This is a genomic window from Candidatus Neomicrothrix sp. (genome assembly GCF_035329545.1).
GTDB classification, from domain to species: Bacteria; Actinomycetota; Acidimicrobiia; order Acidimicrobiales; family Microtrichaceae; genus Microthrix; species Microthrix subdominans.
Genome location: NZ_DAOLGP010000020.1, coordinates 4,708 through 61,189, shown reverse-complemented (window position 1 = coordinate 61,189; position 56,482 = coordinate 4,708). Strand labels below are relative to the sequence as shown.

55 protein-coding genes and 1 pseudogene are annotated in these 56,482 nt (G+C 68.4%); 30 read left to right on the top strand and 26 right to left on the bottom strand.

Going from position 1 to position 56,482, the window contains the following annotated elements; genetic code table 11:
• Positions 1–199 precede the first annotated feature (199 nt).
• The 10 genes from PKD89_RS12125 to PKD89_RS12080 form a co-directional block, all read right to left on the bottom strand.
• Entirely contained in the window at positions 200–853 is a 654-nt protein-coding gene (locus tag PKD89_RS12125) for a TetR/AcrR family transcriptional regulator (RefSeq protein WP_349257349.1), read from the bottom strand.
• On the bottom strand, positions 841–1,635 hold the full coding sequence (locus PKD89_RS12120) for an enoyl-CoA hydratase family protein (protein ID WP_287379464.1): 795 nt from the start codon (positions 1,633–1,635) through the stop codon (positions 841–843). The genes PKD89_RS12125 and PKD89_RS12120 overlap by 13 nt, the downstream gene beginning before the upstream one ends.
• Positions 1,635–2,795: an acyl-CoA dehydrogenase family protein gene (locus tag PKD89_RS12115; RefSeq protein WP_289010548.1), complete on the bottom strand. Its 1,161-nt coding sequence runs from the start codon at positions 2,793–2,795 to the stop codon at positions 1,635–1,637. Before PKD89_RS12115 ends, PKD89_RS12120 begins: the two co-directional genes overlap by 1 nt.
• Positions 2,792–4,798: an acetyl/propionyl/methylcrotonyl-CoA carboxylase subunit alpha gene (locus tag PKD89_RS12110; protein ID WP_289010549.1), complete on the bottom strand. Its 2,007-nt coding sequence runs from the start codon at positions 4,796–4,798 to the stop codon at positions 2,792–2,794. The genes PKD89_RS12115 and PKD89_RS12110 overlap by 4 nt, the downstream gene beginning before the upstream one ends.
• A gap of 96 nt (positions 4,799–4,894) precedes the next feature.
• A complete protein-coding gene (locus PKD89_RS12105; RefSeq protein ID WP_287379468.1) occupies positions 4,895–6,493 on the bottom strand; it encodes an acyl-CoA carboxylase subunit beta in 1,599 nt (532 codons plus the stop codon).
• On the bottom strand, positions 6,490–7,662 hold the full coding sequence (locus tag PKD89_RS12100) for an acyl-CoA dehydrogenase family protein (RefSeq protein WP_289010550.1): 1,173 nt from the start codon (positions 7,660–7,662) through the stop codon (positions 6,490–6,492). Before PKD89_RS12100 ends, PKD89_RS12105 begins: the two co-directional genes overlap by 4 nt.
• Positions 7,659–9,362 carry an acyclic terpene utilization AtuA family protein gene (locus PKD89_RS12095; RefSeq protein WP_289010551.1) on the bottom strand — a complete coding sequence of 568 codons (1,704 nt, stop codon included), beginning with the start codon at positions 9,360–9,362 and terminating at the stop codon, positions 7,659–7,661. The genes PKD89_RS12100 and PKD89_RS12095 overlap by 4 nt, the downstream gene beginning before the upstream one ends.
• A 171-nt stretch (positions 9,363–9,533) precedes the next feature.
• Positions 9,534–10,631: a hypothetical protein gene (locus tag PKD89_RS12090; protein WP_289010552.1), complete on the bottom strand. Its 1,098-nt coding sequence runs from the start codon at positions 10,629–10,631 to the stop codon at positions 9,534–9,536.
• Positions 10,615–11,661 (bottom strand): TIGR03617 family F420-dependent LLM class oxidoreductase, encoded by a 1,047-nt coding sequence (locus tag PKD89_RS12085; RefSeq protein WP_289010553.1) that lies wholly within the window; start codon positions 11,659–11,661, stop codon positions 10,615–10,617. The genes PKD89_RS12090 and PKD89_RS12085 overlap by 17 nt, the downstream gene beginning before the upstream one ends.
• Before the next feature lie 91 nt (positions 11,662–11,752).
• Positions 11,753–12,184, bottom strand: coding sequence for an arsenate reductase ArsC (locus PKD89_RS12080; protein WP_289010554.1), 432 nt, complete (start codon positions 12,182–12,184; stop codon positions 11,753–11,755).
• Between the two features lie 128 nt (positions 12,185–12,312).
• On the opposite strand from PKD89_RS12080, the gene PKD89_RS12075 reads away from it, so the two are divergent.
• Complete coding sequence (locus PKD89_RS12075; RefSeq protein WP_287379474.1) at positions 12,313–13,281, top strand: hypothetical protein; 969 nt, start codon at positions 12,313–12,315, stop codon at positions 13,279–13,281.
• A 101-nt stretch (positions 13,282–13,382) separates the two neighbouring features.
• On the opposite strand, the gene PKD89_RS12070 is transcribed toward PKD89_RS12075, so the two are convergent.
• Positions 13,383–14,036, bottom strand: coding sequence for a class F sortase (locus tag PKD89_RS12070; RefSeq protein WP_289010555.1), 654 nt, complete (start codon positions 14,034–14,036; stop codon positions 13,383–13,385).
• A gap of 114 nt (positions 14,037–14,150) precedes the next feature.
• The gene (locus PKD89_RS12065; RefSeq protein WP_287379476.1) at positions 14,151–14,912 is read right to left on the bottom strand and encodes a fasciclin domain-containing protein; all 762 of its coding nucleotides are present in this window, start codon (positions 14,910–14,912) and stop codon (positions 14,151–14,153) included.
• A gap of 325 nt (positions 14,913–15,237) precedes the next feature.
• Between PKD89_RS12065 and PKD89_RS12060 the strand changes: the two genes are divergently transcribed.
• The 19 genes from PKD89_RS12060 (at position 15,238) to PKD89_RS11970 (ending at position 32,701) form a co-directional block, all read left to right on the top strand.
• Positions 15,238–16,548, top strand: a complete 1,311-nt coding sequence (locus tag PKD89_RS12060) for an SGNH/GDSL hydrolase family protein (RefSeq protein ID WP_324332465.1) — start codon at positions 15,238–15,240, stop codon at positions 16,546–16,548.
• Positions 16,549–16,699: 151 nt separating this feature from the next.
• Positions 16,700–17,779: a hypothetical protein gene (locus PKD89_RS12055; RefSeq protein WP_289010557.1), complete on the top strand. Its 1,080-nt coding sequence runs from the start codon at positions 16,700–16,702 to the stop codon at positions 17,777–17,779.
• 429 nt (positions 17,780–18,208) lie between these two features.
• Positions 18,209–18,790: a sigma-70 family RNA polymerase sigma factor gene (locus PKD89_RS12050; RefSeq protein ID WP_287379480.1), complete on the top strand. Its 582-nt coding sequence runs from the start codon at positions 18,209–18,211 to the stop codon at positions 18,788–18,790.
• Positions 18,787–19,134 carry a zf-HC2 domain-containing protein gene (locus PKD89_RS12045; protein ID WP_289010558.1) on the top strand — a complete coding sequence of 116 codons (348 nt, stop codon included), beginning with the start codon at positions 18,787–18,789 and terminating at the stop codon, positions 19,132–19,134. The genes PKD89_RS12050 and PKD89_RS12045 overlap by 4 nt, the downstream gene beginning before the upstream one ends.
• Positions 19,135–19,227: 93 nt before the next feature.
• Positions 19,228–19,365, top strand: a complete 138-nt coding sequence (locus tag PKD89_RS12040; RefSeq protein WP_287379482.1) for a hypothetical protein — start codon at positions 19,228–19,230, stop codon at positions 19,363–19,365.
• A 37-nt stretch (positions 19,366–19,402) separates the two neighbouring features.
• Complete coding sequence (locus tag PKD89_RS12035) at positions 19,403–20,503, top strand: zinc-dependent metalloprotease (RefSeq protein ID WP_289010559.1); 1,101 nt, start codon at positions 19,403–19,405, stop codon at positions 20,501–20,503.
• 25 nt (positions 20,504–20,528) lie between these two features.
• A complete protein-coding gene (locus tag PKD89_RS12030) occupies positions 20,529–21,428 on the top strand; it encodes a tRNA lysidine(34) synthetase (protein ID WP_289010560.1) in 900 nt (299 codons plus the stop codon).
• A 45-nt stretch (positions 21,429–21,473) separates the two neighbouring features.
• On the top strand, positions 21,474–22,088 hold the full coding sequence (gene hpt / locus PKD89_RS12025) for a hypoxanthine phosphoribosyltransferase (RefSeq protein WP_289010561.1): 615 nt from the start codon (positions 21,474–21,476) through the stop codon (positions 22,086–22,088).
• The gene (gene ftsH / locus PKD89_RS12020) at positions 22,089–24,011 is read left to right on the top strand and encodes an ATP-dependent zinc metalloprotease FtsH (RefSeq protein ID WP_289010562.1); all 1,923 of its coding nucleotides are present in this window, start codon (positions 22,089–22,091) and stop codon (positions 24,009–24,011) included.
• Positions 24,012–24,034: 23 nt separating this feature from the next.
• Positions 24,035–24,691, top strand: coding sequence for a GTP cyclohydrolase I FolE (gene folE, locus PKD89_RS12015; protein ID WP_425591252.1), 657 nt, complete (start codon positions 24,035–24,037; stop codon positions 24,689–24,691).
• A 68-nt stretch (positions 24,692–24,759) separates the two neighbouring features.
• Positions 24,760–25,806 carry a dihydropteroate synthase gene (gene folP / locus PKD89_RS12010; RefSeq protein ID WP_289010564.1) on the top strand — a complete coding sequence of 349 codons (1,047 nt, stop codon included), beginning with the start codon at positions 24,760–24,762 and terminating at the stop codon, positions 25,804–25,806.
• A complete protein-coding gene (locus tag PKD89_RS12005) occupies positions 25,806–26,426 on the top strand; it encodes a hypothetical protein (RefSeq protein ID WP_287390784.1) in 621 nt (206 codons plus the stop codon). The genes folP and PKD89_RS12005 overlap by 1 nt, the downstream gene beginning before the upstream one ends.
• Positions 26,427–26,433: 7 nt before the next feature.
• On the top strand, positions 26,434–26,832 hold the full coding sequence (folB, locus tag PKD89_RS12000; protein WP_287390785.1) for a dihydroneopterin aldolase: 399 nt from the start codon (positions 26,434–26,436) through the stop codon (positions 26,830–26,832).
• On the top strand, positions 26,832–27,278 hold the full coding sequence (folK, locus tag PKD89_RS11995) for a 2-amino-4-hydroxy-6-hydroxymethyldihydropteridine diphosphokinase (protein ID WP_287379490.1): 447 nt from the start codon (positions 26,832–26,834) through the stop codon (positions 27,276–27,278). The genes folB and folK overlap by 1 nt, the downstream gene beginning before the upstream one ends.
• Positions 27,279–28,112 carry a DUF2520 domain-containing protein gene (locus tag PKD89_RS11990; RefSeq protein ID WP_289010566.1) on the top strand — a complete coding sequence of 278 codons (834 nt, stop codon included), beginning with the start codon at positions 27,279–27,281 and terminating at the stop codon, positions 28,110–28,112. It begins immediately after the preceding gene.
• Positions 28,100–29,035 (top strand): pantoate--beta-alanine ligase, encoded by a 936-nt coding sequence (gene panC / locus PKD89_RS11985; protein ID WP_289010567.1) that lies wholly within the window; start codon positions 28,100–28,102, stop codon positions 29,033–29,035. Before PKD89_RS11990 ends, panC begins: the two co-directional genes overlap by 13 nt.
• Complete coding sequence (locus PKD89_RS11980; protein ID WP_289010568.1) at positions 29,032–30,759, top strand: L-aspartate oxidase; 1,728 nt, start codon at positions 29,032–29,034, stop codon at positions 30,757–30,759. The genes panC and PKD89_RS11980 overlap by 4 nt, the downstream gene beginning before the upstream one ends.
• A gap of 131 nt (positions 30,760–30,890) precedes the next feature.
• A complete protein-coding gene (gene nadC, locus PKD89_RS11975; RefSeq protein ID WP_324332464.1) occupies positions 30,891–31,775 on the top strand; it encodes a carboxylating nicotinate-nucleotide diphosphorylase in 885 nt (294 codons plus the stop codon).
• Between the two features lie 233 nt (positions 31,776–32,008).
• Positions 32,009–32,701 (top strand): glycosyltransferase family 2 protein, encoded by a 693-nt coding sequence (locus PKD89_RS11970; protein WP_349257348.1) that lies wholly within the window; start codon positions 32,009–32,011, stop codon positions 32,699–32,701.
• 42 nt (positions 32,702–32,743) lie between these two features.
• Here PKD89_RS11970 and PKD89_RS11965 read toward each other — a convergent pair whose 3' ends face one another.
• Entirely contained in the window at positions 32,744–33,499 is a 756-nt protein-coding gene (locus tag PKD89_RS11965; protein ID WP_289011233.1) for a DUF1801 domain-containing protein, read from the bottom strand.
• Positions 33,500–33,614: 115 nt separating this feature from the next.
• Here PKD89_RS11965 and PKD89_RS11960 point away from each other — a divergent pair, with 115 nt between their 5' ends.
• Complete coding sequence (locus PKD89_RS11960) at positions 33,615–35,126, top strand: carotenoid oxygenase family protein (RefSeq protein ID WP_289011234.1); 1,512 nt, start codon at positions 33,615–33,617, stop codon at positions 35,124–35,126.
• 103 nt (positions 35,127–35,229) lie between these two features.
• On the opposite strand, the gene PKD89_RS11955 is transcribed toward PKD89_RS11960, so the two are convergent.
• Complete coding sequence (locus PKD89_RS11955; RefSeq protein ID WP_289011235.1) at positions 35,230–35,883, bottom strand: class I SAM-dependent methyltransferase; 654 nt, start codon at positions 35,881–35,883, stop codon at positions 35,230–35,232.
• Positions 35,884–35,994: 111 nt separating this feature from the next.
• On the opposite strand from PKD89_RS11955, the gene PKD89_RS11950 reads away from it, so the two are divergent.
• A complete protein-coding gene (locus PKD89_RS11950) occupies positions 35,995–36,219 on the top strand; it encodes a type II toxin-antitoxin system Phd/YefM family antitoxin (RefSeq protein WP_289011236.1) in 225 nt (74 codons plus the stop codon).
• Positions 36,216–36,608 carry a type II toxin-antitoxin system VapC family toxin gene (locus PKD89_RS11945; protein WP_289011238.1) on the top strand — a complete coding sequence of 131 codons (393 nt, stop codon included), beginning with the start codon at positions 36,216–36,218 and terminating at the stop codon, positions 36,606–36,608. The genes PKD89_RS11950 and PKD89_RS11945 overlap by 4 nt, the downstream gene beginning before the upstream one ends.
• A 10-nt stretch (positions 36,609–36,618) precedes the next feature.
• Here the strand turns inward: PKD89_RS11945 and PKD89_RS11940 are convergent, their stop codons facing one another.
• Together PKD89_RS11940 and PKD89_RS11935 are read right to left on the bottom strand one after the other, a co-directional pair.
• Positions 36,619–37,662 carry an acyl-CoA desaturase gene (locus PKD89_RS11940; RefSeq protein ID WP_349257347.1) on the bottom strand — a complete coding sequence of 348 codons (1,044 nt, stop codon included), beginning with the start codon at positions 37,660–37,662 and terminating at the stop codon, positions 36,619–36,621.
• A 224-nt stretch (positions 37,663–37,886) separates the two neighbouring features.
• On the bottom strand, positions 37,887–38,975 hold the full coding sequence (locus PKD89_RS11935; RefSeq protein ID WP_289011240.1) for a ferredoxin reductase: 1,089 nt from the start codon (positions 38,973–38,975) through the stop codon (positions 37,887–37,889).
• A 136-nt stretch (positions 38,976–39,111) separates the two neighbouring features.
• On the opposite strand from PKD89_RS11935, the gene fabR reads away from it, so the two are divergent.
• The 3 genes from fabR (at position 39,112) to lysS (ending at position 42,600) form a co-directional block, all read left to right on the top strand.
• Positions 39,112–40,089 carry an HTH-type transcriptional repressor FabR gene (fabR, locus tag PKD89_RS11930; protein ID WP_289011241.1) on the top strand — a complete coding sequence of 326 codons (978 nt, stop codon included), beginning with the start codon at positions 39,112–39,114 and terminating at the stop codon, positions 40,087–40,089.
• A 103-nt stretch (positions 40,090–40,192) separates the two neighbouring features.
• Positions 40,193–41,023, top strand: coding sequence for a type III pantothenate kinase (locus PKD89_RS11925; RefSeq protein WP_287379504.1), 831 nt, complete (start codon positions 40,193–40,195; stop codon positions 41,021–41,023).
• Positions 41,020–42,600: a lysine--tRNA ligase gene (gene lysS, locus PKD89_RS11920; protein WP_289011243.1), complete on the top strand. Its 1,581-nt coding sequence runs from the start codon at positions 41,020–41,022 to the stop codon at positions 42,598–42,600. The genes PKD89_RS11925 and lysS overlap by 4 nt, the downstream gene beginning before the upstream one ends.
• 245 nt (positions 42,601–42,845) lie before the next feature.
• Here the strand turns inward: lysS and PKD89_RS11915 are convergent, their stop codons facing one another.
• A complete protein-coding gene (locus tag PKD89_RS11915; RefSeq protein ID WP_287390803.1) occupies positions 42,846–43,316 on the bottom strand; it encodes an FxLYD domain-containing protein in 471 nt (156 codons plus the stop codon).
• A 395-nt stretch (positions 43,317–43,711) separates the two neighbouring features.
• Between PKD89_RS11915 and PKD89_RS11910 the strand changes: the two genes are divergently transcribed.
• Positions 43,712–44,575 (top strand): sterol desaturase family protein, encoded by an 864-nt coding sequence (locus PKD89_RS11910; RefSeq protein WP_289011245.1) that lies wholly within the window; start codon positions 43,712–43,714, stop codon positions 44,573–44,575.
• A 19-nt stretch (positions 44,576–44,594) separates the two neighbouring features.
• On the opposite strand, the gene PKD89_RS11905 is transcribed toward PKD89_RS11910, so the two are convergent.
• Positions 44,595–45,539: an NUDIX hydrolase gene (locus PKD89_RS11905; RefSeq protein ID WP_289011246.1), complete on the bottom strand. Its 945-nt coding sequence runs from the start codon at positions 45,537–45,539 to the stop codon at positions 44,595–44,597.
• A 108-nt stretch (positions 45,540–45,647) separates the two neighbouring features.
• On the opposite strand from PKD89_RS11905, the gene PKD89_RS11900 reads away from it, so the two are divergent.
• The gene (locus PKD89_RS11900; RefSeq protein WP_349257346.1) at positions 45,648–46,013 is read left to right on the top strand and encodes a VOC family protein; all 366 of its coding nucleotides are present in this window, start codon (positions 45,648–45,650) and stop codon (positions 46,011–46,013) included.
• Between the two features lie 12 nt (positions 46,014–46,025).
• Here PKD89_RS11900 and PKD89_RS11895 read toward each other — a convergent pair whose 3' ends face one another.
• From PKD89_RS11895 to PKD89_RS11860, 8 genes are all read right to left on the bottom strand, one after another.
• A complete protein-coding gene (locus tag PKD89_RS11895) occupies positions 46,026–46,679 on the bottom strand; it encodes a LuxR C-terminal-related transcriptional regulator (RefSeq protein ID WP_289011247.1) in 654 nt (217 codons plus the stop codon).
• Positions 46,680–46,719: 40 nt separating this feature from the next.
• Positions 46,720–46,989, bottom strand: coding sequence for a hypothetical protein (locus PKD89_RS11890; RefSeq protein WP_287379512.1), 270 nt, complete (start codon positions 46,987–46,989; stop codon positions 46,720–46,722).
• A 92-nt stretch (positions 46,990–47,081) separates the two neighbouring features.
• The gene (gene nrfD / locus PKD89_RS11885; RefSeq protein WP_289011248.1) at positions 47,082–48,224 is read right to left on the bottom strand and encodes an NrfD/PsrC family molybdoenzyme membrane anchor subunit; all 1,143 of its coding nucleotides are present in this window, start codon (positions 48,222–48,224) and stop codon (positions 47,082–47,084) included.
• A complete protein-coding gene (locus tag PKD89_RS11880; RefSeq protein WP_289011249.1) occupies positions 48,221–49,105 on the bottom strand; it encodes a 4Fe-4S dicluster domain-containing protein in 885 nt (294 codons plus the stop codon). Before PKD89_RS11880 ends, nrfD begins: the two co-directional genes overlap by 4 nt.
• On the bottom strand, positions 49,102–52,362 hold the full coding sequence (fdnG, locus tag PKD89_RS11875) for a formate dehydrogenase-N subunit alpha (protein WP_289011256.1): 3,261 nt from the start codon (positions 52,360–52,362) through the stop codon (positions 49,102–49,104). The genes PKD89_RS11880 and fdnG overlap by 4 nt, the downstream gene beginning before the upstream one ends.
• A 207-nt stretch (positions 52,363–52,569) precedes the next feature.
• Positions 52,570–53,613, bottom strand: coding sequence for a sterol desaturase family protein (locus PKD89_RS11870; protein WP_289011250.1), 1,044 nt, complete (start codon positions 53,611–53,613; stop codon positions 52,570–52,572).
• A 77-nt stretch (positions 53,614–53,690) separates the two neighbouring features.
• Positions 53,691–54,347, bottom strand: coding sequence for a DUF4203 domain-containing protein (locus PKD89_RS11865; RefSeq protein ID WP_287379516.1), 657 nt, complete (start codon positions 54,345–54,347; stop codon positions 53,691–53,693).
• Between the two features lie 49 nt (positions 54,348–54,396).
• Complete coding sequence (locus PKD89_RS11860) at positions 54,397–54,864, bottom strand: universal stress protein (RefSeq protein WP_287379517.1); 468 nt, start codon at positions 54,862–54,864, stop codon at positions 54,397–54,399.
• A 308-nt stretch (positions 54,865–55,172) separates the two neighbouring features.
• Here PKD89_RS11860 and PKD89_RS11855 point away from each other — a divergent pair, with 308 nt between their 5' ends.
• The gene (locus PKD89_RS11855) at positions 55,173–56,099 is read left to right on the top strand and encodes an ABC transporter ATP-binding protein (protein WP_289011251.1); all 927 of its coding nucleotides are present in this window, start codon (positions 55,173–55,175) and stop codon (positions 56,097–56,099) included.
• A 107-nt stretch (positions 56,100–56,206) separates the two neighbouring features.
• Positions 56,207–56,482, top strand: a pseudogene (locus tag PKD89_RS11850) (ABC transporter permease); the annotation flags it as partial.

Genomic DNA, 56,482 nt, shown 5'->3' with positions numbered 1-56,482 from the left:
TGGCGACAGGACCTAGCCCGATGGGGCGTTCTGGCATCACCAGGTCTGACAACACCGGCGTCGGATCCCGGTAGGTGGCCACCGCGGTGAGGCGACCCTCGGCGGCCTCGGCCGCTTCGACGATGCGCCCGGGGTCGGGCTCAGCGAAGCCCGCATGTGCGACGGCCAGGGGTCGGGCTCAGGCGGGCGACCGTGACCGTCAAGCGTCGGGTGCGGTTCGACCATCATCGGCTGCACGGCCGAGCGCTCCACCGAGCAGCTCCGACCACTGGGCGATAATGGGTGAGCGGCGTCGCCGGTCGTCCCCCAGCAGGTTTGCCAGCCCGAGGCCGCGTGCCATGTCGATCGTCGCTTGGATCAGTGGGCGCACCCCCGGGTTCTGATCGTCGACGCCGAGCAGTTGCACCGTCGCCCCGTACACCTGTCGGCCGACGCGGGTCTCCAAGGTGACGACCCGCCTGCGCAGCTGGGGCTCGGCAGCGGACGCCACCCACAGCGCAAGCGCCGCCTGAAACAGCTCTCCGGTGTGCATCTCCACGACCATCTCGACCACGCGCTGGGTCGAGATGGTCTCGTTGCCCTGGGCCTCGATGTAGCGGCGGATCTCCAGGGCCCGGGCCTCGGTCATGTGTTCGACCGCAGCGACGAACAGATCCTCGCGGGTGGGAAAATGGTGCTGCGCCGCGCCGCGGGACACCCCGGCCCGTTCCGCAACAACCGTGACGGTGCTTCCAGACCAGCCCACCTCTGCGAGGCAGCCGACGGCCGCCTCCAGCAACGCAAGGCGGGTCGCCCGACTTCGATCCTGCTGGGGGCCCTTTGCCGGTGGTTCGGTGGTGGTCACTCTGCCCAGCGCGGCGGTCGGCGTTCCATGAACGACGCGATGCCCTCTTGTGCATCATCGGACGAGAAAAGCGTTGCTGACATCTCGATCAGGCGCTCGGCATCGGAGTCGAACGTCGCGAGCATCGCGTGGGTGGTGAGCTGTTTCGAGGCGGCCAAGCCCTGGGGCGAGCACCTTCGGAACGAGGCTGCAAGCTCGCCCACCACCTCATCGGGGTTCTCCGCGGTGATCGTGACCAGCCCGATTCGTTCTGCCTCGGTCGCATCGAAGCGGTCGCCGGTGAGGTAGTAGCGCGACGCCGCACGGTCGGTCAGGCGCGGCAACACCGTGAGCGAGATGACCGCCGGGGACAGCCCCAGGCGGGCCTCGGTCAGCGCAAAGCTTGAGGTGAGCCCGGCGACGGTGATGTCGCACGCGGCAAACAGTCCCAGCCCGCCCGCCCGCACGTTGCCGTCCACCTTCGCCACCACCGGTTTGTCCAGCTCGATGATCTGGCGCAACAGCGCAACCAGACGTGCCACGCCCTTAGCCGGGCCGCCCTCGCGGGCTCCTTCGGCCAGGTCGGCGCCTGCGCAGAAGGTGTTGCCGGTGTGGGTGAGCACCACGGCGCGCACCGCATCGTCGGCCTCGACGTCGCAGAGGTGGGCGGCGAGTTCACCGACCAACCGCGAGCTCAGCGCGTTGCGGTTCTCCGGCGAATCCAACGTGAGCGTTGCGATCCTGTCGTCATCGGAGCGGAGGACGACCGGCGAGTCTGCGGTGGGTGGGGTGGTGGGTGATGCGGTGGTCATCAGTACGACTTCGGCAGGTCGAGGCTGTGCTGTGCGATGAAGTTGAGGATCATCTCACGGCTCACCGGGGCGATACGCGACAGCTTGGAGGCTGCGATGAGCGCTCCGAGGCCGTACTCGCTGGCCAGGCCGTTGCCCCCCAGGGTTTGCACCGCCTGGTCGACGGCGCGTGTTCCGGCCTCACCGGCGGCGTACTTGGCCATGTTGGCCGCCTCGCCTGCACCCATGTGGTCGCCCTGGTCGTACAGGGTGGCCGCCTTCTGCATCATGAGCTTTGCCAGTTGGACCTCGATGTGGGCCTGGGCGAGCGGGTGCGCAACACCCTGATGCGACCCGATCGGTTTGTCCCTCCACACGACGCGTTCCTTCGCGTAGTTGACAGCGATGTTGAGCGCGTAACGCGCCATGCCGATCGCAAACGACGATGCCATGATGCGCTCGGGGTTGAGCCCGGCAAACAGCTGGTCGATCGCAGCGTCCTCGGAGCCGACGAGCGCGTCCGATGGCAGACGGACGTCGTCGATGAACACGGTGAACTGGTGATCGGCGCTGATCATGTCCATCTCGATCTTGGTGTACTCCAGCCCGGTGCTGTCGGTGGGGACGACAAAGAGCACCGGCTTCAGCGCGCCGGTGGCGGAGTCTTCGGTGCGCGCCACGACCAACACGTTCTGGGCGACGTCGACGCCGGAGATGTAGGTCTTCGCCCCGCTGAGAACCCAGTCGTCGCCGTCGCGCCGTGCGGTGGTGGTGATGCGATGCGAGTTCGATCCGGCGTCGGACTCGGTGATGGCGAAGGCCATGATCTCGGATCCGTCCGCCAGGCCCGGAAGCCAACGGTCCTTCTGGGAATCGGTCCCGTATTTCGCAATGACCGTGCCGCAGATCGCCGGCGAGACCACCATCATCAGCAGGCCGCAACCTGCGGTACCCAGTTCCTCCTCGACGATCGCCAGCTCGTACATGCCGCCGCCACCGCCGCCGTACTCGGTGGGCAGGTTGACCCCCAGGTACCCGAGCTTGCCCGCCTCGGCGTACAGCTCGGCCATGTCGCCACCGGAGCGGGCCTTGCCGACCATGTACTCGTAGCCGTAGGCGGCGCCCAACTGGGCCACCGCCTCGCGAAGCGCGAGTTGCTCGGGGGTTTCGGTAAAGCTCACGTGTCCTCCTCGGTGACGACGGCGAGCACGGCGCCCACCTCAACCTGTTGTCCTTCGGTGACGTGCAGTTCGGCGACCGTGCCGGTGACCGGCGCAGTGACCTGGTGTTGCATCTTCATTGCCTCCAGCCACAACAGCGGCTGTCCGGCGCCGACCTGGTCGCCCTCGGCGACGGCGATCCGCACGATCGAGCCGGGCATGGGCGCCAGCAGCGACCCGGGCGCCGTGTGGTCCTCTGCGCTCGGAAACCGGCTGAGCAGTTCCAACGCCACCGGACCGAGCGGCGAGTCGATGGACACGAGGCGATCGTAGGTAGCGACCTCAAAGCGGCGTTGCACGCCGTTCGTGCGGAGCACCACCCGATCCGGCTCCATCGAAACCAGGTGCACATCGTCGTGACCGACGGCCAGCAGACCGTCGCGGGAGATCCGGTAGGACACCTCGATCGTGTCGGTCTCTCCGGCGTCCGGCCCGCCCACTCGACGGAACGACTTCTGCTGGGGTTGCGACACGATGTTGCGCCAGCCGCTCGGCAACCCACCAAGCACCGTCGCGTCGCGCCTGTTTCGCGCAGCCAGCGCGAGGGCGGCGGCGAGCGCAGCGACCGAGGTCGCCCCCTCGTCGGCGAGCGGCTCGCTGAGCACCTCCAGACCGTGACGGTCGAGAAACGCCGTGTCGGTGTCGCCGGCCTGGAAGGACGGGTGTTCGAGGATGCGAACGAGCAACGCCCGGTTGGTGCCGACGCCGTGAATCCTGGAGTTGCGCAGCGCTGTGGCCAAGCGGCGCGTCGCCTCGGCTCGGGTGGGCGCCCAGGCGATCAGCTTGGCCAGCATCGGGTCGTAGTGGGTACCGACGACGGAGCCGTCGGCCACCCCGCTGTCGAGCCGAATCCCCGAACCGGCACCGGCCTCGAAGCCGTGCGGCAGGTCGAACTCGGAGGCGACGCCCGGCACGGAGAAGCGATGCAGCGTGCCGCTCTGGGGCTGCCAGCTGTTCGCCGGGTCCTCTGCGTACAGGCGCACCTCGATGGCGTGCCCGCCGGTGGGCGGGGGATGCTCGTCGAGGGTGCCCCCTTCGGCCACGTGAAGTTGAAGTGCGACGAGGTCGGTTCCCGTGGTCGCCTCGGTGACCGGGTGCTCCACCTGGAGCCGGGTGTTCATCTCCAGGAAGTAGAACGCTCCCGACTCGTCAGCGAGGAACTCGACGGTGCCGGCGCCGACGTAACCGATCGCAGCGGTGGCGGCGCTCGACGCCTCGAAGAGCCGGTCGCGCATGCCATCGACGCGCTCCACCAGCGGTGACGGCGCTTCCTCCACGATCTTCTGGTGGCGCCGTTGGATCGAGCACTCCCGTTCGCCGACCGCCCAGATCGTTCCGTCTTGGTCGGCCATCACCTGCACCTCGATGTGGCGCCCGGTCTCGAGGTAGGGCTCGCAGAAGACCGTCGGGTCGCCGAACGCAGACGCGGCTTCGGCGGAGGCGAGCTCGAGCTCGTCGGAGAGCGACGCCAAGTCGGTCACGATCCTCATCCCGCGTCCGCCGCCCCCCGACGACGCCTTGATGAGCACGGGAAGGTGCGCTTCGGTGATCGCGTCGGGATCGATCCGGTCGAGCACAGGAACTCCGGCGTCCGCCATCAGCGCCTTCGACTCGATCTTGGATCCCATCGTGTCGATCGACTCGGGCGGCGGCCCGATCCAGGTGAGGCCGGCGTCGATCACCTGGCGGGCAAACGATGCGTTCTCGCTGAGGAAGCCGTAGCCCGGATGCACGGCGTCGGCGCCGCAGCGCCGTGCGGCCTCGATGATCAGCTCCGCCCGCAGGTACGTGTCGGTTGCGCTGTCACCGGGCAGCCTCACCGCAGCGTCCGCCTCGGCGACGAAGGGCTCGTTGGCATCGGCATCGGAGAACACCGCAACGGTGGAGATGCCCAGGTCTCGGCAGGTGCGGAACACCCGACGGGCGATCTCGCCGCGGTTGGCGACCAGCACTGAGGTGATCATCGTTGGGCCCTCGAATCGTCGGGGTTGTTGGGTGCCGTGTTGCGGGCGTGCCGTGGCGTGGGGTGCGAGGTGAAACGTTCTGACGAGGTCACCGGATCACATCCTGAACGTGCCGAAGCCGTCGGCGCCTTTGACGGGCGCCGAGTGAATGGCCGAGAGCGCCAACCCCAGCACGGTTCGGGTGTCTCGCGGGTCGATGATCCCGTCGTCGAGCAGCCGGCCGGACAGAAACTTGGCCGTCGATTCGGCCTCGATCTGCGCCTCGATCATCTCCTTCATGGCGGCGTCGGCGTCCTCGTCGTAGGGGTTGCCTCGGGACTCGGCCGACTGCCGGGCGACGATCGAGATCACCCCGGCGAGCTGTTGGGGGCCCATCACCGCCGACTTTGCGTTTGGCCAGCTGAACAGGAAGCGGGGCTCGAAGGCCCGCCCGCACATGCCGTAGTTGCCGGCGCCGTAGGACGAGGCCATCACCAGGGTGATGTGGGGCACCTTCGAGTTGGCGACGGCGTTCACCATCATGGCGCCGTGCTTGATGATGCCGCCCCGCTCGTACTCCTCGCCGACCATGTATCCGGTGGTGTTCTGAAGGAAGATCAGTGGCGTGTTGATCTGGTTGGCCAGCTGGATGAACTGGGCGGCCTTCTGTGCCTCCTCGCTGAAGAGCACCCCTCGTGCGTTGGCCAGAATGCCGATGGGATAGCCATGGAGTTGCGCCCATCCGGTGACCAGCGACGAACCGTAGAGCGGCTTGAACTCGTCGAAGTCCGACCCGTCGACGACGCGGGCGATCACCTCTCGGGGGTCGAACGGCATCTTGGGGTCGGTCGGCACCAGGCCGAGCAGTTCATCCTCGTCGTAGCGTGGTGGGGAGACAGCCTGGCGTGGGGCCGGACCGTGCTTGTCCCAGTTCAGGCGAGCGACGATGCGTCGGCCGAGCCGGATGGCGTCGTGTTCGTCGACGGCGAAGTAGTCGGCGAGGCCCGAGGTGCGGGCGTGCATGTCGGCGCCCCCGAGCGACTCGTCGTTTGAGTCCTCCCCGGTTGCCATCTTCACCAGCGGCGGGCCGGCCAGGAACACCTTGGAGCGCTCCTTGATCATCACGACGTAGTCCGACATGCCCGGGACGTACGCCCCGCCGGCCGTGGAGTTGCCGAACACCAGGGAGACGACCGGGATGCCCGCCGCCGAGAGCCGGGTGAGGTCGCGGAACATGGCCCCGCCGGGGATGAAGATCTCCTTCTGGGTCGGAAGGTCCGCGCCGCCGGACTCGGTCAGGTTGATCATCGGCAACCGGTTGGTCAGCGCGATCTCGTTGGCCCGCAGCACCTTCTTGAGCGTCCACGGGTTGCTCGCCCCGCCCCGCACTGTGGGATCGCTGGCGCTGATCATGCACTCGACGCCCGAGACGACGCCGATGCCCGTCACCACGCTGGCCCCGACGGCGAAGTCGCTGCCCCATGCGGCGAGCCCCGAAAGTTCCATGAACGGCGAGTCCTCGTCCAACAACAGCTCGATGCGTTCGCGAACCGGCAACTTGCCGCGGTTCCGGTGGCGCTCGGTGTATTTGGCGCCGCCCCCGCCGACCGCGGTGGCGTGCTCGGCGTCGAGGTCGGCCACCTGATCGAGGAGGGTTTGCCGGTTGGTGGCGAACTCCTCGCTGGTGGTGTCGAGCGTGGAGGTGAGCGTGGTCACGAGGTGTACCCCAGGAGCTTGCCGGCCAGGCCGGTCATGATTTCGGATGTGCCGCCGCCGATGCCGAGGATCCGCATGTCGCGGTACTGGCGTTCCACCTCGGATTCGCTCATGTATCCCATTCCCCCATGAAGTTGGACCGCCTGATCGACCACCCACTCGCCCGCCTCGACGGCGGTGTTCTTGGCGAAGCACACCTCGGCGATCAGGTCGGCTTCCCCCCGGGCATGCCGGGCGGCCACGTCACGGGTATACACCCTGGCCACATCGATGCGTCGGGCCATGTTGGTCAGGGTGTGTTGCACGGTCTGACGCGAGATCAGTGGTCGGCCGAACGTCTCCCGGGCTCGGCACCACTCGACGGTGATGTCGAGTGCCCGCTGCGCCGCCGCATAGGCCTGCACCGCCAGGGAGATCCGTTCGTCGACGAAGTTGTCGGCGATCTGGCCGAACCCGCCGCCCTCCTGCCCGATCAGGTTGGCGACCGGCACCCGGCACTCCACATACGACAGCTCGGCGGTGTCCGAGCATCGCCACCCCATCTTGTCGAGCTGGCGGGTCACCTCGAACCCCTCGGTGTCGGTGTCGACGACGACGAGCGAGATCCCGTGAGCCCCGTCGCCGCCCGTGCGCACCGCAGTGGTGATGTAGTCCGCCCGGACACCGGAGGTGATGAACGTTTTCGCCCCGTTGAGGACGAAGTGATCGCCGTCGCGAACCGCCGAGGTTCGGATGCCGGCAACGTCGGAGCCGGTGCCGGGTTCGGTGATCGCCAGCGACCCGATTGCCGTCCCGGCCAGCGTCGGGCGAACCCAACGGTCCACCTGGTACGGGTCCCCGGCCTTGGCGATGTGGGGCGCCGAGATGCCGGCGGTGAAGAGCGAAGCGATCAGGCCCCCGGACACGCCGGCGTAGTGCATCTCCTCCACCATCGTCACCACGTCGACGATGTCCCCACCGCCGCCGCCAACCCGGTCGGGGAAGCCGAGGCCGATCAGGCCGAGATCCCCGGCGAGGCGGTGCAGCGAGCGAGGTAGCTCCCCGTCTCGTTCCCAGTCGCCGAGGTGATCGAGGATCTCACGTTCGACAAAGCGGCGAACCGTCCGTCGCAGCTCGTGGCGCTCAGGGGTGTCAAACGGGTTGGCGCCGTTGGGGTCGGGTGTGCTCACAGCAGTACCTCTGGGATCGAAACGTGACGTGAACGAAGCCATTCGCCTAGGGCTTTGGCCTGGGGGTCGAACCTTGCGTTCGAGGAGACGCCCTCGCCGAGGATGTCGTCGACCACAAAGTTCACCGCCCGCAGGTTGGCAAAGACGTGGCGGGTGACGTTCAGGCCGGCCGTTTCCGGGAGCAGTTCCTTCAGCCGGTCGACCGTCAGCGTCGTGACGAGCCAGGCCCACTCGGTATCGGTGCGCACCCAGACGCCGATGTTGGCCGAACCGCCCTTGTCCCCGCTGCGGGCGAGGGCGATCGTGCCCAGGGGAAGCTCCCGCGACGGCGCGTCGGGCTGCAGCGCTTCGTCGAGTTTGGGTGCGACGAAGGTGTGCTCGACGGGCTGAAGGTCGGCCACGGTCGTTGGCGCCGCAACTGCGTGGCGGATGCCGTCTGCGGTGACTGCGACGTGGTCGACATCGTTCGCATCGAGGTACGCCGCAGTGAACACGCCATAGGGCGACCCGTTCGACGGGGGCGCCGTCACGTTGAACCCGGGATAGCTGGCGAGCGCCAACTCGATGGCCGCTCCGGAGAAGGCTCGGCCGACAACGTCGGGGTCGTCGCTGCGAACCACACACTGCAGCAGCGCGCTGGCCTCCTGCTCGGTCGCCGCGTTCGGGTGATCGGTGCGGGCGAGGGTCCATTTCATGTCAGCGTCGACCGCATCGGCTATCTGGGCTTTCACGAGCGCTGCCTTGGCCTCGATGTCGAGGCCGGTTAATACGAAGACCACCTCGTTGCGGTGTCCACCCAGGGTATTGAGCCCCACCTTGAGCGTGGACGGGGGCGGTTCGCCGACTGCGCCGCTGAGCCGCACCCGGTCCGGTCCGTCGTCACCGAGCTGGATCGTGTCGAACCGTGTCGTCACATCGGGCCCCGCATAGCGGGCACCGCCGATCTCGTAGAGCAGCTGCGCAGTGACCGTGTCGCGGGTGACTGCACCACCGGTGCCGTCGTGCTTGGTGATCACGCTGGAGCCGTCCTCGAAGACCTCGGCGATCGGGAATCCCGGATGCAACAGATCGGCGATCTCGGTGAACCGCGCGAAGTTGCCCCCGGTCGCCTGGGTACCGCATTCGATGACGTGTCCGGCCGCAACCGCGCCGGCCAAGGGGTCGAGGTCATCGATCGACCAACCGAAGTGGGCCACCGCCGGGCCCACCACCAGCGACGCGTCGGTGACGCGGCCGGTAACGACCACGTCGGCCCCGTGGTTGAGCGCCGCTGCGATCCCAAAGGCACCCAGGTAGGCGTTGGCGGCAAGCGGAGAGCCGTACCCAAGCTCGTCCGCACGGGGCAACAGATCGTCGCCCTCCACGTGAGCGATGTGGGCCGACACGCCGATGATGCCGGAGAGCTCGCGCAGCCGGTCGGCCAGTCCTGCCGGGTTGAGGCCGCCGGCGTTGACGACGATCTTCACGCCGGCGTCCATCGCCAGGCCCAGGCAGTCCTCCATCTGCCGCACGAACGTGCCTGCGTACCCGCGGCTGGGATCCTTCAGTCGGCCCATCGCAAGGATCAACATGGTGAGCTCGGCCAGGTAGTCGCCGGTCAGCACGTCGATGTGCCCGCCGGTCACCATCTCACGGACCGCGTCGAACCGGTCGCCGTAGAAGCCCGATGCGTTGGCGATCCTCAGTGGCCCCGTGCTCATCAGTCGTTCCCCTCGCACCCCACCGGTCAGCCGTCGTGGCTCCCAGCAGCCTCGCGCGGAGTCCAAAAACAAACAAGCAGCATTGCTTTATTTGCCGAAGACGGGCCTGGAGGTCCTCGGTCGACGGCCGTGCAGACCTTCGAGCCGTCGATTTCGAGAACGGGAAGGGCGCTACGTGGCGACCGAACCGAGGTCGGCGAACCCGCTGGGGTCGTGGCGACCGATGGAGCCGTGCTCCAACATGCCCCATCCCACGGCGCCGTCGCAGGTGGCGCGTGCGACGTGGTCGGTCACCCCGAACGGAATCCGGTCTGCGACCGAGGGTTCGGAGAGGTCGTAGGTGAGACGTTCGGAGAAGCTCGGACCGTTCCACTGGCCGTGGACCCAGTCGGCATCGCCGCCGTAGCCGCCACCGACGTGGATGTGTGCGCCGAGCAGCGTGTCGACCTCAAGGGTGAGCGGACCGTCTGCGGTCGTCAGCTCGATCACCGCGTGCTCGGGGTGCCTGGTGCCGGGCGTGTAGGTGATGTCGACCCGCGGCCAGCCCAACTGTTCGATTCGGCCGTCGGCCCAGATTCTGGTGGCGTCGTTGAGGATGCGAAAGCCGTCGGGCTGCTCCTGGACGATCACGACGATCGCAAAGTCGTCGAACCGCAACGGCACATAGAGCCAATGGAGGCTTGGATCCTGATCGGCCGGTTTGCCGGCGGGTTCGGCCTCGCCAACCGGGCGGATGCCCCACGACCGGTCGCGGGTGCCGACCCAGGTGGCGGGGTCGACTGCGTACTCGTCGCCGTCGATGGCGAGCGTTCCCTGCCACGTCCCCACCTGGGCGAAGCGGCAGGCGTCAAGGATGGCCTTGCGGCCAATGCGCATGACGTGGGCCGGCTCGTCGACCGGTACGAACGAGCCCTCCCACGTCAGGTCGAACGAGAGGCCCAGCGACGGGTCGTCGCAGATCAGCCTCAGGCTGCGCAGCGGTTCGATGACCTCGATGCGGTAGGCGCCGACGCGTTGGTCGAGGCGGTCATCGCCGAGGGCGTCGGAGAAGTGGACGGCGCTCTGCTGGTCGCCGCGTCGCAGCAAAGCGAACGCGTCGGTGACCCCGAGGTTCGGATACACGCCGAAGCCGGTGATCAGAAACAGCTCGTCGGTGCGATTGTGGGCGTTGAAGTAGCTGCGGTCATAGGCGTTGCGGTCGGTGCTGGCGACGTGCGCCAGCGACAGCGGCACCTGGTGCAGCGGGTATTCGTCAAGTGGGACGGGCATTGCGAGCTCCTCTGGGTGTGTGGTCGAAGGTGGTGCGCGCCTCGGCGACGAGGGCGGTGAGGGCGTCGTCGGTGATGCCGCCCGGGGTGCTGAGGGCCACGCGGTCAACGTCGTCACCGAAGCGGGCAACCAGCCGGGTGGCCACCTGCGCGGGATCGCCGCGGAGCACGACGGCGTCGAGCAGGTCGTCGTCGACCAGGGCGGCCATCTCGTTCCATCGTCCCTCGCGGGACAACGCCCGCAACTCGGGGTGGAGGTGGTCGCGGCCCTCGGTCTCAAGCACCGGGACATAGGCGGGGGTCGAGCCGTAGAAGGCGATCATCCAACGGGCTGCGGTGTCCGCATCGGCCTGGGCGACGGGGTCGGTGGCGCACGCCACGATGGCCTGCCCCACCACGGTGAGGTCGGACCGGGGTCGTCCGGCCGCCTCCAGCCCGGCCTGGATGCGGGGCAGGGTGACGTTGGCCAAATGCCGGTCCGAGGTGAAGGGGTGCACCAGCATTCCGTCGGCCACGGCCGTGGCCAGCCGGGTCATGGCCGGGCCGAGAGCGCCGAGCCAGATCGGCGGCGGGCCCGATGGCAGCGGCCCGGGTTCGAAGGCCGGGGTCATGAGGGTGTGGCGGGTGTGCTCGCCGACGTACCCCAACGGTTCACCGTTCTGCCACGTCCGGCCGATGGCGCGGATGGCCTCGACCCACTCGCGCATTCGGCCCACCGGGCTGGACCACGTCGACCCGTAGCGCCGCTCGACGTGCGCCTTGATCTGGGTGCCGAGGCCGAGCGAGAAGCGGCCATCGCTGAGCTCTGCCAGGTCCCACGCCGTGTAAGCGAGGTGCATGGGCGAGCGAGGAAAGGCGATGGCCACGTTGGTGTAGAGGTGGCAGCCGGTGTCTGCAGCGAGGATCAAGGGCAGGAAGACGTCGTGGGGCCCCTCAAAGGTGAAGATGCCGTCGACACCGGCGGCGGCGAGGGCTTCGGCCCGGCTCGCCACCTCGTTGGGTTTGGCCATGAGCAGGGCATCGATCAGCACCGCCAGATCGTAGATGGCCCTGTTCCGTCGACCGACCCGACGGCCGCCCTCGCTCCCGGCCCTGCCGAGTCGTGAAGCGGCCTGCCAGCGGTCAGGTTGACCGGTCAGGTGGTTGGGGGACGAGTTCTGCCAGGAGGGCCCGGACACGCTGGTCGATCTGGTCGCGGATGGGACGAACCGCGTCGACGCCCTGTCCGGCCGGATCATCGAGTTGCCAGTCGAGGTAGCGGGTGCCCGGGTAGAACGGACACTCGTCGCCGCACCCCATGGTGATCACGACGTCCGACGCATCGACCGCAGCGTCCTCGAGTCGCTTGGGTCGAGCGCCTGCTGCGAGCAGGTCGATCCCCAGCTCGGCCATGACCTCGACTACTGCGGGGTTGATCGATGCGGCCGGAGCGGTGCCGGCGGATCGGACGGTCACGGTGTCTCCGGCATGATGAGCGAGCAGAGCGGCTGCCATCTGCGAGCGGCCGGCGTTGTGGACGCAGACGAAGAGGACTTCGGGTGGGTGATCGGTCATGGAGGACTCCGGTAGGGGTAGAAGGGTTGGGTCAGCCCGAGGGCACCATCCAAGCCGTCTCCGCCCAAGGAGTAGAGGGCTTCCTCAATCGGCGTTGTGGACGGCTTTTGATGTGGAAGTATGCGCCGATGAACCGCACGGTTGCCATGGTGATTTGTCTCAGCCTGGTCGCGACGGGCGCATGCTCGGGGGATGCGGACGCTGAGGACTCCCCGGCCAATCGGCAGGGATCGTTCTCCTTGCTGAGCTACAACGTGGCGGGGCTGCCCGAGGGCCTCTCGCAGAGCAACCCTGAGGCTAACGCTCCCACCATTTCCAAGCTGCTTGGCGACTACGACGTCGTGGTCACCCAGGAGGACTTCGGCTTCTACACCGATGTGTTGCGCGCCGATGCGCCTCAGAGGAACATGTCGACGCCCCACCCCGGGCCCGGAGCGCTCAACCCGATCGAGCGGGGCAGCGCCATCACCGGCGATGGGCTGAACGTGATGTCCAACTTCCGACTCATCCCGCCGGATCTTGATCGGGTGCCTTGGACGAACTGCGGTGAAGCTGCGGCCGACTGCCTGGCGTTGAAAGGTTTTGCCAAGACAACGATGGAGCTCGAATCCGATCCAGAGCAGGCCGTCGGTGGCGAGGGCGCCGAGGGCGAGGCCGGCGGCGGGGGTGATCAAAGCGGTGGCGAGTCCATCGCCGTCGACCTGTATACGTTGCACCTCGAGGCCGGCGGCGAGGACGATGCCTTACGCGCCGAGGACCTCGACCTGCTGGCGAGCTATCTGGAGGAACATTCGACGGACCGGCCGGTGATCATCGGAGGTGACTGGAACCTGCACACCGATGAGGAGCCCGATGCCACGCAGTACGCGGAGTTTCTCGCCGAGACCGGGTTGCGAGACGTCTGCTCCACCGTCGAGTGTGGCGACGATGTCGACGTCATCGACAAGGTGGCGTACCGCTCATCGAACCGGATCACGTTGACGCCTACCTCCCACAGCTTCGAGCGCGATCGCTTTGTTGATCCCGACGGCGAACCGCTGAGCGACCACGACCCATTGAGCGTCGACTTCGACTGGGAGATGCGGCCGGGCGGCTGAGCGCTCCAGGTGGCACGGTGTGCCTCGTCTGGGTGCGATCGGACACCAGCTGGGGACCATCCTCGGAGAGGTTGTCGACCTCCGGTCGCACCGCGATCGGTTCAGGAGGCGGTGACCGGCTCCGCACGGATCACGATGTTGTCGAGGTACTTGCTCTCGCCCGTATTGAAGGCTCCTCCGCAGGTGATCAGCGTGAGGACGTGTTCGACATGTGTTCGGAACAGCTCCGGTATCTGCAGATCGTCCTTATCCACCTGGAACCGATTGGTTGCGATGTAGCGGATGCGCTGATCATCGGCGTCGGTCACGACGATCTCGCTGCCCGTTTCGAGCTTTCGGAGGTCGAAGAACACGCCCCGAACATCGTTGAAGTCGACGTGGGCGGCGATCACCGCCGATCCGAAGAGTTCTCCAGGCTTGGCTCCGGGCCGGTACCAGCCCGCCCGGGTGGCGCCGGGCAACTCCATCGATCCATTGGGCTTTCGGCCCACAGCGACCACTTGAGCGTCCACTCCGAGAGCCGGAATCTCGAGTCGCACGGGGTCCGCCCCCTCGACGCGAAGTGCGGAGTGAGCGGCAGGCTCGGCGGTGACCTTGGGGACCGGAACGGTCGCTGCGGCCTCCGGTTGGGGCGACTCGGCACCCACCAGGTCCGACCGCGGGGTTTCCGCCGAACTGGCGAACGACCATCCGATGACGACGATCAGAAGCGACAGGGACGTCCCCAGCAGCAGGCGAGCCGGCAGATGCGTCATCGGCGCCCTTTCTGGGTGGCTGTCAGTCGGGTGTTGGTTGAGCGCACGGTACGCGAAAAACCGGTAGGGGAAGGACAGCCCACCCCTACCGGTTCTTGGCGAATTTCAGGTCTTCTAGCGGTTGCGGCCTGAGCGGACCAGGGCGAAGGACGAGACGCCGACACCGGACAGGGCCAGAGCGACCAGCGCAGCGATCAGGAGGGCGTTCGGGCCACCCTGAGCGGCGAGACCGGAGTTACCGCTCGGAACCGAGGTCGGAGCCTCCGTTGCGGGGGCGGTGATGACCGCGTCGATCACGTGGATGATGCCGTTGGAGGCCTTGATGTCAGCGGTGATGACGGTTGCGCCGCCCACGACGAGCTTGTCCCCGTCGAGCTCAACGCTGACCGGGCCACCGAGCGTGTCGACGGTTCCACCCGCTGCTGCGATGGCAGCCTTGGAATCGACTGCGCCTGAAATCACGTGGAGCTTCAGGATCTTGGTGAGGTCACCGGAGGGATCGGCCAGAAGCGTGTCGAGGGTTCCCGCGGGGAGAGCATCGAATGCAGCGTTCGTGGGAGCAAAGACGGTGAAGGGACCTTCGCCAGAAAGGGTATCGACGAGGTCCGCCTCGGTGACGGCCGTGACGAGAGTGGAAAGGTTCGGGTCCGCCGCGGCGATGTCAACGATGGTTCCCGGGTCGTTCTGAGCGCCAGCGGTAGTGCTGAATCCCAGGGTCATGAGGGCGGCACAGAAGGTGGCCATCAACAGTTTTCTCATGTTCATTCTCCTGATCGGTGGTGAAGGGCCTGTGCCCGAGCGGAAAATATGCGCTTGGGCGCCTTTTCGTGCCAACTCGCGGTGAAGGGGGTTTCGACGCCATCGCCGGTCAGCCATCGGAAACCCATGGCAGGAAGTGCTTGGATGACGTGGCCTCGGGTGTGGCTATGGTCGAGTTCGCAACCGGTTCCCCCCAGCGCACACCAAGTGCATGGAGTGACTCGTCATGAGCAGGTCAGGAGTTCGATTGCCTCGAATCGGATCGACAAGCCGTCGCAACGTCGCCACAGCAGCAGCGGTCGCAACCGTGTTCGCGGTTGTGTCATTCGGATTGACGACGCACCCGGCGGGCGCCGACGAGATCTCGTGTGATGACATGCGGTGGACAGCGGTCTGGGCGGGTCCACCCTCGGACGCGTCGCGCGCCGAGGACGTGACCTCGATGGTCGATCCGTCAGCGAACCGGCTTGGCGAGGTGCGCAACTCGACCGTTCGTGCGATCGCCACGCCCAGCACCGGCGGGTCGGAGACCCGAGTTCACCTTTCGAACCGATTCGGGACTGCGCCCGTCAGGTTCGATCGCGTCACGATCGGAGTGCAGACGACGGGGCCTGCGGTCGCCGCAGGGTCACTGGAAGAGGTGCGGTTCGGCGGCGAGAAGGCGGTCACGGTGGCGGCCGGCGATGACGCCGTTTCCGATTCGGTGGCGTTCTCGTTCGAGTCCGGGCAGTCGATCGCCGTGAGCGTCTTCGTCGCCGGCGATGCCGCAATGCCCACCATCCACTACACCGCGCGCCAGGCGTCCTACCTGACACCTCCGAATGGCGGGGATCAAACGACTGACGTCGAAGGATCAAAGCTCAGCGAAAAGACGACCTCCCGCCCGTTTCTGACCGGCATCGACGTCAGAACGACCGGGGATTTTGGAACCGTGGTGGCGCTCGGCGACTCCATCACCGACGGGTTTCAAGGGCAGGCGCCCGACGGTCGACCCGAAACCGTGGAGGGAATCGATCAGAACGTGCGTTACCCGGACTTTCTCGCCGAGCGGCTTCGGTCGGCCGGCAAACCCTTGGGCGTCATCAACGCTGGAATCAGCGGCAACCGCTTGCTCCGAGACGGCGCCGACGGAGGCAACATCGCCACGAACGGTCCCTCCACAGCCAGCCGAGTCGAGCAGGATGTTCTCGGTCGGGCCGGGGTGACGACAGTGATTCTTCTCGTAGGAATCAACGATCTGGGCAAGACCCCCAACGCCACGGCCGATGAGCTGATCTCCGGCTACGTCGAGATGATCCAGTCACTTCACCAGGCGGGCCTCAACATCGTGCACGGCACCCTGACGCCCGTTGGGGGTTCAACCTCGTACGGCACGCCGGAGATCGAGGCCGAACGGCAGAAGGTGAACGCCTGGATCCGGTCGAACTCCCCGGCAGACGCCATCGTGGACTTCGACGCGGCGCTGCGGGATCCGGTGGATGCCACCCGGCTGGACCCCAGCTTTGATGGCGGCGATCACCTCCACATGAGCCCGGCCGGCAATCGGGCCATGGCCGAGGCGGTCGATCCGGGTGACCTTCGCCCGGCCGCCTGTGCAGCGACCGGCGCGACAGGTCGCACCGGAGAGGAGGAGGGGACCGGCACGGGAAACGCGCCGTGGATCGCGGTGCTTGTCGCCGTCCTCCTCATCGCAGTGCTCGGCGCAGCGTTCATCGTCCACCGCCATGTCGCCCGAGAGCGGACCGGACCGTGAGCGGGCGGGTGCGCTGATAGGTCGGGTTGGCCCTGACGGTCGGATCGCCTGACCCAACGACGATCTGGGGCGGCGAAGCTGGCAGCCAGGCCTGGACCCATTAGGTTTGGCCGCACTTATTCCCCCCATCTGACAAGGGACCGCACTCCGCATGGCGCTGCACACTGATATTCCCACCGGAAAAGAGCTCGAGAAGCTGTTGACGGCCACCGCCGACCACTGTGTCTCGATCTACCTTCCGACCCACCGGATCACCCAGGAGACCGACCGTGATCGACTGGTGTTGCGTGACCTGACCCGTCAGGCGGTCGAGCAGCTCGAGGCGGCCGGCGCCGATGCCGACGCTGTGGCCGACATCGAGGCCGACCTGGCCCACCTGGCCGAGGACGACGACGAGTTCTGGGTCAACCAGGCCGACAGCCTGGCCATCTTCGCCAGCCCGGGTCGTTTCGAGACCCACCGCCTGCCCAACCACCTCACCGCAATGGTCGAGGTGTCGGACCGCTTCCACATCACCCCGCTGCTGCGTGCGGTCACCTTCCCCCACGCGGCCTGGATCCTGGCGCTGTCCCAGGGTTCGGTCCGGCTGTTGGAGGCGGGCCCCTCAGGGAACCCCGAGGAGGTCCGGGTCGAGGACATGCCCAAGGACGCCATGCAGTCGTCGGGCAACAAGGTCGTCCGTGCCCGCGAGGCCGCCTACGCCCGCAAGGTGGACTCTGCGTTGCGCACGGTGCTGACCGGCTCGGACCTGCCGTTGATCCTGGCGGCGTCCCAGCCGATGGCCGCGCTGTACCGGTCGGTCAACACCTACCCCCACCTGGTCGAAGAGCGCGAGCACGGCAACCCCGAGACGAGCACCGACGCCGAGCTGGCGGACGCCGCACGGGCGATCCTCGACGACGTCTACGCCGATCAGGTCGCCGAGTTGGCGGACCGCTTTGGTGACCTCAGCGGGCAGGGGCGCACTGCGACCGACGTGTCCGACCTGGCCCGCCTCTCCACCTACGGCGCGGTCGACACGCTGCTCGTCGACATCGATGCCAGCGTCCCCGGCTCGATCGGCGACGACGGCGCGGTCACGCTGGCCGATGCCGACGATGCGGTGAACTACGGGGTGACCGACGAGATCGCGCGACGCGTCCTGCTCGCCGGCGGCACGGTGCTGGCGGTTCGCGCCGAGGACATTCCCGAGGGCGGCCCGGTGGCCGGCCTGTTGCGCTTCGTCGTCTGAGCGGGCGTAGCGAGCCAGCCCTATGCACCCTGGTGATGCTGTTCCCGACGGCGCCGTCAGGCGATGTGACCGTGATTCAGCGACGCGGCGATGAATCCCGCGTCACCTGGGCTGGTGTCGCCGCCGTAAGGTAGTGGTCGACTAGATAGACCCAGGAGGTCTCGCATGGATGACACAACGGCGTGTCGTTGGTGCCAGGGCCTGTCCGCAGGGACGGCGAGCAAGTGCTCCCGTTGCGGAACATGGCTCCGGCGTCACAGCTATCACCGCACCGCCCCCCGGCGCCGCGAAGGTCAACTGGTCTAGAGGAACTCAAGCGCTGAGCACCGACCCGGCCGTCTGGGAATCCCCAGGCGAACGGGTCGGTGTGTCGCGCCCGACAAGTTAGGGTCTGGCATCGCCGATCAAGCCACCTTTGCCGACGACGCCATGGAGTACGCGGACAGCCTGTACTCGGCGGCCATGCGGATGACCCGCAACCCTGCCGACGCCGAGGATCTGCTGCAGGAGACGCTCCTGAAGGGCTATCGGGCCTACGGCCGTTTCGAGGCCGGCACCAACCTGCGCGCATGGCTCTTCCGCATTCTGACCAACACGTTCATCAACTCCTACCGGTCCAAGCAGCGTCGACCCGACGAGTCCGACCTGGCCGACGTGGAAGACCTGTTCCTGTATCGCCGTCTCGGTGGACTGGAGATGGCTCGGCGGGGGCGTTCAGCCGAGGACGAGCTGATGGACCTGTTCACCGAGGGTGAGGTGACCGACGCGTTGGAGGCGCTGCCGGACCATTTTCGGGTGCCGGTGTTGCTCGCCGACGTCGAGGGTTTCTCCTACAAGGAGATCGCCGAGATCCTCGACATTCCCATCGGCACGGTGATGAGTCGGCTGCACCGTGGAAGAAAGGCGTTGCAGAAGTCGTTACACACGTTTGGAGTCGAGCGCGGCTTGGCCGACCCCGACCCCGACGACACCAAGGCATCCGCCCCGACGACCGCACCGAGTGCACCATGACCAGCCCCAACGCTGAACCGTTCGACGCACAAGCATCCGGCGCCGAAGAGGTAACCGTCGAGTCCCAACCTGTCGCTCATCGGCACGGGGGATCGGACAACCCCTGCCAGAGCGCGCTCGACGGCCTGTACCAATACGTCGACGGCGAGATGTCCGAGGAGGGCCGCCTTCAGCTGGAGATGCACCTGCGCGACTGTGTCGGGTGTGAGAACGTCTTCGGTTTCGAGTTTCAGGTGAAGCGTCTGATCGCCACGCGCGGTCGAACCCGCTGTCCGGACGAGGTACGGGCCCGCCTGGTGACGGTGATCCAGACCTACGCCATCGAGACCCAACCCGACGCGTGAGCACTTCGGGACGTGGCACAGTTCGTCCCTCGCCCGGTTGGTCGGGGCGCCCCCGAGTGTTGCGGCAGTGCCAGGCCGATCTAGGATGGGACCATGCTCGCCTTGGAACACATCTGGCACTACTGGGTGGCCATCACTTTGGCGCTGTCGGCCATCTTGCTCGCCGTGAGCATCGTGGTTGGGTACATGCGTTCGGTGGTCAAGCCCCGCTACCCCGGCCCGCGGGACTGACCCGGCGCCGTCGGGGATGTCCTACGGTGGTCCCCACATGACCGAGGCAGTCGACTGGACGCTGGCTACGAAGCTGGCGAAACGCGTGGCGGGCAACGATCCCCTCGAAGATTCCTATCGGTCGGGCACGTTGGCGGCCGATGTCGCCGAGTTCACGCCCCTGGCCCAGCAGCTCGTCGAAGCGGAGACCGGCTGGCCATCGGCTTCCGGGCCGGCCCGGGCGCGCGTGGTGGACCGCGGCGGTTGGGTGCAGGCCAATATCGGTTCGTTCCAGCGCCTGCTCGCCCCGCTTCTCGAGCGGATGGGCGAGACCATGACCGGGGCGTCGGCTTACGTGGCCCCCAAGGTGGCCGCCGCCGAGATGGGGCTGATCCTGGGTTGGATGTCACGTCGCGTGCTCGGCCAGTACGACCTGTTGGTGACCGAACCCGGCTCCGGTGCGACCGGTGAGGGTGCGGGCGAAGCCGACGACCAGGACGTGGTGTACCTGGTTGGGCCCAACCTGATGGCCCTGGAGCGCAAGTTCGGCTTTCCCCCTCGCGAGTTCCGCCTGTGGGTGTGCGTGCACGAGCTGACCCACCGGGCGCAGTTCACCGGTGTGCCCTGGCTGCGGCCCTACTTCCTCGAACAGGTTCAGCTGCTGCTGTCGGCGGCCGAGCCCGACCCCACCCGATTTCTCGCCGCACTGGGTCGCCTGGCGGAAGCGATCCGCACCGGCGTCAACCCGCTGGACGAGGGCGGCTTGTCGGCGCTGTTCGCCGGCCCCGAACAGCGGGCGGCCATGGACCGGCTGGCCGGGCTGATGAGCCTGCTCGAAGGTCACGGCGACATCGTGATGAACCGGGCGGCCGGCGATCGCATCCCATCCTCGGAACGGTTCCATGAGGTGCTGTCGGCGCGGCGTAGCGCTGCGGGTCCGGCGGCGCTGATCCAGAAGCTGATGGGCATGGAGGCCAAGATGCGCCAGTACGAGGAGGGCGAGCGTTTCATCGAGACGATCGAAGCCGCCCATGGCCGGTCCGGGCTTGACCGGGCCTTCCAGTCGGCCGACACCGTGCCGACGCTGAGCGACATCCGCGATCCGGAGGCGTGGATGGCCCGCGTGGGGTTGGGGAAGCGGTCGCTCGCCCGCAGGTGAACGCCGACCCGTGTGCGTGGGCGCCGTGAAGCTGAGCGATCACCACCTGGTTCAAGCCCTGCTCCCGAGATGCACCTTTCCCGAGGTCGGGGCCTCGCTGCGTTGCGGATGGTCGGGAGGCGCCGACTCGACGGCGCTGGTCGTGCTGGCGATAGCCGCCGGTTGCCGGGTGGAGGCGGTCCACGTCGAGCACGGGCTGCGGTCGGGCAACGACGATCGCTCCCGGCTCGACGCGATGGCCGAGCGCCTGGGAATCGCCGTGCGCACCGAAGCGGTGGAGGTTGCCCCCGGCCCCAACCTGGAGGCCAGGGCCCGGACAGCACGCCGGGGCATTCTCGGCCCGGATGCCGCCACCGGCCATACCGCCGACGACCAGGCCGAGGGGGTGCTGCTGGCGATGCTGCGCGGTGCCGGCCCGTGGGGGCTGGCGGGAATGAGCGACGGGCCCACCCACCCCCTGTTGGCGCTGCGTCGCTCCGACACCGAGGGGTTGTGCCGGTCTCTGGGGCTGATCACGGTGGAGGACCCGACCAACGCCTCGGCGGTGCACCGCCGCAACCGGGTGCGCAACGAAGTGATCGGTTTGCTCGGCGATGTCGCCGAGCGGGACCCGGTGCCTCAGCTGTGTCGCCTGGCGGCCCACCAGCGGGAGCTGGCCGACCTGCTCGATGCGCAGGCCGGCCAGGTCGACATCAGCGCACCCTCGGCGCTGGCGGGGCTCCCGCGTCCGGTGGCGGTCGCGGCGCTGCGTCGATGGTGGCGGGAGGCGACCGGCCTGGAGCATCCTCCCGACCACCGCGCGCTCGAGCGCATGCTGGCGGTGGCCGATCCGGGCGGCCCCCCAGGGGCCGACGTCGTCGCCGGATGGCGAGTGGCCCGCACCGCCGGTCGGATTCGGCTGGTTCGTGGCGGGCCGGACAGCTGAGCGCGGCGTAGGTCTCGCCGGGGGGCCGGCAGTAAGTTGCCCGGTGTGACCACACAACCCGATGGTGCCACCGGACCAGCCGACGCCGCAGCGCCTGCCAGCTCAAGTTCCGACCGTTTGAGCACCGATCGCCACATCGGCCCGGTCCTGTTCAGCGCCGAGCAGTTGGCGCAGCGGATCGCACTGCTGGGGGCGCAGATCACTGAGGACTACGAGGGGCGGGCGCCACTCCTCGTCGGCGTGCTGCGCGGCGCCTCGGTGTTCCTGACCGACCTGGTGCGGGCGATCGACCTGCCGGTGTCGATGGATTTCATCGCCGTGTCCAGTTACGGGTCGGCCACACAGACCTCCGGCGTGGTGCGCTTGGTCAAGGACCTCGACGAAGATCTGACCGACCGGCACGTCATCCTGGTCGAGGACATCGTCGACACCGGTCTCACGCTGCGTTACCTGCGCAAAAATCTGGGCGCCCGCGGCCCGGCCAGCCTCGAGGTGGCCACGTTGTTGGCCCGCCACTCGGCCGACGTGTCCGGCCAAAATGTCGGCTACGTCGGCTTCGAAATCCCCGATGACGCCTTCGTCATCGGCTACGGCCTCGACCTCAACCAGCGGTACCGCAACCTGGGCTACATCGCGACCTACGTCGAAGTCGGCCGGTAGTTGAGCGCAGCAGTGAAGCTGAAGAAGCGTCGTCGCCAGGTGATCGTGGGCGGCGTGGTGTTGTTCGTGATCGCCGTGGCCGCCTTCGTGGCCGTCCGCGCGCTGGGCAGCGACCCCACCGAGCTTCGCTACGACGAGTTGATCGATCGGGTGAAGGACGACCGGGTTGAGAAAGCCACGCTCTACTCCGCCCAGGGGCGGGTGACCGGCACGTTGCGCGGCGGCGAGGAGTTCACCGCATCGGTCCCAACCGAAGGTTCCGACGGGCTGGCCCGATCGCTCACCCGCTCCGGCGCCGAGCTTGAGGTCGACACCGCTGCATCGTCGTGGTGGGAGGACCTGTTCCTGAACGTCGGGCCCACCCTTCTGATCCTTGGCGCCTTCCTGTACTTCATGATCAACATGCAGGGTGGCGGCATCGGCGGGCTGCGCATCGGACGCTCCGGAACTAAGACCCGACCCGATCAGAGCGAGGTGACCTTCGCCGACGTGGCCGGTGCCGACGAGGCGGTGGCCGAACTGTCCGAGATTCGCGACTTTCTCGCCGACCCCGACCGGTTTGCTGCGATGGGGGCCCGCATTCCCAAGGGCGTGCTGTTGTTCGGCCCGCCGGGCACCGGTAAGACGCTGCTGGCCCGGGCGGTCGCCGGGGAGGCCGGGGTGCCGTTCATGTCGCTGTCGGGGTCGGACTTCGTCGAGATGTTCGTCGGTGTCGGGGCCAGCCGGGTGCGCGACCTGTTCAAGCAGGCCAAGGAGGACGCGCCGGCGATCATCTTCGTCGACGAGATCGATGCGGTCGGCCGGCAACGAGGGGCCGGGTTGGGCGGCGGCCACGACGAGCGGGAGCAGACGCTCAACCAGTTGCTCGTCGAGATGGACGGCTTCGACCCGTCGACCGGCGTGATCTTGATGGCGGCCACCAACCGTCCCGACATCCTCGATCCCGCCCTGTTGCGCCCGGGCCGCTTCGACCGTCAGGTGGTCGTCGATCGCCCCGACCTGGCCGGACGGCTGGCCATCCTCAAGGTTCACACGAAGGGCAAGCCGTTCTCCGAGCAGGCCAACCTGGAGGTGCTCGCCCGGCGCACGCCGGGCTTCACCGGTGCGGACTTGGCCAACGTGGTGAACGAGGCCGCCATCCTCACCACCCGCGAGGGACGTGATCAGGTGAGCGAGGCCGACCTGACCGAAGCGATCGACCGGGTGCTGGCAGGTCCCGCCCGGCGCAGCCGCATGATGTCGGAGGCCGACAAGTTGACGATCGCCTACCACGAGGCCGGCCACGCCGTGCTGGGTCGGGTGCTCGAGCACACCGACCCGGTGCACCGGGTGTCGATCGTGGCCCGCGGGCAGGCGCTGGGGTGGACGCTGTCGCTGCCCGAGGAGGACCAGTACCTCACCTCAAGGGCCCAGCTGCTCGACCGGATGGTGATGATGCTCGGGGGTCGGGTGGCCGAGGAGCTGGTGTTCGGTGAGATCACCACCGGCGCGGCCGACGACATCGAGAAGGTGACGGATCTCGCCCGCCGCATGGTGTCGGAGTTCGGCATGAGCGAACGCCTCGGGCCGCTGCACTACGGCAGCGATGAGCCCCAGGTGGCCGGGCGCGACCCGCACGGAGTGAAGCTGTCCGACGACGTCGCCGGCCAGGTCGATGCCGAGATCGCCCGGCTGGTCAACGAAGCCTCTGCCCGGGCGACCGAGCTGCTCCGGGCTCACCGGGGGATGCTCGACCGCCTGGCCCGTCGCCTGGTCGATGAGGAGACGGTCACCGGCGACGAGCTCGACGGACTGCTGATCGACCCGCCCGACGGGACCGACACGACCCATGCTGCGGCCCCACCCACCGATCCGGTTGTTGGTGGTGCGTCCGACGCCATCGATGCGCCGGGTGCCCTCGACGAGAAAGGTGCGACTCCATGATCGACCCCACCCCCCAAACCCCGATGACCGACCCCACACCCCACGCCTCGACGAACAGCCCCGCCCCGTCCCCGGGCCGGCTCGAGACACCCGACCCGACGGCGGAACCGCAAGGGACCTCGGTCGATCTTCCCCGCGTCGAGGCGGCGGTGCGCGAGCTGCTCGCCGCGATCGGCGAGGACCCAGAGCGCGACGGCCTCCTCGACACACCGGCCCGGGTGGCGCGCATGTACGCCGAGGTGTGCTCCGGGCTGCACGACGACCCGCGCCGTCACCTGCGCACGACCTTTGAGGCCAACCACGACGAGATGATCATGGTGCGCGACATCACCTTTCACTCGCTGTGCGAGCACCACCTGGCGCCGTTCAGCGGACGGGCCCACGTCGCCTACATCCCCAACGAGGAGGGCCGCATCACCGGGCTGTCCAAGCTGGCCCGCCTCACCCTGGGCTACGCCGCCCGGCCCCAGGTTCAGGAGCGGCTGACCACCCAGATCGCCGAGGCGATCGAGGAGGTGCTCGCACCGCGCGGGGTGCTGGTCGTCGTCGAGGCCGAACACCTGTGCATGGCCATGCGTGGGGTGCGTTCCTCCGGTTCGACCACGGTCACCTCGGCGGTTCGCGGGCTGTTCCGCACCGATGTGGCTGCCCGGGCGGAGGCGATGGGGCTGATCGGCTGAGGCCGGGGCGCGTCGACCCGGTGGGCGGCCCGTTTCCGGATCCCCCCAACTGGTTCTAGTCTGTGCCGGTGACGTCCCATGCCCCTTCAGAGCGACGCGCCCCGAGCGCTGTCGACGAGGCTGCCTCAGCGCACGCCCCCGGGGGCTGTGACGCGTCGGCCGAGCCGACCGACGGCGTGCTGGTGATGGGCATCCTGAACACCACGCCCGACTCGTTCTCCGACGGCGGCACCTTCCTGGCCACCGACGATGCGGTCGCCCACGGCCGGATGATGATCGCCGAGGGCGCCGCCATCATCGACGTCGGTGGGGAGTCGACACGGCCCGGTGCCCAGGCCGTATCCACCGCCGAGGAACTCGCCCGCGTGATCGACGTGGTTGAAGCGCTCAGCGAGACGACAATGGTGTCGATCGATACGCGCAGCGAGACGGTGGCCCGGGCTGCCGTCGCCGCCGGCGCCGGCATCATCAACGATGTCGGTGCCGGCCTGGGCCATGTCGCCGCCGACCTGGGTGTGGGCTGGATCGCCATGCACAGCCCTGCACCCCCGACGGTGATGGCCGAGCACTGCGGCTACGAGGATGTGGTTGCTGAAGTGACCGAGGCGTTGGCCGGCGCGGCCGCCGAGGCGGCCCGGATGGGCGCGCCCAAGGTGTGGATCGATCCCGGCATCGGCTTTGGCAAGGACCTGGGCGGAAACCTCGACCTGCTCGCCCACCTCGATCACCTGGTCGCCACCGGCTGGCCGGTGGCGCTGGGCACCAGCCGCAAGTCCAGCCTCGGCGTGCTCAGCGGGCGCGCCGACCGGCGGGCGACCCCCCCGGTCGCCGGCAGTGCCACCCTGCGGCTCGACGGGGACAACCCAGTGGTTGGTGGTCGTTCGACCGGCGACCTTGTGGTGGCCAACCCGCCTGCCGACGATCGGCTGGAAGCATCGCTGGCGACGGCGGTGTGGGCGGCATGCGCCGGGATCGACCTGCTGCGAGTCCACGACGTGGCCGCCACCATGGCAGCGCTGACGGCCGCCGGGGTTCCCCCCCGCTCGTCCGCCGCCAGCGGAGTCTCAACCACCGGAGGCGCCCCCGCCTCCCAACCCATCCCCAAGGAGCGCTGATGCCGAAAGGCAAATGGGCACAGGGCATCACCCCACGGAACTTCCACTGGGTCATCACCGACCGCCTCGCCGTGTGCGAACGGCCGGGCGGCTACGGCGAAAGCCACCGAAAGGTGCGCCGCCAAGAGGAGATCATCTGGATCCGCGAGCAGGGCTTCCACCACGTGGTCAGCCTCTCGACCAGCCCCCACAACCTGCACAACTACGACGAGCTGGGGGTGGCATGGCTGCACCGTCCCTTCCCGCGCAACGACGACCTGCCCCGCTACCTGCAGACGATCTACGAAGACCTCAGCGGTCACATCGCCGCCGGCAACGCAGTGCTGTTCCACCAAGAAGAGGTGTCCGACGCCCTGGTCGGCCTGATGGCCGGTTACGTCGTGTGGTCCAACCTGGTGCCCGAAACCCACAAGGCAACGGCGGTGACCGAACAGATCGTCGGCCGTCGTCTCGGCCCGGCCGGCCGCGACCTGGTGACGACCGCCGTCTTGATCCGAGACACCCCGCTGCCGCCGCGCCCCCAGACCCCAGCGGCGCCGGTCATCGACGAGACCGCCGACCCGGACGGGGCCGACGAGTCCGACGAGACCGGTGAGTCCGCCGATCCGGCGGGGGACTGAGCACAGCGTGGTGACAACCGATCAGATCGAGTTGGCGGGGCTGCGGGTGATGGCCAGCGTCGGGGTGCTCCCCGAGGAGCGCTCGCGCCCCCAGCCCCTCGAGCTCGCCCTCGTCCTCACCGCAGACCTCGCACCGGCGGGTGCCAGCGATGCGTTGGCCGACACGATCGACTACGGCGCGGTCACCGACGCGGTCGTCGCCGCCTGCGCCCAGCAGCACTACGACCTGCTCGAGCGCCTGGCCCAAGTGGTCGCCGATGCTGCACTGTCCGAGGGTCGCAGCGACGGTGAGGCCGGCGCCCGGGTGGACGAGGTCACGGTCAGCGTCCGCAAGCTGCGCCCACCGGTGCCCCACGACCTGGCGTTCGCCGGAGTGCGGATCACCCGACGTGGGGCGGTGGGTTGATGCGCACCTTCCTCAGCCTCGGCTCCAACCTGGGTGACCGGCGGGCCACGCTGCGCTTTGCGGTCGACTCGCTTCCCGACCTGGTGGCGGTATCTCCGGTGTACGAGACCAACCCGGTGGGTGGCCCGCCCCAAAACTCCTTCCTCAACCTGGTCGTCGAGCTCGACACCAACCTGCGCCCTATCGAGCTACTTGGCCTATGCCATCGCTTGGAGGGCGCCGCCGACCGCGTGCGCGGCGAGCGCTGGGGCCCGCGGACCCTCGACATCGACATCGTTTGGATGGATGGCGTGGAGCTGGACGATCCGGACCTCACCATCCCGCACGTCCGCTGGAAGGAACGCCGCTTTGTGTTGGCGCCGATGCGCGATCTGGCCCCGGACCTGGTGTCCGAGGTTGACGTCGAGCAGGCCGAAGGCCGGGTGACCCAGACCGATCCCCTCTAGTTGGGTCCGGTTATTCCGAGCGATGACATCACCTCGAGCGGGGCCGACACCACGTCGGCCGGGGGAGCCGGGCCGTTTCCGGTGCGGGTGCTCGGCCGCGGCCGAATGGGCTCGGCGCTGGCCGGCGCGTTGGCCGCTTCCGGGTGGGAGGTCGATCTGGTTGGGGGTCGAGGCCCTCACGTCGCAGCGTCCGCCGACGGGGCGGCGCTGCTCGTGTTGTGCGTGCCCGATGGGGCGGTGGCCGACGTGGCAGCAACGGTCCAGCCGAACCCGGTTGGTGGCGCGGTCGTCGCCCACTGCGCCGGTGCACTGACACTGGACGTGCTCGCTCCCCACGCACGGCGTGCCAGCCTCCACCCGTTGGTGGCGGTGCCCCGCGGGTCCGCTGGGCCGGCTGCGCTTAGGGGCGCCTGGATGGCGCTGGCCGGCGACCCGGTGGTCGAGGCGCTGGCGTCGGCGTTGGGGGCACAGACCTTTCGGGTGGCCGACGAGCACCGCGTCGCCTACCACGCTTCGGCCGCGATCGCCGCCAACCACCTGGTCGCCCTGCTCGGCCAGGCCGAGCGGGTGGCCGGCGGCGCCGGCGTCCCGACCGAGGCGATCATGTCGCTGGCCGAAGGGGCGCTGGCCGGCGCAGCCCGCGTCGGCACGGCCGAGGCGCTCACCGGCCCGGTCGCCCGCGGGGACTGGCCCACCGTCGCCGCCCACCTCGCAGCGCTCGCGCCCGACGAGCGCCCGGCCTACGAGGCGCTGGCCCGCCAGGCGCTGCGCCTGGCGTGGCCTACCATTCGGGCCGCAACCGATGAGGGGAGTGCTCCGCCGTGGAGGTCCTGAGCACGATCGATCAGGTCCGGGCCCGCACGGCCCGGGCTCGTGCCGCCGGAGGCATGGTGGGCCTGGTGCCGACGATGGGCGCCCTGCACGCCGGTCACGTCAGCTTGATCGGCGCCGCCGTCGCCGACGGCTGCGATGCGCTGGTCACCGTCTTTGTCAACCCGCTGCAGTTCGCCGCCGGCGAGGACCTCGACGCGTACCCCCGCCCGATCGAGGCCGATCTGGCTGCCGCACAAGCGGCTGGTGCCACATGGGTGTTCGTGCCCGGGGATGGCGAGATGTACCCACAGGAACCGCTGACGACCGTGAGCGTCGCCGGCTTGGGTGATGCGATGGAGGGCGCCTCGCGCCCCACGCACTTCGCCGGCGTGGCGACGGTGGTGACCAAGCTGTTCGCCATCACCGGAGCTTGCCGTGCCTACTTTGGTGAGAAGGATTTCCAACAGTTGGCGATCGTCACCCGCGTGGCGGCCGACCTGTCCCTTCCGGTCGACGTGGTCGGGTGTCCCATCGTGCGCGAGCCCGATGGGCTGGCCCTATCGAGCAGAAACGTCTACCTCACCCCCGACGAGCGCACGGCGGCGCCGGTGCTACACCGGGCGCTCGTCGAGGCGGCCGACTTGATCGCCGCCGGTGAGCGCAGCGTCCAGGCGGTGCGCGCCCATATCGAGGCGCGCATCACCGCCGAACCGCTGGCGCACTTCGACTACGCCGAGGTGGTCGATCCGACCACGATGCAACCGGCCGAACTGGCACTGCCCGGGGTGCGGATCCTCGCGGCGGCCCAGTTCGGCATCCCCCGCCTGCTCGATAACGTCCCCACCGATCCGGCCGGCACCTCGCCTGCGATTGCTCTGTCGACAAGCGATCTTGAGGTTTCGACCGGTGACCGAGCACCCAGACGCGGAGGACGCGACACATGAACGAACTCGACCTGTTGGTGTTGGGCTCCGGTGTGGCCGGGCTGTCGGCGGCGGTGCGGGCGGCCGAGGCGGGGCTGTCGGTCGGCGTGCTGACCAAGGGTGAGCTCGAGCAGGCGACCACGCGCTGGGCTCAGGGTGGGGTGGCCGCAGCGCTGTCGCTCGATCCGGAGGAGCTCGATCTGCACTTGGCCGACACCTTGGCAGCAGGCGCGGGGTTGTGCGACCCGGCGGCGGTGCGGGTGTTGGTCGATGAGGGGCCTCGCCGGGTTCAGGAGCTGATCGCGCTCGGCGCGGTCTTCGACATGGACGAGGCCGGCGAGTTCCAGCTGGCACGCGAGGGCGGGCACAGCGTTCCGCGCATTCTCCACGCCGGCGGGGCGGCCACCGGGCGCGAGGTGGAGCGCGCGCTGGTGCACGCCGTGAAGGCCACCGCGGCCGCCATCCACGAGCAGGCATTCGCCACCGACCTGGTGTTGTCGCCCGATGGTTCGCAGGTGGTCGGGGTGACGGCGCTGAACGCCGACGGCGTCTCGATCGAGGTGGCTGCCCGCAATGTGCTGTTGGCCACCGGCGGCGCCGGACAACTGTTCTGGATCACGACCAACCCCCGGGTGGCCACCGGAGACGGCGTGGCGATGGCGATGCGAGCCGGCGCCGTCGTCGCCGACTTCGAGTTCTTCCAGTTCCACCCGACGGCGCTCGCCCTGCCGTCGATGCCCCGCCCCCTCCTGTCGGAGGCACTGCGCGGGCACGGCGCGCTGCTGCTCGACCGCCACGGCGACCGCTTCGTCGACGAGCTGAAGCCCCGCGATGTCGTCAGCAGGGCGATGACACGCACGATGCTCGACCAGGACGTCGACCATCTGTGGCTGGACGCGACGGTGCTCGACGATTTCGCGTCGCGGTTTCCGTCGATCGCCGCCGACCTCACCGCCGCAGGTCTCGATCCGGCCAAGGACTGGCTGCCGGTCGCTCCGGCGGCCCATCATCAGTGCGGCGGCATACTCACCGACCTGGACGGCGCCACCTCGTTGCCCGGCCTGTGGGCCGCCGGCGAGACCGCTTCCACCGGGGTGCACGGGGCCAACCGGCTGGCCTCCAACTCGCTGCTCGAGGGCATGGTCTTTGGGCCCCGGGTGGCCGAAGCGGTGGCGGCGGGCCGACGGGGTCCGCAAGCGACCGGGGCGATGCGTACGCTGCTCGGCAACGGCGCGGCCGGCCCCGCCCCCGGGTCCGGCTCCAGCACGCCGTCCGGCTCCGATGCCGGGTCCGGTGCGACCGCCGGGTCCAAAACCGCCGCCAGCGGCATCGGCGGCCGTGCGGTGTCCCGGCCGGCCAGCCCGGTGCCCAAGTGGCCGCAGTCCGACGATGCGTCGGCCGGCAGGGCGGTCCCGGCCGACGTCGGTGACTTCGAACAGGCGGACGCCGACACGGCGATCGCCGACCTGCGGGAACGCGTGCAGCGGGCGATGACCATCGGTGCCGGGGTGCTGCGTTCGGCGGACAGCCTGAACACCGCCCGCATCGAGCTGGAGACGGTCGGCGCCGCGCTGGCCGGCACGGCCCGCACCCGCTCGGCCGAGGAGGTGCGCAACCTGGTCGACCTGGGGGTAGCGATGATCGACGTCTCCATGGCCCGGGAGGAGAGCCGCGGCTGTCATACCCGGGAGGATTTTCCCGACGCCTCCGACCGGTTCCGCCTGCGACTGCTGCTCGGCGGCTAACTCGCCCGGCGCCTCGGGCCGGCATCGAGTTGGGTGGCTGGGTCGTGAGCGCTCGAAGTGGCGACCGACCCGAGTCGGGAGGCGACCGGGCCCATGGGTATCGCCCGCTTCGCGACGGCAACAATGGTGCGATGAGCAGCCCCGTCGACGACTACCTGTCCCCGCCGCGATTCGAGGTGCGGTCCGCCGTGCAGCGCGCGCTGGCGGAGGACCTCACGCCGCTGGGCGACCTCACCAGCGTGCTGGTCCCTAATGACGCTGTTGCGGTGGCGCAGTTTCGGGCCCGTCAACCGGGCGTGCTGGCCGGGGTCGAGTGCGCGGCCGAGACGTTTGCCCAGGTCGATCCGGCGCTCGAGGTCTCCTGGATGTTGACCGACGGCGCCCGCCTGGAATCGGGATCGGTGATCGCCACGGTCGAGGGCCGACTGCGAACGATGTTGACCGCCGAGCGCACCTCCCTCAACTTCTTGTCACATCTGTCGGGCATCGCCACCCTGACGGCGACGTTCGTCGATCGGGTGGCGGCGGTCGGGTCGCCCACCCGGGTGTGGGATACCCGCAAGACGCTGCCCGGCCTGCGCTCGCTGCAGAAGGCCGCGGTGCGCGCCGGGGGAGGGCGCAACCACCGGGCCAACCTGTCCGATGCGATCATGGTCAAGGACAACCACCTCACCGGACTGGGCGCCGCCGAGGCGGTGGCGCTGGCCAAGGACCGCTGGCCCAACCGCACCGTCGTCGTCGAGTGCGAGGACCTTGATCAGATGATCGTGGCCATCGAGGCCGGAGCGGACTCGGTGCTGCTCGACAACATGTCGCCCGAGCAGGTCGGCGAGTGCGTCGTCCGGGCGGCCGAGCTGCAGAGCGCCTCGCCCCGCCGGTGCCTGCTCGAGGCCTCGGGCGGTATCAACGTCGACACCGTCGCCGCCTACGCGGCGGCAGGCGTCGACCTGGTCTCCTCGGGCACGCTGACCAACTCGGCCCCGGCCCTCGACATCGGCCTCGACATCGTCACCTGAGCAGCGACAGTAAAGACACCCATGCCCCATCTGGGTGTCTTTACTGCTGGACGTCCGACAGTAAAGACACCCAGTTCGACCGTGGGTGCGATTACTGCGGGCACTCGCACGGGATCGCGGCGCCCCTGGCCGCCTGAGCTTCCCTGCCGTCAGCGCACCGTGGGAGAATGTCGGGTCCCCTGCCCCAAGGAGAAGTCGTGACCTCCGATGTTCGACCGGTGCTCTCGGTCGTGATGCCCGCTTACAACGAAGAGGAAACGTTGGTGGCCTCGGCCACACGCGTGCTCGAGTCGCCGTGGTGCGCCGAGCTGGTGATCGTCAACGACGGCTCGACCGACAACACGCTTGCGTTGGCACGCTCGCTCAATGACCCTCGCGTCGAGGTGTACGACCAGGGCCACAACCAGGGCAAGGGTGCGGCGCTGCGCCGTGGCTTCACCGAGGCGACGGCCGAGTATGTCGTCGTCCAGGATGCCGACCTCGAATACGACCCGGCCGAATTCGGCGTGCTGCTCGAGCCGCTGCTCGACGGTCGGGCCGACGTGGTCTACGGCTCGCGGTTCCTCGCCGGCGGCCCGCACCGGGTGCTCTATTACTGGCATTCGGTGGGTAACCGCTTCCTCACCACCATGTCGAACATGTTCACCAACCTGAACCTGACCGACATGGAGACCTGCTACAAGATGTTCCGCCGTGAGGTGATCCAGAGCATCGAGATCGAGGAGGACCGCTTCGGTTTCGAGCCGGAGATCACCGCCAAGGTGTCGGCCCGCAATTTGCGCATCTACGAGACCGGCATCAGCTACTCGGGTCGCACCTACGACGAGGGCAAGAAGATCGGCTGGCGAGATGGTGTGCAGGCCGTGCAGTGCATCTTGCGTTATTCGCCGATGGGAACCCGCCTGAGGCGCCTCACCGGGAGCTAGCCCCAGGAACTGGCCGGTCGACGGTCAGCTCGAGCCTTTCGATCAGTAGGTGGTCGTGTCGGTGAGGTTGCCGTCGCTGTCGTAGCTGGTCCAGGTGCCGGTCCGCTCGCCGACCCGGAAGGTGCCGACCTGCTTGAGGCTGCCGTCCTTGTCGAACCACTTCCATCGCCCGCTCGGCTTGCCGTCCTTCATGCGGCCTTGGGCCTTCAGCTGGCCATCGGGGTAGTACTCCGATCGGATGCCCCGGTCGACCGCACCCAGCTCGGCCAGCTTCAGCGAGACCATCAGCCGCAGTACCGATTTCGGCAGCGGGGTGTCGACGTCGAAGTGGATGCCGGATCGGGTCGTGACGTAGGCGTCGAGCCGCTCGCCGGCGGCCTGGGTCGTGCTGCCGCTGTGGGCGTAGTAGCCGCAGTGGTTCTTGTTGGCCGAGTAACCGGCGACGGAGATGCCGTCGAGCTGCACCGCCGGCATCGAGTAGCTCATCGCGTCGCGCCCGTGGGGGAGGAGTTCCAGCAACGTGGCTCTGACCGTGCGCAGGGTCTCGCGTTGCTGCGACGGCGCTGCGTCGAGGTACGCGTCCACCTCGGCGGTGTCCGAGGCGCGGGTGTCGGTTGCGAAGGCCTTGCCGGCCTCGTCGAGCGCGTCGCCGAGGATCGCGACCGCCTTCGGCCCGACGCCGTGCAGTTCGCCGAGCTCGGCCTCGCTCCAGCCGGCGAGGTCGGTCAGCGAGACGATGCCGGCCCGGGTGATGGCCCGGGTCGCGGGAGAGCCGATGTTGGGTGGAAACTCAGCCATGGGTGAACGCTACCGGTGGCTCCGGCGTATGGCAGTGATTTGGTGAGGCGTCGACGATCCTCAGGAATGAGGCAAGTTCGAGGCGCTTGCCTGGAAGGGTCGTTATCGTCTCGCTGTGCAGCAGCGGCCCATGAACCGAAGGCAGTTTCTCACCCGAGCCGGGGGCGGCGCCGTTGGCCTCGCCGCATTCCCCAGCCTGCTGACCGCCTGCGGCGGAAGCGGCACCGAGGTGGGTGCCAGCGCCTCGTCGACCGCTGCCGCACCGTCGACCACGCGTGCGCTCATCGAAGTCGCCGGCGATACGCCGTGGTGGCTGCAGGGCAACTTTGCTCCCGTGGTCGATGAGGTGGCGTCGACCTCGCTCAAGGTCACCGGCTCGATCCCTGAGGCGCTGGCCGGGCTGTACGTGCGCAACGGTTCCAATAGCCGGGCAGGTACATCGGGGCACTGGTTCGTCGGCGACGGAATGGTGCACGGCGTGCATCTTGAGGATGGACAGGCCCGGTCCTATGCCAACCGCTGGGTGCACACCACCCTGTTCGAGAGCGGCGGGGGGATCGCCGACGCCGGGGTACCCGGCGCCGACATCGGCTACAGCAACGTGTCGGCCTTCACTCACAATGGTCGGCTGTTCACCTCGGGTGAGATCGGATTTCCCTACGAGCTGTCGCCCGGGGACCTGTCGACGATTGGCGTTCACGACTTCGCCGGCAAGCTCGACACCAACATGACCGCACACCCGAAGGTTGACCCTGAGACGGGCGAGCTGCACTTCTTCGGGTACGGGCTCTTCGAGCCCTTTCTCACCTATCACGTCGCCGATGCCCAGGGTCAGCTGATCCACTCGGCGCAGATCGAGGTGGGCAGATCGACGATGGTCCACGACTTCGCCATCACCGATCGCGACGTCGTGTTCTGGGAGTTTCCGGTCGTGCTCGATCTGTCGCTGGCGGCCGAAGGGACCAGCCTGCCCTTCCGGTGGGAACCGGAGTACGGCGCCCGAATCGGGGTGATGCCCCTCGGCGGGACCAACGCCGACATCCGCTGGGTGGAGGTGCCGCCGGCCTACGTCTTCCACAGCATCAACGCTTTTCGGGACGGAGACGAGATCGTCGTCGACGTCAGCCAGTTCGAAACGATGTTCGAGGCCGGCCCGCTGGGTCAGGCACCCGAGCTGCATCGCTGGCGCATCAACACTGCCGGCAAAGAACTGGCGTTTTCCGACGAGACCCTCGAGGCCGACCTGCACATGGACCTGCCCAGCAGGGATCCCCGGCGGGTGGGGCGGCCCTACCGCTACGGCTACATGATCGAGGCGGTCGCCAACCCCGACACCGTGCAGCTGGGCGGGCTGTACAAGCACGACTTCGACACCTTCACCCAGGAGTACTTCAACCCGGGCGCCGATCGGGTATGTGACGAGGGGCTGTTCGTGCCCACCGGCGACGCCGAGGACGACGGCTATGTGTTCACCTACAGCTACAACGCCGAGCGCGACGGCAGCGACCTGCTGATCCTGGCCGCCCAGGATTTCGCCGCCGAGCCGGTGGCGACGATCGAGCTACCCCAGCGGGTGCCCCACGGGTTCCACGCAACCTGGGTCGCGGCCGACAAGGCAGTGTCGTGAGCCAGCGAATGACCGGTGAACCGAGCGTCGCCACACGAGGGTGTCCGGACGGTCCGGGTCCAGTGGGACCGTGATGGCGGTGAGCAACGGCGACGGCTGAGCCTCAGCTTCGCCAGTGCACCGACCAGGTACCCCAGCCGGCCGATGAGGCGACGCCCGACCAGGCACCGGGCAGCGCTCGGTCTACGTCTGGGGCCGGCAGGCCGATCGGTGTAGCGGCGCCCCGGGAGTTCACCCAGATCAGCACCCCGCTCGGCGCCAGCACCCGCTCGACTTCGCCAGGAAACAGGAAGGCGTTGATCAAGAAGATCGCATCGACCGATCGGTCGGAGACCGGCAGGCACGAACCATCGGCCTGCACGCGGGAGGGCGCCCGCCCAGCCGAACGCTGCAGCATCTCCAGCGAAAGGTCCAGCGTGATCATCTCGGGAAACACCGGCGTCAGATGGCGGCTGTTGATCCCGTCGGCGCCCCCGACGTCGAGGGCGATACGGCGCTCGGCCGCCGGAGCGGCCGCCAGCCCCCGGTCGAGCGCGTCGAGGATCGGCGCCTCCCGGCCGGTCACATCGCGGCTCGACCAGTCCTCCGCCAGGCCATCGAACAGCTCGGTGACCCGTCGGCGGCGTTCGTCGGTCCAACTGCCGGGAGCGAACGCGGCAGCCAGCGTGACCCTTCGCATCGGGTGGTCCGCCGACATCCCGGCGTACGGAGCGTCGCCCGCTGGCCCATCGGTCACCACCGGCAGGTGGGAGATCATCGAAGGGACTCGGCTGATCGGGCAGCAGGCAGGCTGGCAAACAGGTGCATCATGGAGATCACCGTACGACTTGGCTTCAAACCTCGATGTGACCAACTAGACTTGGTTACCATGGTCATCCAAATGAATGTTGCCGAGGCGAAGGCCAAGCTGTCCGAGTTGTTGGATGCGGCTGCTGCTGGAAATGATGTGGTCATCGCCCGGTCCGGACGTCGGGTCGCCCGGCTGGTGCCAATCGACGAACCACCACCGCGTCGGCTCGGGTTTCTGCCGCTCGACGTCCCCGATGCGCTGTTTGAACCTCTGTCCGACGAGGAACTGGCCAGCTGGGAATGACCAAGGTGCTACTCGATACCCACGCGCTGGTGTGGGCGGTGAGTGCACCCTCCCGCCTCGGCGCTGAGGCGAGGGCCTTGATCGAGGAGCCATCGACCGACATTTGGGTGTCGGCGGCCACAGCTTGGGAGCTGGCAACCAAGACCCGACTTGGCAAGTTTCCCGAGGCGGAGCCCATCGTCGCCCAGTACCGCGCGGCGGTCGACACGCTTGGCGCGGTCAACCTTTCCGTGGCGCCGGAACACGCGCTGCGGGCCGGAGGTTTGCGTTGGGATCACCGCGATCCGTTCGACCGCATGCTGGCAGCCCAGGCAATGCTCGAACACGCGATCCTGCTCAGTGGAGACTCAGCATTCGTGGCGCTGGCCGGGCTCGACGTCCGCTGGTAGCGGCGAGCAATCAGCGGCTGAAGATCTTGCGGTACCAGGCCTTGGGGCCGAAACTCTCGGGCAGGGCCAAGGCGCCGATCTTGCGGACGACCGTGCCGAACTGCTGGATCAGGCCGCCCCTGTTGTACTCCAGTCCAAACTCCTCGCACAGTTCCTGCACCCGGGGCGCCATCTCGGCGTAGCGACGGGCGGGGATGTCTGGGAACGCGTGATGCTCGATCTGGTGGCTGAGGTTGCCGGTCATCAGATGGAACAACTGGTTGCCGTCGATGTTTGCCGACCCGAGGATCTGCCGGGCATACCAGTCGCCCCTGGTTTCGCCCTCGATGATGTCCTCGGGGAACTGCTCGACCCCGTCGGGGAAGTGTCCGCAGAAGATGATCACGAACGTCCACAGGTTGCGCATCAGGTTGGCGGTGAGGTTGGCGCCGGCCACCGGCAGGAACCCGGGGCCGGTGAGGGCCGGGAACAGCACGTAGTCCTTCAGCGCCTGCTTGCCCGACTTCTGGCCGATCTCCTTGAGGAGCGGCTTCACGTCGGCAAACGATCGTCGGCCCCGCTGGATTTCCTCGAAGTGGATCTCATGGAGGGCGATGCCGTGATCGAAGTTGAACGCCATCACTGTCGCGAGCACCGGGTTGAGCAGGAACACCGGCTTCCACGGGTGATCCTCGGACATGCGCAGCGTGCCGTAGCCGACATCGCGATCGCGGCCGATGACGTTGGTCCAGGTGTGGTGCTCCTCGTTGTGGGAGTGCTTCCAATGCTCGGACACCGACGGGTGATCCCACTCCCACACCCGGGAGTTGATCTCATCGTCACGCATCCAGTCGTACTGGCCGTGCATGATGTTGTGGCCGATCTCCATGTTGTCGATGATCTTGGCCAGGCCCAGCGACACGGCACCGGCGACCCACAGCGGCGGCAGGAACCAGCCGAACAGCGCCAAACGGCCACCGACCTCCAGCTTGCGTTGAGCGGCGATCACCCGGCGGATGTAGTTGGCGTCGACGGTGCCCAGGTCGGCACGGACCTGCTCGCGCAGCTCGTCCATGGCGGCGCCGAACGCCTCGGACTGCTCGAGGGTAAGGCCGCCGGCCCGGGGGGTGGGCTTGGTGTCGGGTGCGTCGGTGCTGCGCTCGGTGGCCGTGTTGTCGGCATCGGTGCGCCGAGTCGGGAGGGTTTGGGTGGAGAGGGGGCGGGAGATGGTTGCGGTCATGTGGTTCCGATCGTGAGGTGCGGTGAAGGGGGTCTGGCGTGGGGGTGGAGCCGGTGGGGTTACAGGGCGATCTCGACGTCGCCGGCGGCGACTGAGACACATACCTGCACGTGGGTGCCGGGGTCGGAGGTGAGCTCACCGGTGCGCACGTCGCGCACGCATCCGGACTCGAGGGGCACGACGCAGGTGTGGCAGATGCCCATGCGGCAGCCGGAGGCGGGGGAGAGGCCGGCGGCCTCGGCGCCGTCGAGCAGGGTGGTCGAGCCGTCGAGCACGGTGTCGCCGCCGGAGCTGGTGAAGCTCACCCGGCCGCCTTCGCCACCGGCGGCAGCGGGGCGCGCCTTGGGAACGAAGCGCTCGATGTTGAGGCGGTCGGCGACGTCGGCCGAGCCGAACGCGGTCTCGACGTCGTCCAGCATCGGCGCGGGGCCACAGGCCCATGCGGTGCGGCTGCGCCAGTCCGGGCACTCCCGGTCGAGGCGTTCGACGGTGAGGGCCAGCTCGGGCGGCGGCGCACCAACGCCGGTGTGGGCGACGTTAACGGTGAGGCCCGGGGTGCGCTTGTCCAGCTCGGCCAGTTCGGCGGCGAAGATGGTCTCGGAGGCGTCGGGCGCGTGGTGCAACAGCACGACGTCGTGGCACTCCTCCGCGCCGACCAGCGTGCGGATCATCCCCATGGCGGGGGTGATGCCCGAGCCGCCGGTGATGAACAGCATGGGGTTGGTGCGGTCGGCGGGCAGGTGGAAGTCGCCGGAGGGCTGCTCCAGCGTGAGGTAGTCGCCCGGCTCGGTGCCGTAGACGAGGTGGTTGGACACCAGCCCCTCGGGCATCGCCGACACCGTGATCGAGATGAGGCCCTCCGAACGCTCCGGGTTGGAGGTGAGCGAATAGCAGCGTCGGTGGCGCACGCCGTCGATCTCGACGCCGACCGTCACCCACTGGCCGGCCTCGTAGCGTCCGAAGCCGCGGCCGGGATGGATGGTGATCGTGGCGCTGCGGTGGGTCTCGGGGGTGACCGACACCACCCGGCCCTTCAACGAGGTGGATGACCACAGCGGGTCGAGCAGCCCCAGGTAGGCATCCACCGGCAGCGGGCTCGACAAGGCGTCGGCAACCCGGCGGAGGACGGGGCGGGTTTGAGTGAACATGTGTGCACTGTAACGGTGTTTGAGGTTTCAGTCAACAGGTGTTCACTGAAAAGTTGCTCAGCTCCGATCGGCGCCCGCGTTGGGCCGCGACCGCTACCGTTCACGTCGTGACCTTTCCCAACCCTTCACCCGCACGATGAGTTCCCGGCGGGGTGGGTCGGCGGCCGCCGGCGAGGTTGACGGTGCCGATTCGGCCGACGGTCAGCCTTCGGGTGATGCGGATCCGGCGAAGACGCCCGATCGGACGGCGGCGCCGGCTCCCGCCAGGCGTGCGGGGTCCGGTGCCCCTGCCAAGCGGCGCTCGCCCGCAAAGGCGCCGAGCGGCACCCGGGCACCCGGCCGATCGGCCAAGGCAGCATCCACCGTCAAGCGGCCGGCCAAGCCTCGCTCCGGCGCAGCTGCCACCGGCAGCCGAAGCGAGCAGAAGGAGCGCACCCGCCGCTCGCTGTTGGACGCTGCCTTGGAACGCCTGGCCGGTGATCAGTCGTTCACCGACATCAGTATCCGTGAGATCACCGGCGACGCCGGAGTTGTGCCCGCCACCTTCTACCGCCACTTCGCCGACATGGGCGAGGTGGGGCTGGTGCTCGTCGACGAGAGCTTCTCCGAGCTGCGCCAAGTGATGCGGGCCATCCGCGCCCAGCCGGTGTCGACCGCCGAGCTGGTCGAGAACTCGGTGGTCACCTTCCTTGGATACGCACGCGAACACCCCAAACACTTCCGCTTCATCGCCAAGGAGCGCTTCGGCGGCTCCAGCGCTCTGCGCATGGCGTTGGGGCGCGAGATCCAGCTGTGGATCAGCGAGCTGGCCACCGATCTGGCCCGCTTCCACCAGGCTCGCGACCTGACCACCGACGAACTCATGGCGGTGGCCTCGCTGGTGATCGGGGCGGTGTGGTCGGGCACCGAGCGGGTGGTCGACGTGCCGATCGGCCCGTCCGGCGACATCCAGTACGAGATGATCCGGACCGAGGTCGAGCTACAGGTCAACGTGATCCTGGCGGGCGCCATCTTTTATCCGGCCTACCGCGAGGGGTCGTTCTCGATGTCGGCGGCGCGCATGGTGGCCAACGTGCGCAGGGAACTGGAGAAATCCAAGAAGAAGTCCAAGTGAGCACAGCCCTAGTGAGCACAGCCCTAGTGAGCACAGGCCTAGTGCGGCCGCTGGGAGCGAGCGCTGCGCAGGTGCGACCTGCGGCCCGAACCGGAGCGTCGCCGTGCTGTTGACCATCGACGTCGGTAACACCCAGACGATGGTCGGCCTGTACCGGGAGGCCGTGCCCGTCGGTGGGGACGGCTCGCCCGGCTTGCCCAGCAGCGGCGCAGACGACAGCGACCTGGTCGACCATTGGCGTATCTCCACCGAGGCGGATCGCACCAGCGACGAGCTGGCGATGGTGCTGCGACAACTGCTCGAGTCGGCCGAGGATCACCTGGACGCCGACGTCGAACTGCACGGCATCGCCATCAGCTCCGGGGTGCCCTTTGTGACCGCCGAGCTGCGCCAGATGTGCGAGCACCGCTTTGGCATCGAGCCGGTGGTGGTCGGACCCGGCGTGAAGACCGGCCTGCCGATCCGCTACGACAACCCGACCGAGGTGGGTGCCGACCGGGTGGCCAACGCCGTCGGTGCGCTCGACCGCTACGGCGGGCCGACCGTGGTGGTCGACTTCGGCACCGCCACCACCTTCGACGTGATCTCGGCCGACGGCGCCTACCTGGGCGGGGCGATCATCCCCGGCGTCGAGATCAGCCTGAACGCCCTGTTCGGCCGAGCGGCAGGGCTGCGACGGGTCGAGCTGGTGCCGCCCCGATCGGTGGTGGGGCGCACCACGGTCGAGTCGATCCAGTCCGGCGTTTTGTACGGCACCGCCGCCATGGTCGACGGCATGACGCAAAGAATTGTCCAGGAGCTGGGCGGAACGGCCACCATCGTTGCCACCGGCGGGCTGGCCGACGTCATCGCTCCGCACGCCAACACCCTCGACCACCTCGACCCGTGGATCACACTCCACGGGCTGCGCCTCATCTGGGAGAAGAACCAGTGACCGACCCAAACTCCGACTCTCCAACGCCCGACTCGCCCACGGCCGAGGCAGCTGGGCCCGACCCAGCTGCCACCGAGGCGTCTGTTACCGAGGCGACCGAGAACGCCGAGGCGAGCGGGCGGCTGGCTCAGCCGTACTCCTTCGAGGGGGTCACCCCGTCCGAGGACGTTCGGGCCCGCTGGGGCGACCTGGAGCCGGGCACCGAAACCGGCGAGACGATCACCGTGGCCGGCCGGCTGATGCTGCGCCGCATCCAGGGAAAGCTGGGCTTCGGCACGCTGGCCGACGGCACGGGTCGCGTCCAGCTGTTTGCCCCCAAGGCGTCGACGCCGGACTTCGATGCCTTCGCCGGCCTGTCGCTGGGCGACTGGATCGGCGTGACCGGCGAGGTGATGACCACCCGCCGCGGCGAGCTGTCGGTGAAGGTGGACGACTGGGTGCGCCTGGCAGAGGCCCGCCGCCCCTTCCCCGACAAGTGGCACGGCCTGACCGACACCGACACCCGCTACCGGCAGCGCTACGTCGACCTGTGGACCACCGAGGAGGCCCGTGATGCGCTGGTGCTGCGCAGCCGGGCGGTGTCGCTGATCCGCCGCTTCTTCGAGGATCGCAACTACCTCGAGGTCGAGACCCCAATGCTGCACAGCCAGCCCGGCGGCGCGCTGGCCACCCCGTTCGAGACCCACCACGAGGCGCTCGACCTGCCGCTGTACCTGCGCATCGCCCCCGAGCTGTACCTGAAGCGGCTGGTCGTCGGCGGCATGGAGCGGGTGTTCGAGATCGGCCGGGTGTTCCGCAACGAGGGCATCTCCACCCGTCACAACCCCGAGTTCACCATGCTGGAGAGCTACGAGGCCTACGGCGACTCCGACACCTACATGGAGCTGACCGAGCAGCTGGTCGCCCACCTGGCCGCCGAACTGCTGGGCACGACCACGGTGCAGAGCGGTGAGCACGAGCTCAACCTGGCCCCACCGTGGCGCCGGGCGCCGATGGACGAGCTGACGTCGGAGGCGGTCGGCGAGACGATCGGCGTCGACACCCCGATCGAACGCCTGCGCCAGCTGTGCGACACCCACGACGTCCACTACGACGACGGCGATGGGCCGGGCAAGCTGCTGTTGGAGCTGTACGAGAAACTGATCGAGCACACGCTGATCCAGCCGACGTTTGTCACCGACTACCCGGTGGAGGTGTCGCCGCTCAGCCGGGCGCACCGCGACCGACCGGGCTACGTCGAGCGCTTCGAGTGCATCGTCGCCGGGCGGGAGCTGTGCAACGGCTTCGCTGAGCTGACCGACCCGGACGAGCAGCTGGCCCGTTTCACTGAGCAGGCCGAGGCCCGAGCTGCGGGTGACCCCGAGGCGATGACGGTGGACGAGGACTACGTGCGGGCGCTCCAGTACGGGTTGCCGCCCACGGTGGGGCTCGGCATCGGCATCGATCGGCTGATCATGCTGCTGACCAACTCGTTGTCGATCCGCGACGTGGTGCTGTTTCCGACCCTGCGTCCGGAACCCTCGATCGACCTCACCATCCGCCGCGACACCCCCGAGGCGCCGGCACCCCCCGAGTAGCGCCCATCCGGCGCGACACCCTCACAGCTCACCCCACCGCGAGCCCACGCCCCACCCCCCACGCCCACCTTCCGGAAGTCGGGAGTGGAAACGACCGCCAGACGGTCGAGCCCACTCCCCAGTTCGGGGTGGGTCTGGTACTCGGGAGCTGAAATGACCGCCTGACGGTCGAGTCCACTCCCCAGTTCGGGGTGGTGCCCAAGTTTTGGGCTTGCGGATGGCTGTTAAGGGCGGCTGGTGGGCGGCTATCCGTCGAAGAGGGAGTAGTTCACCTCGGATACTTCGCAGCTGATGTCGCCCTCCGCCGTTTCGAAGGTGGTCACCTCCCAGTTGGCGGTCTGGTCGGCGTCGATTGAGTCGGTGAACGTCGTGTCCTCGGAGATGAGGTTGCCGTCGGCGTCGGTGAACCGCACCGACACCTCGAACGCCTGGGACTCGCCCGAGGTGTTCTTAAGCGTGCCATTGGCCGTCGGGCCGGCGAATTCATCATTGCTGCATTCGGGCCCCGTCAGCTCGTAGTCCGAGGGGTCGGCCTTGCCGGTCTGGGTTTCAATCTCGTCGACCGCCCGGTTGAGGCCAAACACCAGACAACCGCCGCCGATCAACCCCAGGATGGCGAGCACCGCAAGAACGATGAGGCCGATCTTGATGCATCCCGAGTTGTTCTTGGCGGGAGGCTGTTGCGGTGGGTAGCCACCGGGTGGCGGTTGCTGCATCGGGTACCCGGGCTGGGGCGGTTGCTGCGGGTAGCCACCGGGTGGAGGTTGTTGCCCCGGATAGCCGGGCTGAGGCGGTTGCTGCGGGTAGCCACCGGGTGGCGGTTGTTGCCCCGGATACTCGGGCGGAGGTGGCTGCTGCGGGCCGGGAGCAGGCGGCTCCTGTCCTGGACCGGGGGGTGAGCCCTCCTGCTGGGGTTCGTCACTTGCTGGGTTTGGCGGTTCGTTGGTCATCGTTTGGGGCCTCCCGTTGGAGCAATGAAGTGAGATTCAATCTAGTTCGTACGTGATCAGCGGGCTGACTCCTCGGTTTCGGCTGGCCGGTGGGTGACCCCAGGCGGGTTTGGGGGATTGCCCCGATGGTCTGGGGGCTGTCGTGACCGCACGATGGGGTCATGCCAGCGATTCCCGCCTTAACCCTCGCTCTCGACCCGGCCACCGGCAACCTGTTGCCGGTCAACGCCAACGCCGTGCTGTTCGGGTCGGTGCTCACGCTGGTGGTCATCGAGCTGGTCGTCAGCATCCGGGCCGGCCGGTGGAATCGGCGGGACAGCGCCACGTCGGTCGGCGTGGGGATCGGCTACATGGCGGTCAAGGTGGCCGCCGCAGGGTCGGCCGCCGTCGCCGGCTACATCTGGCTGTACCGTCACGTCGGCATCTTCGACTGGTCGTGGCGTAGCCCGCTCACCTGGCTGGCGTACTGGATCATCGGCGACTTCGCCTACTACTGGATCCACCGGGCCGAGCATCGGGTGTCGGTGCTGTGGGCCTCACATCAGGTGCACCATTCGGCCGAGTCGCTGACGTTTGTGACCGCCGTGCGCATGCCCTGGACCGAGGTGTTCTACAAGCCGTTCACCGGGTTGTGGGCCCCGTTGTTGGGGTTTCCGCCGATCATGTACCCGGTGATGGGGGCCTTCAGCCTGATGGTGGGCCAGCTTCAACACACCGAGATGATCACCCGGCTGGGCTGGTTCGATCGCTGGTTCACCACCCCGTCCAACCACCGGGTCCACCACGCCTCCAACCCGCAGTACCTGGACAAGAACTTCGGTGGCCACACCATGATCTGGGACCGGCTGTTCGGCACCTACGAGCCCGAGGTGGAGGTGCCCAGCTACGGCCTGACCACGCCGCTCGAGGATCAGCGGGTGCGCCGCGTGGCGCTGGGGGGATTCCCGCAGCTGATCCGTGCGCTGCGCAGCGCCGGGTCGCTGCGCCGAGCGGGCCGCCTGGCCCTGGCCCCGCCGACGCAGTGAGGTGCCGGTGTCCGGTCGGCTACCCCTCGGCCGAGCGGAGCAGCTCCCCGGCCAGCACCCCGCGGGTCAGCATGGTCAGCGGGAGGTCGGCGGCCTTGTCGAAGGGCCACCAAGCGACCTCGGCGCTGCTTCCGTCGGTCTCCATGATCTCGGGTGCGCCTCGAGCGGTGCCCCGATAGATCACCCCCACGTTGTGTTTGATCTGCATGGTGCCCCAGGACTCGTACACCCGTGAGTCGACGTCGTGGATCGTGACGTTGGTGAGCGCCAGACCGGTCTCCTCGTAGCACTCTCGGTGCAGCGCCTCCAGCGGGGACTCACCCGGTTCGACGCCGCCACCAGGCAGGTTCCAACAGCCGGCTTCGGGGTCGTCGATCGCCAGCTTGACCAACAGGATGCGGGGGACGTCGGCGTCATGGTTGGTGGCGATGGCGTAGGCGCCGAGGCGCCGCCGTGAGCTGCGAGGCCGGTGGGGGATGCCGAGGCCCGGGCCGGGCTGATCGTCGGCGGGTTGCGGGGAGCGAGCGCCGGCTCGAACCAGGTCGACCGCCGCCTCGGCGTTCCATGCCAGCTCGGGCAGAGCGTCCATCGGGTGCCAAGCAACCAGATCGCTGGTGCCGTCGTTCTCGACCAGCACGGGCGTGCCGTCCGCAACGCGGGCGGCGAAGATCATCCCGATGGCCATGCCTTCGGGAAAGCTGCCTTTAGCGGCGACGCGCCGGGCGTAGGACGTCAGCAGCGGCCCGGGGACGCTGTCGAGCGACGTCTCCTCGGCAACCTCCCGCACGACGGTGTCGCGCGGGTGTTCACCCCACTCGATGCCGCCACCGGGAAGCGCCCACTGGCCCGGGAACCGCGCATCGGGCCCGCAGCGGGTGAGCAGGATCTCCAGTGAGCCCTCATGGTCACGGGTGGCGAGCGCGTAGCCGCCCACCCGCACGGCGAGCCGGTTCGATCCGCTCATCGTCGACGGCTTGGTTGGAAGTCGGGGGTGGTCGGTCGCATCGAATCCTCACGTGGTGTTCACCGCACAGTGCGTGCGATGTTCTGGGCCGTCGGCCATCATCTCACGATGGGCATCGTCGGTATCGATCACGTGCAGCTCGCCATGCCCGCCGGCGGGGAGGACAAGGCCGTCGCCTTCTACTCCGGGGTGCTCGGCATCTCGCAGGTGGCCAAACCGATGCACCTGGCCAAGCGGGGCGGATGCTGGTTTGAGGATGGACCGCTCAAGGTTCACCTCGGGGTCGAGGCCGACTTTCGCCCGGCCCGCAAGGCCCACCCGGCACTGCTTGTCGACGGGCTGGGGGCGCTCGTGGAGCGGCTGCACGGCGCCGGGGTCGACGTTGTCGTCGACGAGCCGCTGGAGGGCTACGACCGGGTGTACGCGAACGATCCGTTCGGCAACCGCTTGGAGCTGCTCGAGCCGCTGGGTTGAGCCTCGGCCGGCTCAGTCCAGACCGTGCTCGACCGCATAGCGGATCAGCTCCTGGCGCCGGTTGAGGTGCAGCTTGGACAGGATGTTGCGCACGTGGTTCTCGACGGTCTTGTCGGCGATGAACAGCTCGGCGCCGATCTCCTTATAGGTGTGGCCACGGGCGACGTAGGTGAGTACCTCGCGCTCGCGGTCCGACAGCGCCGAGTGGCTCTCGGTGCCTTTGGCCAGACGGCGGAACTCGCCCAGCACCAAGGCGGCCAAGGCCGGGCTAAACACCGGTTCGCCCTGGGCGGCGCGCCACAGGCCGTCGCGCAGCTCGTCGGGCGGGGTGGACTTCACCAGGTAGCCGGCGGCGCCGGCGGCGACTGCGTCGAGCAGGTCGCGTTCCTGCTCCGAAACGGTGAGCATCACCACCTTGCTGTCCTCGCCGCACTCACGAGCCACCTTGATGCCGCCGCCCTTGGGCATGTGCAGGTCGCACACCACCAGGTCGGGCTGGGTCTCGCCGATGACGGCGATCGCCTCGTCGGCGTCGCCGGCCTCGCCGACCACCCAGAAGTTGGCCCCAAGGTCAGCTCGCACGCCTGAGCGCCAGATCGGGTGGTCGTCGCACAGCACCACTTTCACCTGACTGCGGTTGGCGGACGGCGTGGAGGCATCGGTCATCGGTCCAACGGTATCCGGCTTCCAGCGACCCGGTGACCGATCAGTCAGGCGTCAGGTCAGACAGCTTGTCGTCGGGATTCTTGTCGCAGTAGGTCTCGAGCGAAGGTAGGCGCAGGTTAAGGTCGGAAGCTGTCGGATTGTCAGCCGACGGATCGCCTCGCTCGTAGATCTCCTCCACCGCCTTCTGCTTCTCCTCGGCCGTGTAGTTGGCAAAGTCGGCGCAGGTGTCGCTACCGATTGAGAAAGAAAAGCTGCATCCGGCTGTTGAACCGATGAGCACTCCTGCGGCGATGAGTGGGCGCGCATTCATGCTTGATCCCTTCGAGTTGGCCTGTAGCGAGAGTAGCGGGCAGCGGCCTTTGAGCGGGCCAAACCGGGCCTGAACCGAGGTAGTGAGCGGCCTCAGACGGGTTGGGTTGAGGATGCTCCAGCGTCGGTCACCGCCAGGCGGGTGGCGAGCGACCCAGCCAGGCCAAGTGCTCCAGCAAGGGGACGCAGGGCACGCACCTTGATTGAGGCCACCGAAGCGGCCAGCGCACAGGCGGTGAGCGCCTCGGCCGCCTTCATGCGCCGACCCGCTCGGCCGGCCTCGTAGGCATCGGCCACCTCGGGGTGGTCGGCCAGATCCCGGGTCATCGCCTTGACCACGACTAGGTCGGCGGCACGGGCCCCGATGGCGAACGTGCGCACCGCCCGCTCCTCGGCAGGCGACATCGGGATCAACTCCAGCGCGCCCGCTCCGGCCGAGGCGGCGGAGGCGACGAACAGCCTGGGCAGCCATCTTCGGGCGTGCCACCAGGCCGGCTGGGCGGTGGCACCCAGCAGTACGCCGGTGTAGCCGGCCATCGGCAGGCCGAGAAGCCCGGCGGCGATCCCGGCGGTGTCGCCGAGGAATCGAAGCTGACGGTTGCGGGAGCGTCCCAGCACGGCGGCACCGGCCGACGCGGTGCCAAACCCGGCGAGCACCCACGAGCCGACGTTCATCGGTGAGCTGGGGCGGAACACGCGCAGCATGTGCCAGAACCGTTCGGGGCGACCCAGGTCGGCGACCAGCAACACCGAGCCGACCACCGTGCCGCCGAGGGCGATGAGCCTGCCGGACTGCACCATCCGACGGTCGGTGCCACCCAGCTTGGCCAGCTGCGCCCCGGCCGATAGGGCGGCCGCCGCCCCGGCCATGCCCCCGATGGCGAAGTAGGCGGGCACCTCCCAGGTCCAGCGCGACGCTTTGACCACCCGCTTGCTGGCCTCCTCGGCCACCGTGGTCTGTGACGGGTCGCCGAGGTGACCTCGGTCGCCCACCCGCGAGCCGGCGTCCAGGTCGGCGGCTTCGCCGGACAACTCGGCCCGCCGCGTATCGACGTTGCGGCCGTCGCTGACGAACTCACCCGCAGCAAGGGCCTGCCAGCTGCCGGGTGCGTGTTTCATCACGATGTCGGGCGGCGTCGCGGCGCCACCCGTCCCGGCAACACTCGAACGCGTCCCCGTGCCCGGCGAGTTGGTCGACTTGTTCCGACCTGAACTGTCGCTCCCGTCCTCACTCATCGGGTCCGCCGTACGGACAGCATCGCCACGGCGACGCCGACAGCCATGGCGCCGAGGGCCCCGGCCATGGACTTCCAGCTCTCGTCGACCGTGTTCTGCGGCGCCACCGGATTGATAGGCAGGGAGTACACGTCGGGGGAATCCAACAGCAGATAGAAGGCGTGCAGCCCTCGGGTGCCGGGGAGGTCGTCGTCGTCCGCCCCGTACAACTGGGCCTCGCTCACCCCGCGGTCGTGCAACTCGGCGAGGCGGACATCGGCCCGCCGGCGCAGCTCGTCCAGCTCCCCGAAGGCGATCGCCTCGGTGGGGCACGCCTGAGCACAGGCCGGGGTTTCGTCGCCGCGCAGCCGGTCGTAACACATGGTGCACTTCCAGGCCCGCCCATCGGTGGGGTGCCGGTCGATCACCCCAAACGGGCAGGCGACCACGCACGTGCCGCAGCCGTTGCAGATATCGCTCTGCACGTACACCGTGTCGTACTCGGTGCGCACCAGAGCGCCGGTCGGGCAGTTGTCGAGGCACCCGGCGTCCTCGCAGTGCTTGCACGAGTCGGCGATGAACAGCCACGAGAACGGATCCCCCAGGTTGGTCTCCTGGCCCGACACCGGCTCGTCCCGCTCGATGAACCCGACGTGCCGCCACGTCGTCGCACCCAGCTCGATCGTGTTGTCGAAGCTCTTGGCTGTGAGGCTGAAGCCGTCGTCTGGCAGCTGGTTCCACTGCTTGCACGCCACCTCGCACGCCTTGCAGCCGATGCACACCGACGTATCGGTGAAGAAGCCCACCCGGCGCGCCTCGCCGGTGACCGGATCGTTGGCGGTGGTCGTGCGCAGCGTCGGCGTCGGCGAGCGCTCGCCGGTGTTGGCCGGGGCGGAGCTCATCGGCGATCCTCCGAGGGTTGGTTGGGGGTAGCAGCGCCGGGTGTGGAGGCGCCGGGTGCGCCGCCCAGCTTGTCGGCGGCCATGGTGACGCCGTGCGGCCCGGCGGGCCGGGTGACGCTGGGCAGGTCCCGAGCCGGGGCCTCGCCGTCGGGTTCGGGCTGCAACGGTCCGTCGGTGCCGGCGCGAAGGTTGCGAGCCACCCGACCGGGAACAAGGTCGATCGTGATCGCTTTGCACTCTTCGATCGTCACGTTGGGCTCGCCGCAGATCTTCTGCAGCTCGTTGGGGGACGCCCCGCCGATCTGCCCGGTTCGGCCCCACTGGTAGGGCAGGCCCACCGTGTGCACGGTGCGGTCCGCCACCTGCAACGGCACCAGGCGTCGGGTGACCAGCACCCGCATCTCCACCTCGGCCCGCAGCGACTTCATCGTCACCCACCCGCCGTGCTCGATGCCGCGTAGCTCGGCCAACTGGGGCGAGATCTCACAGAACAGTTCCGGCTGAAGTTCTCCCAGCCACGACAGGTTGCGGTTGGCCATCGTGCCCGACCCAAACGTCTCGGTCAGCCGGTAGGTGGTCAGCACGAACGGAAAGCGGGGGTCGTCGTAGGCCCAGTGGTACGGGTTGTCCGGGCGGTCCCATTGGGTGCGCTCCGGTGTGTGTTGCTGGCGGTACAGGCGGTTGGGGGCCACGCCTTCGAGCGGCTCGTAGTGGGTGGGCAGCGGCCCGTCGCGCAGGCCCTCTGCCACCCACAGTGCTCCGAGCCCGTCGGTCTGCATGATGAACGGCTGGTCGCCGGCGATCAGGTCGGTGCCGGTGGCGTCGGGACCGGGTCGATACGACGGCGCCCGGTCGATGGGAAAGTCCGGCGTGTCGTGGCCCACCCATGCCCCGGCGCCCTCGGGCCCGGCCGTCTCGTCCCACCAGATGAGGGCTTTTTCTTCTGACCAGGGGCGGCCCTCGGGGTCGGCCGAGGCCCGGTTGTACAGGTTGCGGCGGTTGGCCGGCCAGGCCCAGCCCCAGTCGAGGGCGGCGCCCCGCTCACCCGGCGTGCCGTCGCGGTTGCGGGCGTGGTTGTCGCCGCCTGCCGTGACCCCGACATGGGTCCACGCGCCGGCCGCCGTCGTGCCGTCGTCGCGCAGCTCGCCAAATGAGGCGAGCGGCCCGTGCGGTCCGAAACCGCCGATCTCAGCGAGCACCTCGTCGGCCGCCGGCTCGTCGACCGGCCCCTCGGTGGTGTAGTCCCAGGTGCCGTCGAGAATCGGGGCGTCCTTGGGATCGTCGCTGCCGGCGTAGATCTTCTTCAGCCGGGCCATCAGGTGATGGACGAACCACAGCTCGCTGCGGGCGTCCCCAGGGGGCTGCACCGCCTGGTCCTTCCATTGCAGGATGCGCTGAGTGTTGGTGAAGGACCCTTCCTTCTCCACGTGAGCGGCCGCCGGGAAAAGGAACACCTCGGTGTCGACATCGGCGGGATCGATCTTGCCCGAGTCGTACTCCTCGCCGCGCTTCCAGAACTCGGCGGTCTCGATCATCGTGAGGTCGCGCACCACCATCCAGCGCAGCTTGCGGAAGCCCGACCGCTGCAAAGAACCGTGCACCGACGACACGCCGACGTTCTCGCCGGCGACCATCATCCCCTCGACCGCGCCGTCAGCCATGGCCGCCTGGGTCACCATGTAGCTGTGGTCGCCGGTCAGCCGGGGCAGACGGTCGAAGAAGTAGTCGTTGTCGTCGGTGGCGGCATTACCGAACCAGGCCTTGAGCAGCGACACCGTGTAGGCGGGCGTGTTGGCCCACCAGCCGGACGCCTTGGTCACCCGCTCGAGGTAGGTGGCCAGGTCGGTGTCGTCGGCGTTGGGCTTGGGCAGGTAGCCGGGCAACAGGTCGTAGAGCACGGGCAGGTCGGTGGCCCCCTGCACGTTGGCGTGGCCCCGCAAGGCCAGGATGCCCCCGCCCGGCCGGCCGATATTGCCCAGCAGCAGTTGGAGCACCCCGAGCGAGCGGATGTTCTGCACGCCCTTGGTGTGCATGGTCAGCCCGACGGCGTAACAGATCATGCCGGTGCGGTCCCGGCCCGACGCGGAGGTGAACGTCCCGGCCGCCCGGGCGAACGCCTCCGGTGAGATGCCGCAGATGTCGGACACCATCTGGGGCGTGTAGCGGGCGTAGTGGCGCCGGAGCAGCGACATGACGCAGCGAGGGTGAGTGAGCGTCGGGTCGGAGGCGATCGCCCCGGACTCATCCCGTTCGAACTGCCAGGTGGCGGTGTCGTACCGGCCCTCGTCGCTCATCCAGCCGCTGAACAGCCCGTCGAGTTCGTCGGGCAACTCGATGCCCTCGGCGACGATGTGGTCAGCGTTGGTGTACGCATCGACAAACTCGGCGAAGTACCGCTCACCGGTGAGGACGTAGTTGATCAGCCCGCCGATGAAGGCGATGTCGGTGCCGGGCCGGATCGGCACGAACTGATCCGCCGAGGCCGATGTGCGGCTGAAGCGCGGATCGACGTGGATGATCTTGGTGCCGGCGGTGCGGGCCTCCATCGCCCACTGGAAGCCCACCGGATGGGCCTCGGCGAAGTTGGAGCCGATGATCAACACCGCATCGGCGTTGGGCAGATCCTGGAGGTAGGTGGTGCAACCACCCCGGCCAAACGTGGTCCCCAGACCGGGGACGGTGGCCGAGTGTCATATGCGGGCCTGGTTCTCCACCTGCAACACGCCGAGCTGGGCCCAGAACTTGGCCAGCAGGTAGCACTCCTCGTTGTCGAGGGTGGAGCCGCCCATGAAGGCGATGCCCTGGCTGCGGCGCAGCGGCCGCCCGTCGGCGTCGGACTCCTCCCAGGTGCGGTCGCGGGTCTCGGCGATCAGCGCAGCCACCCGGTCCATGGCATCGTCGAGCGCGATCGGCTCCCACTCGGTGGCGCCCGGTCGCCGGTGCAGCACGGTGTCGAGGCGGTGGGTGCCGGTCACCAGCTGAAAGGTGGCCGACCCTTTGGGGCACAACCGTCCCCGGTTGATCGGGCTGTCCGGGTTGCCCTCGATGTTGGTGATGCGGCCCTCGCGCACGTACACCCGTTGGCTGCACCCGACTGCGCAGTACGGACACACCGACGTGGTCACCTGGTCGGCATCGGCGGTTCGGGACGACAGCTCGCGGGTGCGGGTGCTGAACGCTCCCTCGCCGAGCGGGTCGCCGCCTCCGCCGGTCAGCTGATCGAGCACTGGCAGCGCATCGGTGAGCCTGCCCCACAGCGCCTTCGCCCGGGCAGATTTGCTGCTCTCGTCGTGACGGTGAGCCGGCCCGTCGAGGGGGCCGGCGGGTCCCGGCCCGTGGCGTTCGGACTCGGCGTCGGTTAAAGCCACAGCGCGTTCCCCTCCTTCGCTCGGTCACCCGATCCCTACCCGGGTGACGCAGCCCTCAACTTAGAGCGTTCGCCGCCGTCGGAAGTGGCCGTCCGATCACGCAGCGGTGGTGACGGCCTCGGGCATGCGGCGCTCGTCGGGCCGACCCGGCGTCCAGCCGGGGCGACCGAAGACGTGGCCGAGCTTGTTACGGAGCCCCTTGGCCGAGCGCACGTCGTGGGCGATGTCGGCGAACTCGTGGTAGGCGATCCGCACCGGGTTGAAGGTGTCGATGTTTTTGGTCAGCCCGTACTTGACCCGTCGCACCTCGGGCTCGAACGTACCGAACAGCTTGTCCCACACGATGAAGATGCCGGCATAGTTCTTGTCGAGGTACTGAGGGTTAACCCCGTGGTGTACCCGGTGGTGGGACGCAGTGTTCATCACCGCCTCGACCGGTGCTGGCAGCCGGTCGATCGCTTCGGTGTGCACCCAGTACTGGTACAGGAGGTTGTAGAGCCCTGCCTGGGAGGTCATCGCCGGGGTGAAGCCCAGCAGGGGCATGGGCAAAAAGATCCAATGGGTGAGGATGCCAGACCACGGCTGGCGCAACGCCGTCGACAGGTTGTAGCGCTCGGAGCTGTGGTGGCTGACGTGGTTGGCCCACAACAACCGCACCTCGTGCATCCAACGGTGATCCCAGTAGTACAGGAAGTCCCAGGTGAGCATCGCAGCGGCGAAGCCGTACCTGGTCGAACCCAGGTTGGCGATGCGGTGGCGATAGGCCCACCGGTCGATGCGATGGGTGATGCCGAAGGTCGCCGCATTGGCCACCAGGTTGCCCGCCAGCATCCCCAGGCTGGCTGCGGTGTCCCGTCGCTCGTAGCCGACGGGAACGAGCGGATCGGCCGGCAGCTCTGGGTCGGACAGCTCCTCGCGGGACGCATCGTTCAAGTCCCCGAAGGTGCGCTTGGGTCGATCCTTCAACACGATGGCCTCGGCGGCCATCGACAGGACGAAGGCGGGCAGGATGATCGCCGCCTGCTTGGGGTCGATGGCAGCCGGGGTTCCGCCGGCGGGCGGGTGGATCGGCGAGGTGGCCGCTCCATCCCGTTCGGTTGAGGACGGCGCCGTCGCCCGCCGATGTCGCAGTCGTCGCATGACCCCAGCCTTGCACGGGCCATCGGGTCGTGCCGCTCGGGCCGCGGCACTGTCGCGCAGCGTCACCGGACCGGGGCTCAGCTTGGTCGCAGGTACTTGCCGCCGTCGCTGTCCCACTGCTCGCGCAGGGTGCCTCGGACGCCGTCCAGGGCCTGGAACTGGGTGAAGACGCCGATGAGCAGGATCACGACGTAGAGCACCCACCACAGCGGGGAGTCGTCGATTGCGCCGACCACGCCCAGCTGCGCAACGTCGGTGGTGTCGATCGAGCCGACCAGCAACATGATGCCGCCGACGACGGCGGCCGATCCGGCGGCGGCTGTCAGCAGGGTCAACAGCAGCATGGGGAGTTCACCGACGATCGCCAGCAGGCCGAGCGCCATGGCAGCGACCACGCCGGCGAGCACGATCACCCACCCCCACGTGACGTTGAGCGCCACCATGAGGCTGGAACCCAGCATGAAGCCGATGCCGCCCATCGCCAAGATGACCGACACCTCGTAATACAGGTAGGCGAGGAAGGCGAACACAACCGCCAGCGCGATGCCGACGATCCACGCAGCAGCGGTGGACAAGAAGTTGGCGTCGGTGGCGGCACCGACGGCCCCCGCCCCCAGCATGAAGCCGATGAGGGATCCCCAGATCGGGATGACCACCCGCATGGTGAGGTAGCCGCGCAGCGCAAAGAGGGCGCCGATGGCGATGGCCAGGATGCCGAGTATGACGTCGTTCATGTCCCCATGATGCCCGAAACACGCAGGCTCGATGCGGACGGCGCTCGCGTTAGTCGTCCTCCTCGACGGCGTCGTGGCCGCTGACCAGCACGGGGCAGTGGGCGTGGCGGATGATGTGGTCGGAGACCGACCCGAGGAATGCCCGGCGCAGCCCACCGTGGCCTCGCGACCCGATGACGATGACGGTGGCGTCGATCTCTTCCGCATACGCGCACACGGTCGGCCCGGGCGAGCCGATCAGCACCTGATGTTCGACCGACTCGAGTCCCAGGGCCTGCTGGGCGGTGGCCAGCATCTCTTCGGCGTCGGCCTTGGCGGCAGCGTTCTGCGCATCGAAGGCCTCCGCCGACATGGTGGAGCCGGTGAACCCGCCGCCGGTCACCAGGGTGGGGTCGGGTTCGGCGATGACCGCCACCAGTTTCAGCGCAGCGTCGGGACGCAGCACCTCAAGGCCAGCGACGGCCGCTTGCAACGCCAGTTCGGAACCATCGAGACAGATCAACGCAGGTGAACTCATGCCGTGAAACTATCGCCGTCAACCTCCTGCCGGGGCGCACTGCGAGGAACGGGCCGGGCGGGGGCTGAGTCGAGCGACTCGTCGGTGCCGGGAGATGGCGGGACGGGAGACGTTCCGCGGCGGCCCGTCCTGATCCGCTGCGTCCTGTGTAAGAAATGCGCAACATCGTGCGGTTCTCAGCTGGGCCGATCCTCGTGAGCCGGTATGGCGGGACGAGGCTGTCTAGCCTGACCAGGCGACATGTCCGGCCAATTCGGTTCGACCAGCCCGGTTGATGAGTGGTCCGTGTCCACCGCGAAGAGGGCCCCATGACATCTCCGATCGAAGTTCAAGGCCTGAAGAAGTACTTCGGACGAACCGTGGCGCTCGATGGGCTCGACCTCGAGGTCCGCGGCGGGGAGGTGCACGGCTTCCTGGGCCCGAACGGATCTGGGAAGTCGACCACCATCCGGGTACTTCTCGGCATGTTGAGGGCCGACGGCGGCTCGGTGTCGGTGCTCGGTGGGAATCCGTGGCGAGACGGCGCCGAGCTGCACCGTCGTCTCGCCTACGTCCCGGGCGATGTCACGTTGTGGCCCGAGCTGACCGGCGGTCAGGTCATCGACCTCCTCGGCCGGCTGCGGGGTGGGCTTGATCACCGACGTCGAGATGACCTGCTCGAACGGTTCGAGCTCGACCCGACCAAGAAGGGCCGCGCCTACTCCAAAGGCAACCGGCAGAAGGTGGCGCTCATCGCCGCGCTCGCCTCCGACGTCGAGCTGTTGCTGCTCGACGAGCCAACGGCCGGGCTCGACCCGTTGATGGAAGAGCAGTTCCGCGCGCTCATCCAGGCCGAGCGCACGGACGGCCGCACCGTGTTGTTGTCGAGCCACATCCTGTCGGAGGCCGAGGCGCTGTGCGATCGGGTCTCGATCATCCGCCAGGGCGTCACTGTGGAGACCGGGACCCTGGCGGATCTACGGCATCTGACCCGGGTGGCGGTGAAGTCCGATGTCGCACGACGACCTGACCTCAGCGGGTTGCCCGGCGTTCACGATCTCGTGCTGAACCACCTCGACGGCGCGGGGTTCCGAGTCGGATGCCAGGTGGACAACCCTGCGCTCGGGGCAGTCCTCGAACGACTCACCGCCGCGGGGGTCACGGCCCTCAGCAGCCAGCCCCCGACCCTCGAGGACCTCTTTCTGCGTCACTATGCGACCACGGCCGCTCAGCCGGCCGACTCGCCCGCACCATGAGGCTTGCACCGCGTGGGACGGAAGGGACGTGCAGCCTCCTCCGGCTCGCCCTCCGACGCGACCGGATCCTCGTTCCGGCGTGGACCTCGGTGCTCGCGCTTGCCGCCGTGGCATCCGCACAGGCCGTGAATGGTCTGTACTCGACGCTCGACTCGAGGGTCGAGGCAGCCGACGCGGTCAACGCGTCGGCTGCACTCGTCGCCATGTTCGGACGGATCTATGACCCGACGTCGCTCGGCGCCATCGCGATGGTGAAGATGACAGCGTTCGGCGGAGCCGGGGTCGCGATGATCGCCGGGATGATCACGGTGCGTCACAGCCGCACCGAAGAGGAGACCGGCCGCCTCGAGCTGCTCGGTGGCGCGGTCGTCGGTCGCCGCGCT

Excerpts from the sequence above, each read along its gene's own strand:
- PKD89_RS12120 (WP_287379464.1), bottom strand. The coding sequence starts at position 1,635 with ATGACCACCGCATCACCCACCACCCCACCCACCGCAGACTCGCCGGTC.
- PKD89_RS12110 (WP_289010549.1), bottom strand. The coding sequence starts at position 4,798 with ATGATCACCTCAGTGCTGGTCGCCAACCGCGGCGAGATCGCCCGTCGG.
- PKD89_RS12095 (WP_289010551.1), bottom strand. The coding sequence starts at position 9,362 with ATGAGCACGGGGCCACTGAGGATCGCCAACGCATCGGGCTTCTACGGC.
- PKD89_RS12090 (WP_289010552.1), bottom strand. The coding sequence starts at position 10,631 with ATGCCCGTCCCACTTGACGAATACCCGCTGCACCAGGTGCCGCTGTCG.
- PKD89_RS12080 (WP_289010554.1), bottom strand. The coding sequence starts at position 12,184 with ATGACCGATCACCCACCCGAAGTCCTCTTCGTCTGCGTCCACAACGCC.
- PKD89_RS12075 (WP_287379474.1), top strand. The coding sequence starts at position 12,313 with ATGAACCGCACGGTTGCCATGGTGATTTGTCTCAGCCTGGTCGCGACG.
- PKD89_RS12070 (WP_289010555.1), bottom strand. The coding sequence starts at position 14,036 with ATGACGCATCTGCCGGCTCGCCTGCTGCTGGGGACGTCCCTGTCGCTT.
- PKD89_RS12065 (WP_287379476.1), bottom strand. The coding sequence starts at position 14,912 with ATGGCTGACCGGCGATGGCGTCGAAACCCCCTTCACCGCGAGTTGGCA.
- PKD89_RS12060 (WP_324332465.1), top strand. The coding sequence starts at position 15,238 with ATGGTCGATCCGTCAGCGAACCGGCTTGGCGAGGTGCGCAACTCGACC.
- PKD89_RS12055 (WP_289010557.1), top strand. The coding sequence starts at position 16,700 with ATGGCGCTGCACACTGATATTCCCACCGGAAAAGAGCTCGAGAAGCTG.
- PKD89_RS12050 (WP_287379480.1), top strand. The coding sequence starts at position 18,209 with ATGGAGTACGCGGACAGCCTGTACTCGGCGGCCATGCGGATGACCCGC.
- PKD89_RS12045 (WP_289010558.1), top strand. The coding sequence starts at position 18,787 with ATGACCAGCCCCAACGCTGAACCGTTCGACGCACAAGCATCCGGCGCC.
- PKD89_RS12040 (WP_287379482.1), top strand. The coding sequence starts at position 19,228 with ATGCTCGCCTTGGAACACATCTGGCACTACTGGGTGGCCATCACTTTG.
- PKD89_RS12035 (WP_289010559.1), top strand. The coding sequence starts at position 19,403 with ATGACCGAGGCAGTCGACTGGACGCTGGCTACGAAGCTGGCGAAACGC.
- folE (WP_425591252.1), top strand. The coding sequence starts at position 24,035 with ATGACCGACCCCACACCCCACGCCTCGACGAACAGCCCCGCCCCGTCC.
- PKD89_RS12005 (WP_287390784.1), top strand. The coding sequence starts at position 25,806 with ATGCCGAAAGGCAAATGGGCACAGGGCATCACCCCACGGAACTTCCAC.
- folK (WP_287379490.1), top strand. The coding sequence starts at position 26,832 with ATGCGCACCTTCCTCAGCCTCGGCTCCAACCTGGGTGACCGGCGGGCC.
- PKD89_RS11980 (WP_289010568.1), top strand. The coding sequence starts at position 29,032 with ATGAACGAACTCGACCTGTTGGTGTTGGGCTCCGGTGTGGCCGGGCTG.
- nadC (WP_324332464.1), top strand. The coding sequence starts at position 30,891 with ATGAGCAGCCCCGTCGACGACTACCTGTCCCCGCCGCGATTCGAGGTG.
- PKD89_RS11970 (WP_349257348.1), top strand. The coding sequence starts at position 32,009 with ATGCCCGCTTACAACGAAGAGGAAACGTTGGTGGCCTCGGCCACACGC.
- PKD89_RS11965 (WP_289011233.1), bottom strand. The coding sequence starts at position 33,499 with ATGGCTGAGTTTCCACCCAACATCGGCTCTCCCGCGACCCGGGCCATC.
- PKD89_RS11955 (WP_289011235.1), bottom strand. The coding sequence starts at position 35,883 with ATGATCTCCCACCTGCCGGTGGTGACCGATGGGCCAGCGGGCGACGCT.
- PKD89_RS11950 (WP_289011236.1), top strand. The coding sequence starts at position 35,995 with ATGGTCATCCAAATGAATGTTGCCGAGGCGAAGGCCAAGCTGTCCGAG.
- PKD89_RS11945 (WP_289011238.1), top strand. The coding sequence starts at position 36,216 with ATGACCAAGGTGCTACTCGATACCCACGCGCTGGTGTGGGCGGTGAGT.
- PKD89_RS11940 (WP_349257347.1), bottom strand. The coding sequence starts at position 37,662 with ATGGACGAGCTGCGCGAGCAGGTCCGTGCCGACCTGGGCACCGTCGAC.
- PKD89_RS11935 (WP_289011240.1), bottom strand. The coding sequence starts at position 38,975 with ATGTTCACTCAAACCCGCCCCGTCCTCCGCCGGGTTGCCGACGCCTTG.
- fabR (WP_289011241.1), top strand. The coding sequence starts at position 39,112 with ATGAGTTCCCGGCGGGGTGGGTCGGCGGCCGCCGGCGAGGTTGACGGT.
- PKD89_RS11915 (WP_287390803.1), bottom strand. The coding sequence starts at position 43,316 with ATGCAGCAACCGCCACCCGGTGGCTACCCACCGCAACAGCCTCCCGCC.
- PKD89_RS11910 (WP_289011245.1), top strand. The coding sequence starts at position 43,712 with ATGCCAGCGATTCCCGCCTTAACCCTCGCTCTCGACCCGGCCACCGGC.
- PKD89_RS11905 (WP_289011246.1), bottom strand. The coding sequence starts at position 45,539 with ATGAGCGGATCGAACCGGCTCGCCGTGCGGGTGGGCGGCTACGCGCTC.
- PKD89_RS11900 (WP_349257346.1), top strand. The coding sequence starts at position 45,648 with ATGGGCATCGTCGGTATCGATCACGTGCAGCTCGCCATGCCCGCCGGC.
- PKD89_RS11895 (WP_289011247.1), bottom strand. The coding sequence starts at position 46,679 with ATGACCGATGCCTCCACGCCGTCCGCCAACCGCAGTCAGGTGAAAGTG.
- PKD89_RS11890 (WP_287379512.1), bottom strand. The coding sequence starts at position 46,989 with ATGAATGCGCGCCCACTCATCGCCGCAGGAGTGCTCATCGGTTCAACA.
- nrfD (WP_289011248.1), bottom strand. The coding sequence starts at position 48,224 with ATGAGTGAGGACGGGAGCGACAGTTCAGGTCGGAACAAGTCGACCAAC.
- PKD89_RS11880 (WP_289011249.1), bottom strand. The coding sequence starts at position 49,105 with ATGAGCTCCGCCCCGGCCAACACCGGCGAGCGCTCGCCGACGCCGACG.
- PKD89_RS11870 (WP_289011250.1), bottom strand. The coding sequence starts at position 53,613 with ATGCGACGACTGCGACATCGGCGGGCGACGGCGCCGTCCTCAACCGAA.
- PKD89_RS11865 (WP_287379516.1), bottom strand. The coding sequence starts at position 54,347 with ATGAACGACGTCATACTCGGCATCCTGGCCATCGCCATCGGCGCCCTC.
- PKD89_RS11860 (WP_287379517.1), bottom strand. The coding sequence starts at position 54,864 with ATGAGTTCACCTGCGTTGATCTGTCTCGATGGTTCCGAACTGGCGTTG.
- PKD89_RS11855 (WP_289011251.1), top strand. The coding sequence starts at position 55,173 with ATGACATCTCCGATCGAAGTTCAAGGCCTGAAGAAGTACTTCGGACGA.